This window comes from Streptomyces sp. NPDC031121, from assembly GCF_055570615.1.
In genome coordinates this window covers 166551-221064 of the sequence record NZ_JBVIGV010000002.1, presented here as the reverse complement: position 1 = coordinate 221064, position 54514 = coordinate 166551, and the positions used below count along the sequence as shown (strand labels likewise).

54 protein-coding genes, 1 tRNA gene and 4 pseudogenes (1 of these 59 running past the window's edge) are annotated in these 54514 nt (G+C 74.8%); 41 read left to right on the top strand and 18 right to left on the bottom strand.

Translation table 11 applies throughout. From position 1 onward, the window contains the following. Together ACZ462_RS04430 and ACZ462_RS04425 are read left to right on the top strand one after the other, a co-directional pair. On the top strand, positions 1-494 hold the 3' portion of the coding sequence (locus ACZ462_RS04430; protein ID WP_467808213.1) for a VOC family protein. Its footprint begins 250 nt before the window's first position; only the last 494 of its 744 coding nucleotides appear in the window; the start codon falls outside the window, past its left edge; its stop codon occupies positions 492-494. A gap of 1 nt (position 495) precedes the next feature. Further along, positions 496-1533 carry a tellurite resistance/C4-dicarboxylate transporter family protein gene (locus ACZ462_RS04425; RefSeq protein WP_467808214.1) on the top strand — a complete coding sequence of 346 codons (1038 nt, stop codon included), beginning with the start codon at positions 496-498 and terminating at the stop codon, positions 1531-1533. 14 nt (positions 1534-1547) lie between these two features. On the opposite strand, the gene ACZ462_RS04420 is transcribed toward ACZ462_RS04425, so the two are convergent. Next, on the bottom strand, positions 1548-2216 hold the full coding sequence (locus tag ACZ462_RS04420; protein WP_467808153.1) for a YoaK family protein: 669 nt from the start codon (positions 2214-2216) through the stop codon (positions 1548-1550). Positions 2217-2282: 66 nt separating this feature from the next. On the opposite strand from ACZ462_RS04420, the gene ACZ462_RS04415 reads away from it, so the two are divergent. The 4 genes from ACZ462_RS04415 (at position 2283) to ACZ462_RS04400 (ending at position 5394) form a co-directional block, all read left to right on the top strand. Further along, positions 2283-2717: a VOC family protein gene (locus ACZ462_RS04415; RefSeq protein ID WP_467808154.1), complete on the top strand. Its 435-nt coding sequence runs from the start codon at positions 2283-2285 to the stop codon at positions 2715-2717. Positions 2718-2827: 110 nt separating this feature from the next. Further along, positions 2828-4042, top strand: coding sequence for an RNA ligase (locus tag ACZ462_RS04410; RefSeq protein ID WP_467808155.1), 1215 nt, complete (start codon positions 2828-2830; stop codon positions 4040-4042). Between the two features lie 3 nt (positions 4043-4045). Further along, positions 4046-4987 (top strand): phosphatase domain-containing protein, encoded by a 942-nt coding sequence (locus ACZ462_RS04405; protein ID WP_467808157.1) that lies wholly within the window; start codon positions 4046-4048, stop codon positions 4985-4987. 53 nt (positions 4988-5040) lie between these two features. Beyond that, a complete protein-coding gene (locus ACZ462_RS04400) occupies positions 5041-5394 on the top strand; it encodes an NYN domain-containing protein (protein ID WP_467808158.1) in 354 nt (117 codons plus the stop codon). A gap of 8 nt (positions 5395-5402) precedes the next feature. Here the strand turns inward: ACZ462_RS04400 and ACZ462_RS04395 are convergent, their stop codons facing one another. Continuing rightward, positions 5403-6065 (bottom strand): hypothetical protein, encoded by a 663-nt coding sequence (locus tag ACZ462_RS04395; protein ID WP_467808159.1) that lies wholly within the window; start codon positions 6063-6065, stop codon positions 5403-5405. Between the two features lie 220 nt (positions 6066-6285). On the opposite strand from ACZ462_RS04395, the gene ACZ462_RS04390 reads away from it, so the two are divergent. The 5 genes from ACZ462_RS04390 to ACZ462_RS04370 all read left to right on the top strand — a co-directional run bounded on the left by ACZ462_RS04390 (position 6286) and on the right by ACZ462_RS04370 (position 10184). Then, the gene (locus tag ACZ462_RS04390; protein WP_467808160.1) at positions 6286-6660 is read left to right on the top strand and encodes a YbjQ family protein; all 375 of its coding nucleotides are present in this window, start codon (positions 6286-6288) and stop codon (positions 6658-6660) included. 60 nt (positions 6661-6720) lie between these two features. Further along, the gene (locus ACZ462_RS04385; protein WP_467808162.1) at positions 6721-8307 is read left to right on the top strand and encodes a glycosyltransferase family 2 protein; all 1587 of its coding nucleotides are present in this window, start codon (positions 6721-6723) and stop codon (positions 8305-8307) included. A 166-nt stretch (positions 8308-8473) separates the two neighbouring features. Beyond that, a complete protein-coding gene (locus ACZ462_RS04380) occupies positions 8474-8935 on the top strand; it encodes an LAETG motif-containing sortase-dependent surface protein (protein ID WP_467808163.1) in 462 nt (153 codons plus the stop codon). 8 nt (positions 8936-8943) lie between these two features. Further along, complete coding sequence (locus tag ACZ462_RS04375) at positions 8944-9642, top strand: RNA polymerase sigma factor (RefSeq protein ID WP_467808165.1); 699 nt, start codon at positions 8944-8946, stop codon at positions 9640-9642. Further along, the gene (locus tag ACZ462_RS04370; RefSeq protein ID WP_467808166.1) at positions 9639-10184 is read left to right on the top strand and encodes a hypothetical protein; all 546 of its coding nucleotides are present in this window, start codon (positions 9639-9641) and stop codon (positions 10182-10184) included. The genes ACZ462_RS04375 and ACZ462_RS04370 overlap by 4 nt, the downstream gene beginning before the upstream one ends. Before the next feature lie 73 nt (positions 10185-10257). Here ACZ462_RS04370 and ACZ462_RS04365 read toward each other — a convergent pair whose 3' ends face one another. Beyond that, complete coding sequence (locus ACZ462_RS04365; protein WP_467808167.1) at positions 10258-10983, bottom strand: ribonuclease H family protein; 726 nt, start codon at positions 10981-10983, stop codon at positions 10258-10260. 57 nt (positions 10984-11040) lie between these two features. Beyond that, the gene (locus ACZ462_RS04360; RefSeq protein WP_467808168.1) at positions 11041-11514 is read right to left on the bottom strand and encodes a MarR family winged helix-turn-helix transcriptional regulator; all 474 of its coding nucleotides are present in this window, start codon (positions 11512-11514) and stop codon (positions 11041-11043) included. Between the two features lie 169 nt (positions 11515-11683). Here ACZ462_RS04360 and ACZ462_RS04355 point away from each other — a divergent pair, with 169 nt between their 5' ends. The 3 genes from ACZ462_RS04355 to ACZ462_RS04345 all read left to right on the top strand — a co-directional run bounded on the left by ACZ462_RS04355 (position 11684) and on the right by ACZ462_RS04345 (position 15145). Beyond that, the gene (locus tag ACZ462_RS04355) at positions 11684-12913 is read left to right on the top strand and encodes an MFS transporter (RefSeq protein WP_467808169.1); all 1230 of its coding nucleotides are present in this window, start codon (positions 11684-11686) and stop codon (positions 12911-12913) included. A gap of 90 nt (positions 12914-13003) precedes the next feature. Further along, the gene (locus ACZ462_RS04350; protein WP_467808170.1) at positions 13004-13435 is read left to right on the top strand and encodes a heme-binding protein; all 432 of its coding nucleotides are present in this window, start codon (positions 13004-13006) and stop codon (positions 13433-13435) included. A 66-nt stretch (positions 13436-13501) separates the two neighbouring features. Then, a complete protein-coding gene (locus ACZ462_RS04345) occupies positions 13502-15145 on the top strand; it encodes a beta-N-acetylhexosaminidase (RefSeq protein WP_467808172.1) in 1644 nt (547 codons plus the stop codon). 68 nt (positions 15146-15213) lie between these two features. Here ACZ462_RS04345 and ACZ462_RS04340 read toward each other — a convergent pair whose 3' ends face one another. The 3 genes from ACZ462_RS04340 to ACZ462_RS04330 form a co-directional block, all read right to left on the bottom strand. After that, a complete protein-coding gene (locus ACZ462_RS04340; protein ID WP_467808173.1) occupies positions 15214-15525 on the bottom strand; it encodes a DUF3040 domain-containing protein in 312 nt (103 codons plus the stop codon). Positions 15526-15667: 142 nt separating this feature from the next. Next, the gene (locus tag ACZ462_RS04335) at positions 15668-16504 is read right to left on the bottom strand and encodes an endonuclease I family protein (protein ID WP_467808174.1); all 837 of its coding nucleotides are present in this window, start codon (positions 16502-16504) and stop codon (positions 15668-15670) included. Between the two features lie 423 nt (positions 16505-16927). Beyond that, entirely contained in the window at positions 16928-17743 is an 816-nt protein-coding gene (locus tag ACZ462_RS04330) for a glutamate ABC transporter substrate-binding protein (RefSeq protein ID WP_467808175.1), read from the bottom strand. A gap of 356 nt (positions 17744-18099) precedes the next feature. Here ACZ462_RS04330 and ACZ462_RS04325 point away from each other — a divergent pair. The 6 genes from ACZ462_RS04325 (at position 18100) to ACZ462_RS04300 (ending at position 24315) form a co-directional block, all read left to right on the top strand. Then, a tRNA-Arg gene (locus tag ACZ462_RS04325) sits at positions 18100-18172 on the top strand. 54 nt (positions 18173-18226) lie between these two features. Further along, positions 18227-19366: a leucine-rich repeat domain-containing protein gene (locus tag ACZ462_RS04320; RefSeq protein WP_467808176.1), complete on the top strand. Its 1140-nt coding sequence runs from the start codon at positions 18227-18229 to the stop codon at positions 19364-19366. Further along, a complete protein-coding gene (locus tag ACZ462_RS04315) occupies positions 19363-21207 on the top strand; it encodes an ankyrin repeat domain-containing protein (protein WP_467808178.1) in 1845 nt (614 codons plus the stop codon). The genes ACZ462_RS04320 and ACZ462_RS04315 overlap by 4 nt, the downstream gene beginning before the upstream one ends. Continuing rightward, positions 21204-22394, top strand: coding sequence for a sigma 54-interacting transcriptional regulator (locus tag ACZ462_RS04310; protein ID WP_467808179.1), 1191 nt, complete (start codon positions 21204-21206; stop codon positions 22392-22394). Before ACZ462_RS04315 ends, ACZ462_RS04310 begins: the two co-directional genes overlap by 4 nt. Positions 22395-22400: 6 nt before the next feature. After that, complete coding sequence (locus tag ACZ462_RS04305; protein ID WP_467808181.1) at positions 22401-23633, top strand: vWA domain-containing protein; 1233 nt, start codon at positions 22401-22403, stop codon at positions 23631-23633. Between the two features lie 91 nt (positions 23634-23724). Continuing rightward, complete coding sequence (locus tag ACZ462_RS04300; RefSeq protein WP_467808183.1) at positions 23725-24315, top strand: TerD family protein; 591 nt, start codon at positions 23725-23727, stop codon at positions 24313-24315. A 208-nt stretch (positions 24316-24523) separates the two neighbouring features. Here the strand turns inward: ACZ462_RS04300 and ACZ462_RS04295 are convergent, their stop codons facing one another. Continuing rightward, positions 24524-25129, bottom strand: coding sequence for a TetR/AcrR family transcriptional regulator (locus ACZ462_RS04295; RefSeq protein WP_467808184.1), 606 nt, complete (start codon positions 25127-25129; stop codon positions 24524-24526). 210 nt (positions 25130-25339) lie between these two features. On the opposite strand from ACZ462_RS04295, the gene ACZ462_RS04290 reads away from it, so the two are divergent. The 7 genes from ACZ462_RS04290 to ACZ462_RS04260 all read left to right on the top strand — a co-directional run bounded on the left by ACZ462_RS04290 (position 25340) and on the right by ACZ462_RS04260 (position 32024). Beyond that, on the top strand, positions 25340-25840 hold the full coding sequence (locus tag ACZ462_RS04290) for a phosphatase PAP2 family protein (RefSeq protein ID WP_467808186.1): 501 nt from the start codon (positions 25340-25342) through the stop codon (positions 25838-25840). After that, positions 25837-26748 carry a hypothetical protein gene (locus tag ACZ462_RS04285; protein ID WP_467808188.1) on the top strand — a complete coding sequence of 304 codons (912 nt, stop codon included), beginning with the start codon at positions 25837-25839 and terminating at the stop codon, positions 26746-26748. The genes ACZ462_RS04290 and ACZ462_RS04285 overlap by 4 nt, the downstream gene beginning before the upstream one ends. Continuing rightward, positions 26745-27161, top strand: a complete 417-nt coding sequence (locus ACZ462_RS04280) for a hypothetical protein (RefSeq protein ID WP_467808190.1) — start codon at positions 26745-26747, stop codon at positions 27159-27161. The genes ACZ462_RS04285 and ACZ462_RS04280 overlap by 4 nt, the downstream gene beginning before the upstream one ends. Before the next feature lie 62 nt (positions 27162-27223). After that, the gene (locus tag ACZ462_RS04275) at positions 27224-27490 is read left to right on the top strand and encodes a GlsB/YeaQ/YmgE family stress response membrane protein (protein ID WP_467808192.1); all 267 of its coding nucleotides are present in this window, start codon (positions 27224-27226) and stop codon (positions 27488-27490) included. A gap of 99 nt (positions 27491-27589) precedes the next feature. Next, the gene (locus ACZ462_RS04270) at positions 27590-29272 is read left to right on the top strand and encodes a peptide-N4-asparagine amidase (RefSeq protein WP_467808193.1); all 1683 of its coding nucleotides are present in this window, start codon (positions 27590-27592) and stop codon (positions 29270-29272) included. 27 nt (positions 29273-29299) lie between these two features. After that, positions 29300-31015 carry a serine/threonine-protein kinase gene (locus ACZ462_RS04265; RefSeq protein WP_467808195.1) on the top strand — a complete coding sequence of 572 codons (1716 nt, stop codon included), beginning with the start codon at positions 29300-29302 and terminating at the stop codon, positions 31013-31015. A gap of 67 nt (positions 31016-31082) precedes the next feature. Further along, on the top strand, positions 31083-32024 hold the full coding sequence (locus ACZ462_RS04260) for a squalene/phytoene synthase family protein (protein ID WP_467808196.1): 942 nt from the start codon (positions 31083-31085) through the stop codon (positions 32022-32024). Here the strand turns inward: ACZ462_RS04260 and ACZ462_RS04255 are convergent. After that, positions 32008-32748: a LysM peptidoglycan-binding domain-containing protein gene (locus ACZ462_RS04255; protein WP_467808197.1), complete on the bottom strand. Its 741-nt coding sequence runs from the start codon at positions 32746-32748 to the stop codon at positions 32008-32010. The two genes, ACZ462_RS04260 and ACZ462_RS04255, sit on opposite strands and share 17 nt — an antisense overlap. Positions 32749-33163: 415 nt before the next feature. Continuing rightward, positions 33164-34093: a dihydrodipicolinate synthase family protein gene (locus tag ACZ462_RS04250; RefSeq protein WP_467808198.1), complete on the bottom strand. Its 930-nt coding sequence runs from the start codon at positions 34091-34093 to the stop codon at positions 33164-33166. A gap of 71 nt (positions 34094-34164) precedes the next feature. Here ACZ462_RS04250 and ACZ462_RS04245 point away from each other — a divergent pair, with 71 nt between their 5' ends. Both ACZ462_RS04245 and ACZ462_RS04240 read left to right on the top strand, forming a co-directional pair. Next, positions 34165-35145: a LysR family transcriptional regulator gene (locus ACZ462_RS04245; RefSeq protein ID WP_467808199.1), complete on the top strand. Its 981-nt coding sequence runs from the start codon at positions 34165-34167 to the stop codon at positions 35143-35145. Positions 35146-35218: 73 nt separating this feature from the next. Next, positions 35219-36304 carry an S-(hydroxymethyl)mycothiol dehydrogenase gene (locus ACZ462_RS04240; protein ID WP_467808200.1) on the top strand — a complete coding sequence of 362 codons (1086 nt, stop codon included), beginning with the start codon at positions 35219-35221 and terminating at the stop codon, positions 36302-36304. A gap of 72 nt (positions 36305-36376) precedes the next feature. Here the strand turns inward: ACZ462_RS04240 and ACZ462_RS04235 are convergent, their stop codons facing one another. Both ACZ462_RS04235 and ACZ462_RS04230 read right to left on the bottom strand, forming a co-directional pair. Beyond that, positions 36377-36745, bottom strand: a complete 369-nt coding sequence (locus ACZ462_RS04235; RefSeq protein WP_467808215.1) for a PDZ domain-containing protein — start codon at positions 36743-36745, stop codon at positions 36377-36379. A gap of 117 nt (positions 36746-36862) precedes the next feature. Next, a pseudogene (locus tag ACZ462_RS04230) lies at positions 36863-37375 on the bottom strand (S1C family serine protease); the annotation flags it as partial. Positions 37376-37619: 244 nt separating this feature from the next. Between ACZ462_RS04230 and ACZ462_RS04225 the strand changes: the two are divergent. The 7 genes from ACZ462_RS04225 (at position 37620) to ACZ462_RS04195 (ending at position 43724) form a co-directional block, all read left to right on the top strand. Continuing rightward, positions 37620-38381 (top strand): PIG-L deacetylase family protein, encoded by a 762-nt coding sequence (locus ACZ462_RS04225; RefSeq protein WP_467808202.1) that lies wholly within the window; start codon positions 37620-37622, stop codon positions 38379-38381. 133 nt (positions 38382-38514) lie between these two features. Next, positions 38515-39492, top strand: a complete 978-nt coding sequence (locus ACZ462_RS04220; protein WP_467808203.1) for an NADPH:quinone oxidoreductase family protein — start codon at positions 38515-38517, stop codon at positions 39490-39492. Next, positions 39489-40676: an acyl-CoA dehydrogenase family protein gene (locus ACZ462_RS04215; RefSeq protein WP_467808204.1), complete on the top strand. Its 1188-nt coding sequence runs from the start codon at positions 39489-39491 to the stop codon at positions 40674-40676. The genes ACZ462_RS04220 and ACZ462_RS04215 overlap by 4 nt, the downstream gene beginning before the upstream one ends. After that, positions 40673-41788, top strand: a complete 1116-nt coding sequence (locus ACZ462_RS04210) for an acyl-CoA dehydrogenase family protein (protein ID WP_467808205.1) — start codon at positions 40673-40675, stop codon at positions 41786-41788. The genes ACZ462_RS04215 and ACZ462_RS04210 overlap by 4 nt, the downstream gene beginning before the upstream one ends. A gap of 82 nt (positions 41789-41870) precedes the next feature. Continuing rightward, a complete protein-coding gene (locus tag ACZ462_RS04205) occupies positions 41871-42410 on the top strand; it encodes a GNAT family N-acetyltransferase (protein ID WP_467808206.1) in 540 nt (179 codons plus the stop codon). Positions 42411-42470: 60 nt separating this feature from the next. Continuing rightward, the gene (locus ACZ462_RS04200; protein ID WP_467808207.1) at positions 42471-42836 is read left to right on the top strand and encodes a tyrosinase family oxidase copper chaperone; all 366 of its coding nucleotides are present in this window, start codon (positions 42471-42473) and stop codon (positions 42834-42836) included. A 24-nt stretch (positions 42837-42860) separates the two neighbouring features. After that, positions 42861-43724: a tyrosinase family protein gene (locus ACZ462_RS04195; RefSeq protein ID WP_467808208.1), complete on the top strand. Its 864-nt coding sequence runs from the start codon at positions 42861-42863 to the stop codon at positions 43722-43724. A gap of 97 nt (positions 43725-43821) precedes the next feature. On the opposite strand, the gene ACZ462_RS04190 is transcribed toward ACZ462_RS04195, so the two are convergent. Both ACZ462_RS04190 and ACZ462_RS04185 read right to left on the bottom strand, forming a co-directional pair. Continuing rightward, entirely contained in the window at positions 43822-44094 is a 273-nt protein-coding gene (locus ACZ462_RS04190; protein WP_467808209.1) for a chaplin, read from the bottom strand. A 79-nt stretch (positions 44095-44173) separates the two neighbouring features. Beyond that, positions 44174-44542, bottom strand: a complete 369-nt coding sequence (locus ACZ462_RS04185) for a hypothetical protein (RefSeq protein ID WP_467808210.1) — start codon at positions 44540-44542, stop codon at positions 44174-44176. 159 nt (positions 44543-44701) lie between these two features. Between ACZ462_RS04185 and ACZ462_RS04180 the strand changes: the two genes are divergently transcribed. Then, entirely contained in the window at positions 44702-46159 is a 1458-nt protein-coding gene (locus ACZ462_RS04180) for a carboxylesterase/lipase family protein (protein ID WP_468251334.1), read from the top strand. Here the strand turns inward: ACZ462_RS04180 and ACZ462_RS04175 are convergent. The 4 genes and pseudogenes from ACZ462_RS04175 to ACZ462_RS04160 all read right to left on the bottom strand — a co-directional run. Further along, the gene (locus ACZ462_RS04175) at positions 46137-47255 is read right to left on the bottom strand and encodes an alpha/beta hydrolase (RefSeq protein WP_467805009.1); all 1119 of its coding nucleotides are present in this window, start codon (positions 47253-47255) and stop codon (positions 46137-46139) included. The genes ACZ462_RS04180 and ACZ462_RS04175 overlap by 23 nt on opposite strands. Positions 47256-47444: 189 nt before the next feature. Then, positions 47445-48131: a GNAT family N-acetyltransferase gene (locus ACZ462_RS04170; RefSeq protein WP_467805010.1), complete on the bottom strand. Its 687-nt coding sequence runs from the start codon at positions 48129-48131 to the stop codon at positions 47445-47447. Positions 48132-49012: 881 nt separating this feature from the next. After that, positions 49013-50270 (bottom strand): annotated as a pseudogene (gene istA, locus ACZ462_RS04165) (IS21 family transposase). A gap of 84 nt (positions 50271-50354) precedes the next feature. Continuing rightward, a pseudogene (locus tag ACZ462_RS04160) lies at positions 50355-50573 on the bottom strand (oxidoreductase); the annotation flags it as partial. An 18-nt stretch (positions 50574-50591) separates the two neighbouring features. Here ACZ462_RS04160 and ACZ462_RS04155 point away from each other — a divergent pair. From ACZ462_RS04155 to ACZ462_RS04140, 4 genes and pseudogenes are all read left to right on the top strand, one after another. Beyond that, the gene (locus ACZ462_RS04155) at positions 50592-50861 is read left to right on the top strand and encodes a TetR family transcriptional regulator C-terminal domain-containing protein (protein ID WP_467805012.1); all 270 of its coding nucleotides are present in this window, start codon (positions 50592-50594) and stop codon (positions 50859-50861) included. Positions 50862-51086: 225 nt separating this feature from the next. Beyond that, a complete protein-coding gene (locus ACZ462_RS04150) occupies positions 51087-51293 on the top strand; it encodes a hypothetical protein (protein WP_179175349.1) in 207 nt (68 codons plus the stop codon). Positions 51294-51333: 40 nt separating this feature from the next. Further along, positions 51334-52995: a DUF6895 family protein gene (locus ACZ462_RS04145; protein WP_467805014.1), complete on the top strand. Its 1662-nt coding sequence runs from the start codon at positions 51334-51336 to the stop codon at positions 52993-52995. Between the two features lie 729 nt (positions 52996-53724). After that, a pseudogene (locus tag ACZ462_RS04140) lies at positions 53725-54286 on the top strand (ATP-dependent DNA helicase); the annotation flags it as partial. Between the last annotated feature and the right edge of the window lie 228 nt (positions 54287-54514).

The window sequence follows — 54514 nt, the reverse complement described above, 5'->3', positions numbered from 1 at the left end:
CCTTCGCCAACGGCGGCCGCGGCGCCCTCGCCGCCGACCGGGAGGGCGCCGTCTTCGGCATCTGGCAGGGCGGGGTGTCCGCCGACTGGCGCGTGGGCCGCGGCCCCTCCCCGGCCTGGCTGGAGCTGCGCACCCGCGACGCCTTCGAGGCGGCCATGTTCTACGGCGAGGTCCTGGAGTGGGCCACGGGCCGGGCCGGCTGCTGCGAGGTCGCCTACGAGGACGACCAGGTCGTCCTGCGGCAGACGGGCGAACCCGTCGCCCGCCTGAACGGCGGCATCACCGACGCGACGGCCCACGTCCCCGAGTCCCGGCCCCGCTGGCACGTCTACTTCCGGGTCCGCGACCTCGACGAGGCCATCGACTCCGTCGGCGCCGCCGGCGGCACCACCCTGTCCACCATCCTCTCCGGCCCCGACGCGCGATGGGTCACCGTCCGCGACCCGGAGGGGGCGATGCTGACCCTCACCGCCGCGCGGGCCCCGGAGGAGTGACATCCGCGGCCCGGGCCGGACGCTCTCGCGCCGGCGGCGGCCGTGGCCGGCCGAGCTGCCCCCGGCCGCCGGCGCGGCCGTGCTGGCCCCGGCCGTCATATCCGTCGGCCTGGCACTCCTCGGCCGCGAGGTGCTCTCCCTGGCCTTCTTCGCCGTCGCGGCCGCCCTGTACCTCGTCCTCGCGTACGACTTCGCGGCCCGGCTCGCCCGAGACCGCGGCCGGTTCCGCGCCGATGCCTACACCCCCGCCGCGCTGACGGCCGTGGCCGCCACCACCGTGCTCGGCTGCCGGCTCTCCCTCATGGGGCGGCAGGCCGCCGCGGCCGCGCTCCTCGCGCTGGCGGCACTGCTGTGGCCCGGCCTGCTCGCCGCCGTCGAACGGCACTGGAAACGCCGCATGCCGGGCGGCGCCTTCCTCGTCTGCGTCGCCACGCAGGGCCTCGCCGTGCTGTCGGCGATGCTCGCGGACGCCTGGCGCCTCGAATGGCCGGCCTGGGCCGCGCTCGCCGCCTTCTGCCTCGGCCTCCTGCTCTACGCGCAGGCCCTCGCCCGGTTCGACCCGCACGAGGTGCTCCGCGGAGCCGGGGACCACTGGGTCGCGGGCGGGGCGCTCGCCATCTCCGCCCTCGCGGGCTCCCGGCTGACCGCGTCCCCCGTGTGGACCGGCGGCCCCCACACCGCCCTGCGCTGGGCCACGCTCGTCCTCCTCGCCCTGTCGCTCGCCTGGTACGCGGTCCTCCTCGGCGCCGAGCTGCGCGCGTGGCGGCCCCGGTACGACATCCGGCGCTGGGCCACGGTCTTCCCGCTCGGCATGACCGCCGCCGCCTGCCTCTCGGCGGCCGGCGCGACCGGCGTCTCCGGGCTCCGAGTCCTCGGCGCGGTACTGCTGTGGATCGCCGTCGGCGCCTGGCTGCTGACCTGCGCCGCGCTCGCCGCAACCGGCCTCCGCCGCCGGACGCCCGCCCCGGCGGGCAGGGGCCCGGCCGCCGGACGCCCCGCCTCCGGACGACCGGGACCCGACCGGCCGACCGGGCACTGACGCAGACCGCCGCCCTACCGGCCGGCGCGTCCCGCCCCCGCCGCCCGATCCGCGAGGACGCCCGCCGCCGCGACGCCCGCCAGCACCGCGACCGCCGCCGCCAGCGCCGGCCCCGGACCCCAGCGCAGCGTCGCCGCCGCCCCGGCCAGCGCCCCGCCGAACAGCACCGCCACCGACCCCAGCCGCCGCAGCGCCCCGCGCCCCCACGGGTCGGCGGCCAGCCCGGCCAGGGCCCGCGTGACGACTGTGGTCGGCAGATCCGGCACGGCCGCCCGGTGCACCACGGCGTTCTGCAACCCCATCCCCAGCCCCAGCAGCACCACCGGCACGGCCCGCGGCCCGCCGCCGGCCGCCCACACGGCCAGGGCGGCGGCCACCAGCAGCGCCTGCACCGACACCAGCAGCCCGAAGACGCGCCGGGCGGGCCGGCCCCGGCGGATCGCCCCGCCGGCCACGGCCCCGCCCGCGAACCCGCAGAGCGCCAGCAGCGACGCCCCCGCCGACAACCCGTCCGCGCCGGCCAGGGCGAAGGCGAGGAAGGCCGTGTTGCCGGTCATGTTGGCGACGAACACGTGCTCCAGGCCCAAAAAGACCGCCGCGTCGACCAGCCCGCTCACGAACGTCAGCCCGAGCAGCAGCCGCGGAGGCACCGCGGGCGCCGCCGGCCGGCCGTCCCTGTCCATGCGCCACCCTTCCTGTCCCCGCCTTTCGGACGACGGATCGTCAGTGCCCGTCAGTAGGGTCCCTGCATGACCTACACGTTCCAGGTGACCATCGACAGCAACGACCCGCACGTGCTCGCCGACTGGTGGGCCGACGCCCTCGGCTGGGAGGTCGAGCCGACCGACGAGGCGTTCATCCGCCGCATGGTCGAGACCGGCCAGGCGAGCGAGGACGACACCACCACGCACCGCGGCGCCCTGGTCTGGAAGGCGGGCGCGGCGATCCGCCACCCGGAGGGCGCCGACCGGGCGCCCCGCGTGCTGTTCCAACTCGTGCCCGAACCCAAGACCGTGAAGAACCGCGTGCACCTCGACATCCGCACCGGCTCCGACGACCCGCAGGCCGTCGTCGAGCGGCTGGTCGCCAAGGGGGCCGTGCGCCTGCACGAGGGCCGCCAGGGCCCCTTCGCCTGGACCACCCTCGCCGACCCCCAGGGCAACGAACTCTGCGTCACCGGATAGCGTGCAGAGGGGGCGCCGCCGCATCCGGCGCCCCCTCCACCAGCACAAATTCGGTACCGGGCGGTCCCTCCCGCACCCGAGAATGAGCCATCTCGAAACAGGAGGAACCCATGGGCCACACGCAGGCCTACCTGACCCTGCACGACCTGCTGCCGCGGCAGGACCTGGCGGACGCCGTCGCATCCGGCCTCGTCAGCCGCAAGCGGCACCCCGAACTGCCGCTGTCCATCTACACCTACACGCGGACGGCACAGTACGAGCAGGTGTGGAACGACGTGACCGTGCGCTGCCGGGGGCTCGTCGCCGACGACGCCACCGGCGCCGTCGTCGCCCTGCCGCTGCCGAAGTTCTTCAACGTCGGCGAGCACGAGGCCGGCAGGCCGTACGCCCCGGCCCTGCCGGACGAGCCGTTCGAGGTGTACGAAAAGGTCGACGGCAGCCTCGCCGTGGTCTTCCACTACGCCGGCGCCTGGCGGGTCGCCTCCAAGGGTTCCTTCATCAGCGAGCAGGCCCGGTGGGCGCAGCGCCGCCTCGACGGCCGCGACACGTCCGGCCTGGTGCCCGGGGTGACGTACCTCGCGGAGATCCTGTACCCGCAGAACCGCATCGTCGTCGACTACGGCGACCGCCGCGACCTCGTCCTGCTCGCCGCGTACGGCCCCGACGGCACCGAGGTGCCGCTCGCCGAGGCCGCCGGCCACTGGGAGGGCGTCGGATCCGTCGTCCGCCTGTGGCCCGCCATGCCGCTCGACGAACTGGTCGCGCTCACCGGGGCGAGCCGGATGCCCGGCGGCGCCACCGCCACAGGCACCGAGGCGGAGGGCTTCGTCCTGCGGTTCGCCTCCGGGGTGCGCGCCAAGGCCAAGCTGTCCGAGTACGTACGCCTGCACAAGGTCCTCACCGGGGTCACCGAGCGGGACATCTGGCGCGCCCACGGCGTCCAGCGGTTCGCCGGCCTGCCCGCCAAGCAGCTCACGCAGACGCTGGGACTCACGGCGGCCGACTTCGAGGCCCACGGCGGCAAGCCGCTCGACGCGCTGCTGGAGCAGGTGCCGGACGAGTTCGACGCATGGGTGCGGGGGGTCGTCGACCGGCTCGAAGAGGAGGCCGCGCACCGCGAACGGGCCGTCGACGAGGCGTTCCGCGAGCTGGCCCACCTCGCCGCCGACCGGGGCGCGTTCGCGCGCGCCGCGAAGGCCCTGCCGGACGGCGGGATCCGCGCGGCCCTGTTCCTGCGTCTGGACGACCGTCCGACCGGACTCCTCATATGGCGGCAGATCCGGCCGCAGGCGTCCGACCCGTTCAAGCACGACGAGGAGAACTGACCAGTGTCCGCACGACCCGATGAGCCCGGCCGCCCCGTGGTCCACGTCATGACCGGGCTGCCCGCCTCCGGGAAGACGACGGCGGCCCGCGCCCTCCAGGCCGAGTCCGCAGGGCGGATGCGCCGCGTCAACCTCGACGACCTGCGCGCCATGCTCGACCTGCCCGACCCGGAGCGGGGGCGCTCGTACCGGCACGAGCAGACCGTGCTGGCCGTCCAGGACGCGGCGGTCCGCGCCGCCGTCGACGACGGCTTCGACGTCGTCGTCGACAACACCCACCTGACGTCCCGGATACCGAAGCGGCTCAAGGCGGCGGTCGCCGGCCGCGCCGGGTTCGTGGTGCACGACTTCACGCACGTGCCCGTCGAGGAGTGCCTGCGCCGCGACGCCGGCCGGGAGCGGCCCGTCGGCGAAGAGGTCATCCGAGGCCTCGCCCTGAAGCTGGCGAGCGCCCGCAAGGGCGGCTGGCGGCTGACCGCCGAGTGGCTGAACGACCAGCCGGCCGCGACGCCGTACACGGCCGACCCGGCGCTGCCGCCCGCGGTGATGTGCGACATCGACGGCACGCTGGCGCTCACCGGCGACCGCAGCCCGTACGACTTCACGCGCTGCGAGGTGGACCTGCTCAACGAGCCGGTGCGCTACGCGCTGGAGGCGTTCCGGCGGGCGGAGGGCGACACGATCGTGCTGCTGTCCGGCCGGGGCGAGGAGCACCGCCCGCAGACGGAGGCCTGGCTCGCGCGGCACGGGGTTCCGTACGACGAGCTGTGGATGCGGCCGCTCGGTGACACGCGGCGCGACGACGTGGTGAAGGCCGAGCTGTTCGACGCCCACGTCCGGCACCGGTACGCGGTACGGGTGTCGCTGGACGACCGGGACCGCGTCGTGGCGCTGTGGCGGCGGATGGGCCTGCCCACCTGGCAGGTCAACTACGGCGACTTCTAGTCCGGCTCCCGGCCGCCGGCCGCACGGGCGGCTCCCGAGCCCATACTGGGACCGTGAGCGTGCTGATCGTGGACGGGGCCAACGTCGTCGGATCCGTGCCGGACGGCTGGTGGCGCGACAGGAGGGGCGCGGCCGAGCGGCTGCGCGACCTGCTGGCACGCCGCGCGCCCTCCGCGGACGAGGAGGTCATCCTCGTCGTGGAGGGCGCGGCCAAGGGCGTCGAGTCGGTGCCCGGGGTACGGGTGGATACGGCGCCCGGGAGCGGCGACGACCGGATCGTGGAGCTGGCCGCCTCGTACGAGGGGCGCGACTGCGTCGTCGTCACCTCGGACCGGGAACTGCGCGCCCGGGTCCGGGCGTACGGGGCGCAGTGCGTGGGGCCGCGTGCCGTACGCCCGGGGAGCTGACCGGGCGGTCAGTTGCCGCAGAACTCGACGCGGTCGAGGTTCTTGACGTAGCGGGCGGCGACCCAGGCGTTCCTGTGGCTGTCGGCCGCCTTGGCGGCCTTGCCGTCCTGGGTGCGGTGCTCGGACCGGGGGGCGCGCTTGTCCGAGTCCTCCTCTTCGTCCGCGTCCTCGTCCGCGTCCTCGTCCGCGTCCTCGTCCTCGTCGTCGCGGTCGTCCTGGTCGTCGCGGTCGTCGCGGTCGTCCTGGTCCTCGCGGTCCTGGTCGTCCTCGTCCTCGTCGCGGTCGTCGGACTCGTCGCGGTCGTCGCGGTCGTCGTCCTCCCGGCCGTTGCCGTGGTCGTCGTCGAGGTGCAGGCGGTACCAGATGTCGTTGCCGTCGACCTTCTCGCCGCGGGTCTTGCACTGGATCGCGACCCGGTGGTCCGCCTTGACGTGGCCGAGGGCGTCCGAGTGCGTGGAGGGCTTGCTGCGGACCGTCAGGGAGCCGCGGGCCACGACCTTGCCGACGACGTAGTGCCTGTCGCGGTCCTTGCCGGACTGGTCGCTCCTCGGCTCCAGGAGGACGACCTGGCGGGCCGGCTCGTCGGCGGCGACGGCGGTGCCCGCGCCGGAGAAGCCGAGCACCAGGCTTCCGGCGGCGAGAGCGAGGACGGCCCTGGCGGGCTTCTGCATGTGCGGGCTCCTCATGCGAAGACGTCCACCCGGTCGCGAACGCGTCGCCGGCCGGGGGCTGCGACCGGACGGTCGCCAGGGACGACTATGGCGGGGACGTATCGCCCCGCCCCGGTGACTCACCGGCGTTTAGCCCGAAACGCCCAATATGGCGGGACAGCTCCCACGGCGGGCCCCGCCGGGGATGCGGGGGAGGGGCAGGCCGTCCACAGTGGTGGGCATGGGCATCAACGACTACAGCGGCGGCCCCGGCGCCGACCAGACCGGCGTGCTGGTCGTGACGACGAACGACGTCCCGGGCTACCGCGTCGAGCGCGTGATCGGTGAGGTGTTCGGCCTCACCGTCCGCTCCCGCCACCTCGGCAGCCAGATCGGCGCCGGTCTGAAGTCCATGATCGGTGGCGAGCTGAAGGGCCTGACGAAGACCCTCGTCGAGACCCGCAACCAGGCCATGGAACGGCTCATCGAGGCGGCCAAGGCCCGGGGCGGAAACGCCGTGCTGATGATGCGCTTCGACGTCACCGACGCCGCCGACGTGGGCACCGAGGTCTGCGCCTACGGCACGGCCGTGGTCCTCGCGCCCGCCGGCACGTAGTCGGCAGCTCCTCCCGACCCGCCCCGCGGGGTGTAGGGGCCGCGAACCTATGCTCGGGGCATGTACCGCCAGTCCGTGCCCGACGTATCCGTGATCATCGCCGTCTACAATGCGATGCCGTACCTGAGCGAATGCCTCGAATCGGTCATGGGTCAGACGATCGGCGCCGAACGCCTGGAGGTCATCGCCGTCGATGACGGCTCCACGGACGGCAGCGGCGCAGAACTCGACCGCTACGCCGCCCGGTACCCGCAGTTCCGGGCGGTGCACCAGCCCAACTCCGGCGGCCCCGGCGGCCCCCGCAACCGGGCCCTCGACCTCGCCCGCGGACGGTACGTCTTCTTCGCCGACGCCGACGACTACCTCGGGCCCGAAGCGCTGGAGCGCCTCGTCGACATGGCCGAGGCCCAGGGCAGCGACATCGTCCTCGCCAGGCAGGTGGGCCTGGGCAGGACCGTCTCGGACAAGGCCCACCGGCACGCCGCCGAGGCGGACCTCTACACCTCCGAGGTCTACCGCTCCCTGCACTCGGCCAAGCTGATGCGCCGCCGGGTCATCGAGAGCGAGCACCTGCGCTACCCCGAGGACCTCTGGTACGGCGAGGACCAGGTCTTCGTCACCTCCGTCTTCCTGGCCGCCGCCCGCATATCGGTCGTCGGCGACTACGACTGCTACTACCTGCGCCGCCGCGACGACGGGCAGAACCTGACCTCCCGGACACGCACCGCCCACGAGACCGTGGCGCACATCGAGCGCGTGATGGCGCTCGTCGCCGACCGGGTGGCCGACCCGGTCGGCCGCCGGAGGATGCTCGGCCGGCACTTCCGCAGCCTGCTGCGCACCGCCCTGCGGCCGGCCGTCGCCGCCCGCCACGACGCCCCGGCCTACACGCAGGAGGTCTACGCACGGGCGCGGGCGCTGGTCGAGGCGTACTGGACCCCCGACATGGGCGGCGAACTGCCGCGGATCGACTGGATCCGGCTCTACGCGTTCGTGTGCAGCCCGCTGCCCGTCTTCGAGCGGCTCATGGAACACGACACGGCCGAGGAGCCGCCGCCCCGCGATCTGGTCGAGAACGGCCGGGTCTACCGCTGCTTCCCGCTCTTCCGCGACCCGGCGGCCGGGCTGCCCGATGTGCTCTACGACGTCACCGACCAAATCAAGGCGCAGCACGAGCTGTCCTCGCTGGCCTGGCAGGGGCGCCGCCTGCGGATCGCCGGCCACGCCTGCATCCCGTCCCTCGGCGCCGCCGGCACGGAGACGGAACTCGTCCTGCGGGAGCGGGACACCGGCCGGGAGTTCACCGTCCCCGCCGAGCCCCGCCCGGCATCCGGGGCCGCCGAGGAAGGGCCGGAGCCCGACGGCGCCGGATTCCTCGCCGAGGTGGACCTGGCCCGCATCGCCGGCGGGGAGCCGATCCCGCCGGGCACCTGGGACTGCTTCCTCAACGTCCGCGCCGCCGGGGTGACCCGCACCGTCCGGCTGGGCCGCCGGCACGCCGCCGATCTGGACCGGACGGCCCGCCGGGCCAAGGTCCTGGCCCGCGACCCCGGAGGGGCGACCGAACTCGCGGCCGCTCCCTTCTACACGGCCTACGGCAACCTGAGCTTCGAGGTGGTCCGCCGCATCCCGCTGCCCACCGGGTAGGGGCGCGCGGCGGGCCGCCGCCGCACGCCGGACGGCGCTGCGTCCGTGCAGCGGGGGGCGGAAAACTTTTCCGGCTGCGGCGGCAACCTCCGGCGGGGTCGCGCGTCGTGCGGGGGTGAAGGGGCGTCATCCCGCGCCCCGCGACGACCGACCGTGGAGAACCACCATGAGCCATGCCAAGCGCCTTCCCGCGCCCGTCCGCCGGACGGCCGCCGCCGCTGCCGCTGCCGCCGGTGCGGCCCTCGCCCTCGCCGGGCCCGCCACCGCCGCACCCGCGCAGTCCGCGACGCCGTCACCCGTGCCCAGTACGGCGACCCCCGCGCCGGAGAGCGCCACCCCGAGCCCCGCCCCCAGCGCCACCCCGAGCAGGCCCTCCACCCCCGGCCCCCGGCCCAGCGCCTCGGTCAGCCACCCGCCGACCGCCGTCCCCAGCGCCGCGCCCAGCGCCCCCGCCACAGCCGGCGGGGCCGACGGTGGCGCCTCGGCCGCCTCGCCGTCGCCGGCCGGCAGCCAGCTCGCCGAGACCGGCTCCTCGACGGCCACCGCCGCCGTCGGGGCCGGTGCGGCCGTCCTGCTCGCCGCCGGGGGCGGCACCCTCTACGCCGTGCGGCGCCGGGCCGACGGCTGAGGACGCCCGTGCTCCACCTGGCACAGCCCGCACCGCTCGCACGCCCCGCCGTCCCCGGACTCCGCCGGGCATGGCGGGGCCTGCGGGCGCTGCTGCTGCTCAGCGAACCGTCCCCGCCGCAGGCCCCTGCCCGGCTCGCCACGACCCCGTACGGGCCCGCGCCCGGCCGGGAGTACGGGCCCGCCGACGCCTTCGGGGAGCCGGGGTCCGGCGCTGGGCCCCGGCCCACGGTGACGGCGCTCTACCACGCGCACCGGCTGGGCATGGTCCGCCTGGCCGTGCTGCTCGTCGACGACCTGGCCACCGCCGAGGACGTCGTCCAGGACGCCTTCACCGCCCTCTACCGCCGCCACGGCGAGGACATAGCCGAGGTCGACAACGCCCTGGGCTACCTGCGCACTGCCGTTGTCAACACCTCACGGTCCGTGCTGCGCCGCCGGCGGACCGCCCGTGCCTGGACCCCGCCGGCCCCGGTGGACGTACCGTCCGCGGAGGAGCACGTCGTCCTCGACGAGGCCCATAGGGAGGTCCTCGCGGCGCTCGCCCGGCTCACCCCCCGGCGCCGGCAGGTCCTCGTCCTGCGCTACTGGGCGGAGCTGAGCGAGGCGGAGATCGCCGCGACCCTCGGCATCAGCCGGGGCGCCGTGAAGTCGAACGCGAGCCGCGCCCTGGACGCGCTGGAACGGATCCTGGAGGGTCGGACATGACGTACGGCGAACGCCCCGTCGAGCGCCCGGTCGAGCGCAGACTGCGCCGGGCGCTCGGGGCCCGGGCGGCGTCGGTCACCGTACGGGACCTGCGTCCGGCGGACCCGCCGGGCCCGCAGGTGCGCCGCGGGGCCGGTGCGTGGCTGCGGTTGGCGCGGCACCGGCGGCGTCTCGCCCTGCCGGCGGCGGCCGGGCTGGCTGCGGCCGCCGCTGCCGCGGCCTACCTGCTGTCCGGGCAGGGCGCCGGACCGGTGCGGCCGGAGCCGCCGGCCGTGCCGCCCCCGTTCACGACGCCCGGGCCGGTACCCGGCACGCCCGGCCCGGACGCGCCGTCGGCGGTGCCGTCCCCGGAGCCGTCCTCGCCCGGTGCGACCCGGGCCACACCGGCACCGGGCCCCTCGGCGACCCCGCAGGGGCAGCGGCCGCCGGCCTCGCCCTCGGCGTCCGCTTCGCGGCCCGCGCCGCCGGCGTCCTCCCCGGCCCCGCAGCAGGGGACCGCGGCGGCGTCCGCGTCCCCGGGGCCGAGCCGCAGCGGGGGGTGACGTTCCGGGAGCCGGCGGCCGGGTTCGGCGGTGCGGCTCCCGGCCGCGGGGGTTCCCGCCGCGGGGCCGCCGGCTACGGGGCGGCCGGGTCGGGGGCGGCCGCTCCGGCGCAGGCGAGGTGGCCCCAGCGGGCGCCGACCTTCGCGATCGTCTCTCCGGAGGCGTACGGCTTGCCGCACGGGCAGCTGCCGGGGAACTTCGCCTTCACCGAGGCGCGCCCGCCGCGCCCGGAGCCCTTCCCGCCGGCGGAGGACGCCCGCTTGGCGGGCGCCGCGGAGGGACGCCGGGCGGGGGTGCTGCGCGAGGGGTCGGGCACGGGGATCCCGGCGGTGCCGAGCGCGGTCCCGGCGGCCTCCTGGGTGGTGGCGGCGTCGCTGGCGGCCTGGTCGGCGATGGCGTTCAGGCGGTCGCCGTCGGTGCGGTGCGCGGGGACGTAGCGGAACTCCACGTCCCGTTCGGCGAGGAGCGCGTCGATCCGCTCGACGAGCTCGCGGTTGGCGACGGGCTTGCCGGCGGCGGTCTTCCAGCCGTTGCGCTTCCAGCCGGGCAGCCACTGGGTCACGGCCTTCATGGCGTACTGGGAGTCCATCCGCACCTCGACGGCCGTCCCCGGCTCGAGGGCCTCCAACAGCCTTGCCAGTGCGGTGAGTTCGCCCACGTTGTTGGTGGCCCGGCCCAGCGGGCCGGCCTCCCAGCGCTCCGGGCTGCCCGCCGCGTCGGCGATGACCCACGCCCAGCCGGCCGGTCCCGGGTTGCCCTTCGCCGCTCCGTCGCAGGCGGCAATGATCCGATCAGACATCCCTCGATCATGCCGTACCGCGGACACTGCACGCGCCACGCGGCGGCTGGCGGCCGCTCAGGCCGGGGTCGGCGCGGAACCCGGCCGCATGTTCTCCACCACGTCGACGAGCGGGGCGAGCTCGGGGTTGCGGGCGGCCTCGTCGAGCGCCTCGCGGAGCGCGGCGTCGTTGGTCGGGCGGGCGGCCGCGAGCAGCTCGAGGCCGCTCTCGCTCACATCCGTATAGATGCCGCGCCGGTCGGTGTCGCAGAGGTAGCGGCTGAGCAGGCCGCGGTCCTCCAGGCGGCTGACCAGGCGGGTGGTGGCGCTCTGGCTCAGGACCACCGAGTCGGCGACCTGGTTCATGCGCAGGTGCCCGCCGGGGCCGTCGTGCTGGCGGCTGAGGACGTCGAGGAGGGAGTACTCGCGGACGCTCAGGCCGTGGTGCGCCTGGAGCGCGCGCTCGATGTGCGCCTCTATGCGGCTGTGCAGCAGGGAGAGGGCGCACCAGCCCTGGGAGAGGGCGGTGGGCGCGCCGTCGGTGGCCGTCATGGGGCTCCTCCTTCCGGGCCGGGTGCCCGCACGCCTCCAGGATAGGACACCGGTGCAATATCCCGCGCTTGCAAATATCCCGCGTGTGCAATTAATGTGGACGCAAGTAAGCGGCGGCTGCAAGGGCCGCGGCGGTACCTCCATTTCCTCCTTGAAGGGCACACCCCTCATGCCTCTCGCACTCCTGGCCCTCGCCATCGGGGCCTTCGGGATCGGCACCACCGAATTCGTGGTCATGGGCCTCCTGCCCGAGGTCGCGGCGGACTACGGCGTCTCGATCCCGACCGCCGGCTTCCTTGTGACCGGATACGCGCTGGGCGTCGTCCTCGGCGCCCCCGTCATGACCGTCCTCGGCACCCGCATACCGCGCAAGCGGATGCTGATGCTGCTCATGGGGCTGTTCATCGCCGGCAACCTGCTGTCCGCCCTCGCACCCGCCTTCGGTGCCATGCTCGCCGGACGGGTCGTCGCCTCCCTGGCCCACGGAGCCTTCTTCGGCATCGGCGCGGTCGTGGCCGCCGAACTCGTCGCCCCCGAGAAGAAGGCCGGGGCCATAGCGATGATGTTCACCGGCCTCACCGTCGCCAACGTCGTGGGCGTCCCCCTCGGCACCCTCGTCGGCCAGACCCTCGGCTGGCGCACCACGTTCCTCATCGTCGCCGCCCTCGGCGTCGCCGGACTCCTCGGCATAGCCCGACTCGTCCCCGAGCTGCCCCGGCCAGAGGGCGTCCGCGTCCGGCACGAGCTGGCCGCCTTCAAGAACGTGCAGGTCCTGCTCGCGATGGCGATGACGGTCCTGGGATTCGGCGGCGTCTTCGCCGCCATCACCTACATCACGCCGATGATGACCGAGACGGCCGGCTTCGCGGACTCCTCGGTCACCTGGATCCTCGTCCTCTTCGGCCTCGGCATGGTCGCCGGCAACCTCGTGGGCGGCCGCTTCGCCGACCGGGCGCTGATGGCCATGCTGTACGGATCCCTCGCGTCCCTCGCCCTCGTCCTCGCCCTGTTCACGGTGACCGCCCACCACAAGGCGGCGGCCGCCGCCACCGTCGTCCTCATCGGCGCCCTCGGCTTCGCGACCGTGCCGCCGCTCCAGAAGCGGGTCCTCGACCAGGCCGCCGGCGCCCCCACCCTCGCCTCCGCCGTCAACATAGGCGCCTTCAACCTGGGCAACGCCCTGGCCGCCTGGCTCGGCGGGCTCGTCATAGCCGCCGGCCTCGGCTGGACCGCCCCGAACTGGGTCGGCGCCGCGCTCGCCGGGTCCGCCCTGGTGCTCGCCGTCGTCTCCGGCGTCCTGGAGCGGCGCGACGCCCCCCGCCCCGGACGCGTCGCCGCCTCCTCTACCGCGGCGGCGGCGACCGCCGAAGCGCCCGTACCCGCCGGCGCCCGCCGCTGACCCGCGGGACGCCCGCCCCGAACCCTCGCCCCCGCCCCCGCAGGCCGGGCCCGGCACCGCCCCGCCCCACCCACATCCAGGAGGCACCGCATGGCCGCCACCACCGCCCTCGCCGCCGCCCCGCTGACCAGCGGGGAGGCCGAGCTGCTGCTCCCCGCCGCGCGGAGCGCCGCCGAGGCGGCCGGCGCCGGCGTCAGCATCACCGCCCTCGATGCCGGAGGCCGTCTGCTGGCCTTCCGCCGCGACGACCGGGCCGTGCTGATCTCCGGCGAGACCAGCACCCGCAAGGCCTGCACCGCGCTCCAGCTGAACGCCCCGACCGCCGACCTGGTCGACGCCGTCCGGCCCGACGGCCCCTTCCGCACACTGGCCACCGCCCTCGACCGGCCGCTGCCGTTCATATCGGGCGGCCTGCCCGTCCACCGCGGCGGCCGCCTCGTCGGCGCCGTCGGCGTCGGCGGGGCCGCCCCCGAGGAGGACCACGGCTTCGCCGCCGCGGCCGTCGCCCCACTGGCCGCCTGACGGCACCGGCCCCGGGTCGCGCTCGCGGATCCCCCGTGCCACGTTGGTACGGGGAGGCGGGGACACATGATGCGACAGCACGAGCACGCCAGGAGAGGCCGCACCACCGCGACGGCAACAGTAGCCGCGCTCCTCGTCCTTGCCCTCCCCGGCTGCACGGCCGCCCCCGACGGTGCCCGCGCCCCGGCCCCCGCCGGGACCGTCAGCGCTCCCGGCACGGCAGCCGCGCCCACCGCCTCGGAGCCGGCCGCTGCGGCCGCCCCCGCCCCCACGCCGTCGTACGCGCTGTCCTCCGCCCCGCGCACCGTGCCGGCCGTCCGCGAGCACGTGCCCGCCCGCGGGCCCGGCTGGCGGCCCGCCCCCGATGCGCGGGTCGTCGTACCGGCGGCCGACAGCGCGGCCCTGGCGGACGAGGGCAGGCTGCTCGCCGGCGAACTGCGCATGCAGTTCGCCGACAGTGCAGCGGCGCGCAGCGGCGATGTCGAACTCGCCCTCGGGGTCCCGGGCTCCGGGGGGCCCGAGTCGTACACGCTGACCGTGCAGGACGGTCGGGTCCGGATCACCGGACCCGACCAGGCCGGCGTCTTCTACGGCACCCGGACCCTGAAACAGGAGGTGGCCCGCGCCGGTTCGGCGCCCGAGGGCACCGTGCGCGACGGCCCCGCCGTCCCGCAGCGCGGCCTCAACCTCGACATCGCCCGGAAGAACTTCACCGCCGGCTGGATCGAGGACCGGCTGAGGCAGATGGCCGACCTCAAGCTCAACCAGCTCGGCCTGCACTTCTCGGACGACCAGGCCTTCCGGATCGAGTCGGACACCCATCCGGAGATCGTCTCCACCCCGCACCTCACCAAGGCGGAGGTGCGGCGCATCACCGCCCTCGCCGCCCGGCTGCACATCGCCGTCGTCCCCGAGATCGACTCGCCGGGGCACCTGGGAGCCGTGCTGCGCGTCCACCCGGACCTCCAGCTGCGCGACGCGCAGGGCAAGGCGGTCAAGGGGGCCGTCGACATCTCCAACCCCGCCGCGGCCCGCCTCGTCGACGAGCTGCTGCGCGAGTACCTGCCGCTGTTCCCCGGCACCGCCTGGCACCTGGGCGCCGACGAGTACCAGGCGCTCGTCTACCGCGACCCGCAAGCGTCCTTCCCGCAGCTGGCCCGCGCCGCCCGGGAGCGGTTCGGGCCGTCCGCGAAGGTCCAGGACCTGGCGACGGGCTGGCTCAACGACCGGGCGGCCGTCGTCCGCCCCGCGGGCCGGGTGCCGAAGGCCTGGAACGACGGCTTCTTCGCCGGCGGGGTCGCGCAGCCCGCCGCCGACATCCAGGCCGAGTACTGGACGGGCCGCGAGATCGGGGCGCGCCCGCCGCTGCCGTACCTGCAGGAGGGGCGCAAGGTCGTCAACCTCAACGACGAGTACCTGTACTACGTCCTGGGCGAGCCGAACGACTTCACGTACCCGACGGGGCAGCGCATCTACGAGGAGTGGACACCGCTGGTGCTGCGCGGCACCACCCCCGTCCCGACCCGCTACGCGCCGCAGATCCTCGGCGCCCGCTTCGCGGTCTGGTGCGACCTCGCCGGTGCGCAGACCCAGGAGCAGGTGGCCGCCGGGATCAGGCTGCCGCTGGCGGCGCTCGCGCAGAAGGTGTGGGACCCCCGTCCGCCGCAGCAGGACTGGGCCGCGTTCAGGGCCCTCGCCGACGGGCTCTGAGGATCACGGCAAGGCGTCGGCTCCGGTACGGCGTCGGCGGCCCGGGCAGCGGGCGCCCGGCGTGGCGGTCAGCCGGCGCGCCCGCCGGCCCGCTCGCGGCGCTGCCAGCGGTACCGGGCCAGCTGGGCGAGCACCGGCAGCGCCATCACGACGGTCAGGGTCCACGTTCCGGCGAAGGCCCAGATCAGCGGCGGTGAGACCGTCACCGAGGCCGCGATCAGGAGGGCCAGCGTCACGGCTCCGAGTGCGCCCGCGGCCATGGCCTGGTGGCGCAGCCGCGCGAAGCGCATGATCCGGGCCAGCGACCGGTCGCCCTTGAGGTGCGCCTCGATCGCTGAGAGAGTGCGCCGTTCGCGGTCGGAGAGTCCTGCTCCGTCCATCACGTACCTCCAGGGGCTGCCGACGCCGGGTGCGGACCGCAGCCGCTGACCTGCCGCTACCCGCCCGCGCCCGGGTCAATCCCCGCGGCCGGGGCGGCCCGCCCGGGGGCGGGTCCGCCGTGCCGCGGGGACGGCCCGCCGGTCACCAGATGGAGTCGACCCACTCCGGGTGGTCGATGAACGGGTTCCGGTTGTGCTGGTAGACGTCGAAGATCACCTGGTTGCGGCGGCGTTCGAAGGCGTCCGGCGGGTCGATCCGGTTCCACTCCTTCAGCACGGAGATCCGGCCCATGGCCGGGGCGCTGCCGTTGCTCACCCGGTCGTTGACCTCCAGGTCGGCGAAGCCGTCGCCGCCGTCGTAGCGGACGGCCATGTAGAGCAGCATGCGGGCCACGTCGCCCTTGACGGCGTCGCGCGGCTCGAAGGAGTCGGCGTCGGTGAAGCTGCCGGGGGCTTCGGGGACCGGGCTGCCGCCTTCGTCGAAGTCCTTGTTGCCGCGGATGCTGTTGACGGTGACGTCCTCGGGGCGCAGGTGGTGCAGGTCGGTGCCCGGGCCGGTGGTGGTGCCGAAGTCGCCGTGGCTCTTGGCCCAGACGTGCTCGCGGTTCCAGTCGTCGGAGTCGCCGCCGTAGGCCGACTTGGACTGGGAGCGGCCGGAGTACACCAGGATCACGTTGGCGGGGTTGGCGGGGTCCTGGTCGGTCGCCTTCAGTGCGTTCCAGACGCTGCTGTAGCCGATCTTCGACTGGTTCTTCACGATGTCGTGGAGCGCGCTCTTCAGGGCGGCGCCGGTCTTGCCCTCGGCGGGCGCGTAGTACGCGTCGTACGCGTCGGCGGAGGTGGCCGCGGCCACCGCGGCGGAGGTGCCGGAGGGGGCGGCCGTGTCTGCCTGCCGAATCGTTCCGGCGGACGCCGCTGCCGGTATGCCGATCAGCGCGGCGGCGGCGAGACCGGCCGCCCAGGCGGAATGGCGGGACATCTTCATGGTGTGGGGGACCTCTTCACGTGCACCGCTCCCGCCATGGCGGTTGGCGGGACGTCAGGTGGCAGAGCGAGGGTCATATTGTCATGTGCCCAACAGGTGAACGCCATGTGTACGCAGCTGGGACTTTCACGCTCCGCCGAACAACCGTCAGCCCCCGGCGGGATGAGGGGCGGTCCCGCCCCCTCGGCAGCGGCCCCGCGCGCGGGCAGTAGGGGCGGGGCCGCGCGCCGGGCGGCAACTGCACATGGGCGGCGACGACTTCGAGGGCGGCTTCGACACCCCGGAGTGCAGCGGATTCCGGCCGCCTTCGCCGCCGCCGGCAAGCCGGTACCGCCTGGATGCCGCCGCGGCCCGCTCAACACAGCCGCCGGAGGCCCGAACCCCGGCGGCCCGACCCCGGCGGCCCCCCCGGTCGCGTCAGCTGCCCGTCGTGATCTGCGGAGCGGGCTCGTTCTTGTAGTTGGCGGGGCCGAAGTTCTTCTTCACGGCCGCGTCCCAGGAGCCGTCCTGCACCATCTTCTTCAGGGCCGCGTTGATCTTGGCCTGGAGCTCCTTGCTGCCCTTCTTGAGGCCGATGCCGTAGCTCTCGTTGCTGAGGTTGAGGCCGACCAGCCGGAACTTGCCGGCGTACTCCTTCTTGGCGGCGTAGCCGGCCAGGATGGAGTTGTCCGTGGTCATGGCGGCGACGCGGCCCTCCTCGAGGGCGACGATGCACTCCGAGTAGCTCTCCAGCTCCAGCAGGCTCGCCTTGGGCGCCAGGGTCTGCTTGACGTTCAGCGCCGACGTGGAGCCGGTGACCGAGCAGAGTTCCTTGTTGTTGAGGTCCTCGGCCTTGGTGATCGAATTGTCACCGGCGCGCACGAGCAGGTCCTGGTGTGCGGTGAAGTACGGGCCGGCGAAGTCGACCTTCTCCTTGCGCTTGTCGCTGATCGAGTACGACGAGGCGACGAACTTGACCTCGTTGTACTGGAGCAGCAGCTCGCGGTCGGAGCTGACGACCTTCTTGAACGAGATCTGCTCCGGCTTGTAGCCCAGCTCCTTGGCGATGTAGGTGGCGACGTCCACGTCGAATCCGGAGAACGTGCCGCCCGGCTCGCGGTAGCCCACGCCCGGCTGGTCGAAGCTGATGCCGACCGAGAGGGTCCCCTGGGGGCCTTCGTCGCCGCCGCAACCGGTGGCGGTCAGGGCGAGGCCGATCACTGCGGCGGCCGCACCGGCCTTGGGAACCCTCATGTTGTGCACTCTTTCCTCAGGACGCGGGGGGCGCGGAGCGGGATCACCGAACCGCGCGGGGACCGCGGGGACGTACTGGGCGTCAAGACGCGTGTACGAGGAAGCTAGGAACGCCTTCGGCGCGGTGTCACTGCAATTGAGCGAAACTTGAGGTAACGATCCGGCTCGGCCGGAGTTTGTGCGGCGAATACGCCTTCGAGCAGGATGGGGGCGATATGACCGATTTCGGATTCGGTGCCGAGTGGCTTCAATTCCGCCTTAAGCGACCGATGGGTTGAGTTCTGCCTTTATGGGACATTCCGGCGTTCGAACCGGTGATCGGGAAATGGCGCGGCGGCCGCTATGATCTGCGCAGCAAGGCCGTAGCGCAGAGGTCGTCGCGCCCAAGCATCGAGCTGGAGGACGTCGGTTCGAATCCGACCGGTCTTGCCCTTACCTGTCGTGGCGGACGCCGGTCACCGGCGAGAAACCGGTGGAGTGGTGATGACACGGTCCATACCCGTACGGTGCCCCGCGATCGAGCACCCCGACCTGCCGCTCGCCGACCCCGCCGGCCTCGACCCCCTGCTCGCGCGGCTCGCCGCCGCCGAACCCGTCGCCGCCGACGAGACGTTCACCCTCGGCACCCTGCGCGCCGACGGCCGCGTCGACCTCTGCAAGCAGGGCCTCGGACCGGCCGGCACCGCCCGGGTCGCCGCCGTCGCGGCGCGCTCCCCGCACGCCCGCCACCTGCTGCTCGGCACCAACGCCCTCGGCGACGAGGGGGCCCGCACTCTCGCCGCCGCCCTCGCCGACGGCCACGGGCTGCACACCCTCTACCTCGGCTGCAACCGCATCGGCCCCGACGGCGCCACAGCCCTCGCGGACGCGCTCGCCGACGACACCACCGCCAAAGCCCTCTGGCTCAAGCGGAACCCCCTCATGGAGGACGGCGCCCGGACCCTCGCCTGCCTGCTGCGCCGCAACCGCACCCTGCGCACCCTCGACCTCGTCAACACCGGCATCGGCAGCGAGGGCGTACGCCTCCTCCTCGACGCGCTGCGCACCCGCGACACCCCGCTGGAGCGGCTCTTCCTCGGCGGCAACGGCCTCACCGCAGCCGACGCGCCGCTGCTCGCCGCCCTCATCCGGGAGACCGGCGTCCGCGAGCTGTACCTGCCCGCCAACCACCTCGGGGACGCCGGCGCCGCGGTCCTCGCCGCCGCCGCGGCCGCCGACCCCGGCCGCCCCGTCCGCCTCGGCCTCGGCGGCAACGGCATCGGCCCGGCCGGAGCCGGGGCCCTCGCCGACGCCCTCGGCGGCATCGAAGCCCTCGACCTCGGACGTGCCCGCTCCGAGCGCAGCCTCGGCGCGCCCGGCAACGCCACCGGCGACGAAGGCGCGTACGCCCTCGCCTCCGCGCTGCCGGGCAGCCCGCTGCGCCGCCTGGAACTGCGCCACACCGGCCTCACCGGCCGCGGCGCGAAAGGCCTCCTCGCCGCGGTCCACGACGGTTCCCCGCTGGAGTACGTCGGCCTCGGCCCCGGCCTGCCCCGCCGGGTGAAGCGGTCCCTGGCCGCCCGGCTGCGGCCCGCCCGGCCCGCCCACCCCGACCTCGGCGCGATCACGAGCGTGTACCGGTGAACGCGGGCCCCCGGCGCCCCGGCGCCGACGGCCGGCTCCCCGGCGGCTTCCGCCACGAGGACGGCCCGGCCTGGCAGCGCATCCGCCGGCACGCCGTCCCCGGCTGGATGATCGAGGACGCCACCGCCCACCGCCTCGCCGGCGACTGGCGCGCCGCCTGCGCGGCCGCCGCCGTCGACGTCCGCTTCGACCTGTCCGCGGTCGCCGCCCGCCACGGCGCCGCCGTGGCCGAGGCGGCCGAGGACGACCTGCGCCACCTCGCCCCCGACCTCGTACGCTGGCACCTGCCCCGCATCCTCGGCGGACGCACGACCCTCGCCCCGAACGTGCGCGTACTGCTCGCCCGCTACGGCACCGGGGCCGGTGCCCCGGTCCTCTCCGCCACCACCGGCCCGATGGCCGACGGCCCGCAGCGGCTGCGGCTGCACTGCGCCCCCCTGCACCCGGCGGACGACAACCGGAGCGCGCACCACAGGGCCCCCTCATATCGGCACGAGAACTGGATCGCGGCCCGGCCCCTCTGGGACGCCCGGCAGGCCGCCGCGCTGCGCGACCGCCTCGCCGGCGGCGCCGGACGGCTGCCGTTCTTCCACGCCGACGGCACACCGCTCGACCCCGCTGCCCTCCCGGCCGCCGAGCCCGCCCCCGACGACCCGGCCGCGCGCGCCGAGTGGATCGCGCTCCTGCACGCCCGCGGGGACGCCCCCGCGGCGTACGCGGCCGCCGGCCTCGACCGCGACCCCGCGACGCCGGAGACGGGCGTCGGGGGCGGCCGAATCGACCCGGATGCCGTGCCGGCCGCCGACGGCGTCGACCTGACCCGCCTGGAGCAGGAGGTGCGGCGGCTCGCCGACGCCGGCGAAGGCGGGAGGTTCACCGTGCCGACGGGCTGGTACGGCTTCCTCGTCCTCCGGCCGGCCGGGGACCGCGGCCTGCGCGTGACCTGCGAGCGCCGGCAGTGGAACGGCCACGCCGCCTCCGGACCCCGCCTGCCCGCGTTCGCGTACGAGCGGCTGCCCGACCTCGAACTCGTCCGCACGGGGCGGATCACCCCGCGCGAGCTCCACCCCCTGGTCGCCGCCTCGCTGTTCCCCGAGGCCGGCCCCGCCGACGGCCCGCCCGGACCCGCCGCGCCCCGGCCCGTCCGCGTCCGCTGCCGCACCGCATGGCACGAGGTGCACTCCCGCGGCGGCACCCTGGAGCTGCTCCACCACAGCGCCGAGGAGCAGCAGCGCGAGAGCGCCCTGCGGGCCTTCGGCGGCGCGGTCACCGGCTGCTTCGCCGTTCAGCACGCCTGGACCGCGCCCGGCGGCGTACGGCTGCCGCGCGCCCTGCGCGAGGAGCGGCGCGAGCTGTTCCTGCGCGTCCAGCACGGCGACACCCCGGGGGTCGTCGCCCTGCTCGACGCGGGCACGGATCCGCGCGTCCGCGACGGCCGCGGCTGCACGCTGCTGCACCTCCTGCCGCAGCTGGACCACACCGCGCTGCTGCCGAGGCTCCTCGGCGCGGGCCTGTCCCCGGAGGTCCGGGACGGGCTCGGCCGCACCCCGCTGGTCACCGCCGTCACCAACGGCGGCTCCGCCGCCCTGGTGCGCGCACTCGTCGCGGCCGGCAGCCGGATCGACGCCACCGACGAGGCCGACCTGTCGCTCGCCCAGATCATCCGCCGCTTCCGGCGCACCGACCTCGGCTTCCTGCGCAGCCGGGTCGAGGAGGAGCACCCCGGCATCGGCGCCGACTGGTTCGACGACTGGATGGAGGACCAGGAGGAGTACGCGGAGGCGGACGACGACGCGGACGACGGCCACAGCACCGGCGCTGGAGAGGAAGGCGGCGCATGAGCAGCGGTCAGCCGAGCGCCCTCGCCGCCGCCGACGCCCTGGGCGCGCGGCTGCGCGCCACCCGCACGGAACCGGCGGCCAACCCGCAGCTGGAGGCGCTGGCCCTCGCCGTGACGGCCAACCAGCCCGTCCTGCTGTGGGGCGAGCCGGGTATCGGCAAGTCGGCCGGCATGCAGCAGCTCGCCGACGCGATCGGCACGGGCCTGGAGACCGTCATCGCCAGCGTCCACGAGCCGTCCGACTTCGCCGGGCTGCCGATCGTCGGCGACGACCCCGCCGCCACCGGCGTGCCCATGGCCCCGCCCGACTGGGCCGTCCGCCTCGCCCGCACCGGCCACGGCCTGCTCTTCCTCGACGAGCTGTCCTCCGCCCCGCCCGCCGTGCAGGCGGCCCTGCTGCGCGTCGTCCTGGAGCGGCGCGTCGGCAGCCTGGGCCTCCCCGAGGGCGTGCGGATCGTCGCCGCCGCCAACCCGCCGGCCAGCGCGGCCGACGGCTGGCACCTCAGCCCGCCGCTGGCCAACCGGTTCGTCCACCTCGACTGGACGCACGACCCGCGGACCGTCGCCCGCGGCATGGCCGGCACCTGGCCGGAGACGGCCCTTCCCGCCGTCGCCCCTGCCCGAGTCCCAGGCGCGGTCGCCCGCGCCCGCGGCGCGGTCTCGGGCTTCCTGACGGCCCGGCCCGGGCTCGTCCACCACATGCCGAACGAGGCCGAGGGCCGCGGCCGCGCCTGGCCGTCCCCGCGGACCTGGGAGATGGCGCTGCGGCTCCTCGCCACCGGCTACGCGGCCGGGAGCAGCAGGGAGGCACTCGCCGCGGCCCTGGCCGGCGCCGTCGGCGACGGTGCCGGGCTGGAACTGCTGGCCTACCTGGAGAATCTCGACCTGCCCGACCCGGACCGGGTGCTGGCCGACCCGGACGCCTTCGCCCTGCCCGACCGCGGCGACCGCCAACTGGCCTTCCTCATCGCCGTCGTGGCCGCGGTGCAGGCCGAGCCGACCCGCCCGCGCTGGGACGCCGGCTGGGCGGTGCTCGCCAAGGCCGTGGACGCGGGCGTACCGGACGTCGCGGCCCGGGCCGCCGCGGACCTCGCCGCGATGCGCGACCCGGACTGGCCGGTGCCCTCCGGCATCGACGCGTTCGTCGAACTGCTGCGGCTGTCCGGCGCGCTGCCCGGCGGCGGCTGATCCGCCGTGGCCGCCCCCGCCGGGCCGCCGCGCCCCGCCGCCGGATCCGGGCCGGACCCGGTCCGCCTGGACCGGGCGAAGCTGCTGGCCGCCCGCTACCGGGCGGCCGAGGCCAGGCCGTACCTGGCGTCCGCGCTGTACGCGCTGGCCGTCGTGCCGACCCCCGCCGTGCCCACGATGGGCGTGGACCGGCACTGGCGCGCGTACGTCTCCCCCCGCTTCGTGGACGGCACCCCGGTCGCCGAGCTCGCCGGGGTGTGGGTCCACGAGGTGGCCCACCTGCTGCGCGACCACCACGGCCGGGCGGCCCGGCTGCCGGCCGCCGACCAGCGGGACCGCGTACGCGTCAACATCGCGCAGGACTGCGAGATCAACGACGACCTCCTCGCCGACGGGCTGCCGCTGCCCGAAGGCCGGATGGAGCCCCGCCTGTTCGGCCTGCCGACCGGCGGGCTGTTCGAGGGGTACCTGCCGGGCATCCCGGCCGGCCCGCGCCCCCACCCGGACTGCGGATCGGGAGCGCACGGCGTGCCCATGCCGTGGGAGCTCGGCGACAGCGGGCCAGGCGGTGTCGGCCGCAGGGAGGCGGAGGCGCTGCGCCGGCAGACCGCCCAGGCCGTGCGCGCGCACCGGCGCAGCCGCGGGCACCTCCCGGCCGGCTGGCAGCGCTGGGCCGACGAGCTGCTGGAGCCGGTCGTCGACTGGCGCAAGGCGCTGACCGGGGCCGTGCGGGAGGCCGCCGCCTGGGCGGGCGGCGCGGTCGACTACACCTACCGCCGGCCCTCGCGGCGCACACCCGCGCTCGGGGGCCGCGTCGTGCTGCCGAGCCTGCGCCGGCCGCTGCCGCGCGTCGCGGTCGTCATCGACACCTCCGGTTCCATGGGCGAGGCCGAACTGGCCGCCGCACTGGCCGAGGTGACGGGCGTCCTGCGCGAGGTGGGGGTGCGCGGCAACCGGGTAGCGGTCCTGGCGTGCGACGCCGACGTCCACACCGTGACCCGGGTGACCCGCGCCGAGCAGGTGGTCCTGGAGGGCGGCGGCGGCACGGACATGGCCGTCGGGATCCGAGCCGCGCTGGCGCTGCCGGACCGGCCGGACATCGTCGTCGTCCTGACCGACGGGTACACGCCCTGGCCGCCGGAGCCGGTGTCCTGCCGGGTGGTCGCCGCCCTGGTGGGGGAGGCCCCGGTGGATCCGCCGGGCTGGGTGGAGACCGTGCGCGTCCCGGCCGGGGCGTGACCCCGCAGCCCGGTGGACGGCGGGACCGCGGCCCCGAGGGGTGGCCGAGAACATGTGCCGGCGGACGGCCGGGAAGGCTCCGCATGACAGCATGGCCGGTCAGACCCGTGAAGCAGAGGGGGAGTTCGTGAGCAGCTCGTCGATCGGCGTACGCAAGGGCTTGGCCCGGGTGGAGGTCGCCCTCCGGTGGGATCCGAGTCCGGCGGGGTCCCCCGCGCACGACCTGGACATAGTGGCCGCCGTGTTCGGCGCCGCCGACCCGTACGGCGAGCCCGTCCAGCTGGTCCACTTCGGCAGCCGCTCCCCGGACGGCACGATCACCCTGACCCGCGACAGCCGCACCGGGCAGGGCTTCGGCTTCGACGAGGTGATGACGCTCGAACTGGACCGGATGAGGCCGGAATCCGTCCGGGTCGTCGTCGGCGTGGTGATCCAGGACACCGGCCCGGGCGACGGCCGCCGCACGACGTTCGGGGCGATCGGGGGCACCGGCCTCCGCATCCGGGAGGGCCACCTCGACCTCGCCGAGGACGACTTCGCGGGAGTGCCGGACGCGACCGCGGCGACGGTGGCCCGGTTCACGAGGGACGGGGCGAACGCGTGGGTGCTGGACGCCGCCGTGCGCGGTTCCGACGCGGAGCCCGAGGAGTTCGTCCGCACCATGGGCGCCGCCCGCCCCTGACGGGCGCCCCGCCGATGCCGTCCGCGCCCGGGCCGCCCCCTGCGGCCGCGGCGGCATCCGTACGGACCGGGTGTGCTCCGCGCGGGCCGGGCGGCGGCCACGCCGCGGACGGGTGGTCGCCGCCCGGTCCGGGTGGCGCGCTGCCGCCGTCCCCACGAGGCAGCGCGGGCGGGGGCCGTCCGGTCATCGGTGACGGCGCCCCGCCGGTTCAGGGGGCCGGTGCCAGGCCCAGAGCGGGCAGCACGGCCGCGTCGACGAACCGCTCCAGGTAGGCGGCGTCCGCGTAGCGCCCCTCCAGCACGGGCCGGATCCGCAGGACGCCCATCAGCTGCGCCGGGAGGAACTCCAGGGCCGGGTGCCCGGCGGCGATCTCACCGCGGTCCACGGCGCGCTGCACCATCGCGCCGAACACCGCCAGCTCCGGCTCGACCAGCGCCTCGCGCAGTGCCGCCTGGAGCTCCTCGTCGCTCAGCACCGCGAGCCCCAGGGCCTGGGTGAGGCGCGTGTCGCGGCCGGAGGTTCCCGCCGCGATACGGGCGGCCTCCCGCAGGTCCCCGGCCAGCGTGCCGGTGTCGACCGCCCTGAGGGTTCCCCGCCGGTGCGCGCGCAGGGCGGCCGCGACCAGTTGCGGCTTGGTCTTCCACTGCCGGTAGAGCGTCGACTTCCCGCAGCACGCCCGGGCCGCGACCCCTTCCATCGTCAGTGCCTCGTACCCGTGCGCGCGCAGCTCGTCGAGAACGGCGGCGTACAGCTCCTGGGCCCGCTCCGGGCTGATCTTGGAGCGGCGCGCGGCGGTGGCCTGCGTCGACGTCATGGGGCGGCGCTCCTCGTTGGCTGCGCGGCGGGAAGGTGTCCGTGCCCCCAGCATACGCGGAACGCCGTCGTATCGGTACACGTACGTATCGATACGCTTCTGTATCGATACACTGGCGTCTCGCTGAACGGTGGCCGAGACCGAACGCCCTCCACCCCCGCACCAACCCCGCACGGTCGGCGCCCAAGTACAGGAAGGGAGACCGGGGGAATGACCTCCCACGACGACACACCCGACGGGCGGCGCACCGGTCCGGGACCCGGGCGCCGGCCCCGGCTCGCGCGCGAGCTGCTCCTCGTCGCAGGACTGTTCGCCGCCTGCACGGCGGGCCGCATGCTGTCCACCGGGCGCACGGGCGAGGCCTTCGCCGACGCCGGCCGGGTATGGGACCTGGAGCGGGCGCTGCACCTGCCGGGGGAGGGGCTCGTCCAGCGGCTGCTGCTGCCCGGCCCGGGCGCCGGCGAACTGCCCGTCCACGCCGCGAACACCTGCTGCGCGGCCGTGCACTTCCCCGCCACCGTCGCCTTCCTCGTCTGGCTCTACCTGCGCAGACCCGGCCGCTACCGGTGGGCCCGGCGCGTGCTGACCGCCCCGCTCGGCGCCGCCCTCGCCGTCGTCCCGCGGCCCCCCGCCCCGGGCCGCCCGCCCGGGCCCGTACGGCGCCTGCCGCGGCCGCGGCCCGCCGCCGAGCCCGCCGGGGCCGGCCGGTGAACGCCACCGCCGTCGCCGTCGCCCTGTGCCTGGCCTCCTCCGCCGCCTACGCGGCGGCCGCCGTCGCCCAGGAGCGCCTGGCCCGCGCGGGCGAGGCCCGCGGCATCCGCGCCCTCCTCGGCAGCGGATCCTGGTGGTGCTCCGCCGGGCTGAACGCCGCCGCCGCGCTGCTGCACGCCGCCGCCCTGCGCTACGGCCCCCTGGCCCTCGTCCAGCCGCTGGGCGCGCTCACCCTCGTCGCCGCCGTCCCGCTCGGAGCGCGCCGCGCCGGGCGCCGGGTCGCAGCAGCCGAGTGGCGCGGCACCCTCGCCACCGTCGCCGGCCTGGGCCTGCTGCTCCTGCCCGCCTCCGGACCCGCGCCGCGGGACACCCTCACCCTCGCCGAGGCCCTCGCCCTGTCCGGCGCGACCGCCGCCGCCATCGGCGTCCTGACCGCCCGCCGGCACGTCCGCTCGGGGCTGCGGCACGCCACCGCCTCCGGGCTGGCCTCCGCGGCCGCCTCCGCCCTGACGCAGACCGTGGCGGTCGCCGCCGCCGGCCGCGGCGGGCCCCCGGCCCCGGGCGCGGTCGCCGCCGTCGCGGCACTCGTCGCGGTGTTCGCCGTAAGCGGGATGCTGCTGTCGCAGCGCGCCTACCGCGGCGGCCTCGGCGCCCCGCTCGCCGTCGTCAACCTGGCCAACCCGGTGGCCGCGGCGGCCATCGGCGCCGTCCTGCTCGGGGAGCGGCTCCAGGGCGGAGCCGCGGGGCTGCTGCTCGCCGCCGCAGGCGCCGCGGCCGCCGCGCGCGGGGTGCTGCTGCTGACGCGCTCGGCACCCGGCGCGCAGCACGGCGGACACGCCAACGGGCCCGGCCGGGGCGGCGGTTCGCAGCCCGCCGCCGGTGCGGCGGTCTCCGGTGTGGCAGCATGACGGGCATGGCCGACCGCTCGATCCTCTCGCTCTGGTCCAGGAACTCCGTCCTCTCCATCGGATCCGCGGGCTCCGTGGTCTCCATCGGCTCCGTCGGCAGCGTCCTGTCGATCGGCTCCGCCGGCAGCGTGCTCTCCGCCGGATCGGCCGGCTCCGCCCTGTCGCTGGCCTCCGCCGCCTCCTGGCTGAGCACCGCCTCCCTGCTGAGCGCCCGCTCCCGCCGGTCGGTGCTCTCCTACCGCTCCGGCCGCCCCGCGGCCGGTCCCCGGCCGCACCGGGCCGCCCCGCCCGGACGCCCGGCGCGCGGCAGCCTCGCCGCCGGTGCGGCCCTCGCCGTGCTCGGCGCCGCCGCGGTCGCGGTGGCGGCCGGGGCCCGCCGGGGAGAACCGCTGCGGCCGTCGCCGCGTCCCTGAGGGCAGGGACGCGGCACCACGGGCCGCGCGGCACCACGTACGACGGAGCGGAGTGAACGGGCATGGGGATCGTCAGCTGGATCGTCCTGGGGCTGCTCGCCGGAGGCATCGCCAAGCTGCTGCTGCCCGGCCGCGACCCGGGAGGCCTGATCGGCACGACGCTCATCGGCATCGCGGGCGCCTTCACCGGCGGCTGGCTCTCCGCCCGCCTCCTCGACAAGCCGGTCGCGGGCGAGTTCTACGACCCGGCCACCTGGGGCGCCGCCATCGCCGGCTCCCTCGTCCTGCTCGTCGCCTACCGCATCCTCTTCGGCCACTCCCGCAGCTGATCCGCGCCGCCCCGCCGCCCCCGGCCGGGGGCGGAATCCGGCCATACGCGGGGCGGCAGCCCTGGCGCGGCGCCCCCGGCGGGGCTTCACTGCGGGCCCATGACACGACACAGGATGCCGGGCCTGCTCGGCGCGCTCGCGCTCGCGGCGGCCACCCTGGCGGCCGCGCACCCCGCGGCCGCGACAGGCCCCGCGCCGGCCCCGCCCGCCGCCGTTTCGGCCGCACCCGCGCCCGCCGGCGACGTGCCACCCGAGTTCGGCACCGACTGGCACGACCCCCTCACCGCCGATCCGCCGGTCCCGCGTCCGCCGACCCCCTCCTGCGAACTGACTATCGCCGAGGCCGAGTTCCGCGACTTCACCCCCTACCGGGGCCACTACACCCCGCCCACCGGATGCGGCACCGGCAGCTGGGCCAAGGTCGTCCTGCGCCTCGAAGGCAAGGTCAGGGGACGCCAGTACGACCGCCTCGGCCACCTCTCGCTCGGCGGCGTCGAGATCCTCCGCACCTCCACCCCCGAGCCCTCGCCCGACGGCATCACCTGGACCGTCGAGAAGGACGTCACCCGCTACAGCGACACCCTCAGCCGGCCGCAGCCCGTCGAGATGCTCATCGGGAACGTCGTCAACGAGACGTACACGGGCGTCATCGACGTCAAGGCCACGCTCGTCTTCCACACCGCCGACCGGCACCACCCCGCCCCCGGCACCCCCGACCGCGTCCTCCCGCTGACCACCCCCGCCGTCACCACGCCCCGCAACACCGAGCGCCTCCTTGCCGAGGTGTACGCCACCGGCTCCGGCGGCGGCTGCGAGGAGTACTGGTACATGACGGTCCCGGAAGCCGCGCCCTACTCCTGCAAGGCCGCGGACGGGCCCCACCGCGAGGTCCGCATCTCCGTCGACGGCCGCCTCGCCGGCATCGCCGCCCCCTTCCCCCACGTGTGGACCGGCGGCTGGTCCAACCCCTTCCTCTGGTACGTGACCCCCGCCCCGCGCGCCTTCGACGTCAAGCCCGTCGTCTACGACCTGACCCCCTTCGCCGCCCTCCTCAACGACGGCCGCGAGCACCGCATCGAGGTGTCCGTCGCAGGCCTCCCCGCCGGCCGGCCCGGTTGGAGCACCCCCGCCAACCTGCTGGTCTGGCAGGACGAGGGCCGGGCCGTCGTCACCGGATCCCTCACCCGGCACGAAGAGGAGCAGCCCTCCGGATCCAGCCGCTGGACCCCCGCGGCCGCCGGCGAACCGCACCGCCTCGACACCCGCGGCAGCCACCGCCTCACCACCGCCGGCCGCCTGGACACCTCCCACGGCCGCGTCACCACCACCGTCACCCGCGCCGTCGGCCTCACCTCCGTGCACCGCTGGACCGGCGGCGAGGCCCGGGACGCCCTCTCGGCCACCTGGACCGACGAGGAGAGCACCACCCGCGGATCCGCCACCACCCGCGGATCCGCCACCACCCGCACCGTCCGCACCTACACCGTGGACGGCGAGACCACTCTCGGCGCCGGCGACCGGCTGCGCACCGCCATCACCGTCGCCGACCGCGCCGACACCGCCGTCCTGCACGGCGGCCGGACCGTCGACCGCAGCCGCCTCGACCACCGGTACACGGGCGACGCCTCCTACACCGCCAACGTGCCGCGCGAGCAGCGCCACGCGGTCGGCACCAGCACCGAGCGCTACCGCCTGTACGGGGCGCAGGTACCCGGCGGGTGCTACGACCGGACGCTGTCCACCGCGCAGGGCACGGTGACGGAGGACCGGAGGCGCTGCTGACGGAGGCTGCCCCTACGATGAGCCGCCATGGACATGAGTGAGGCCGGCAGACAGCTGGTCGACGGCCGATTCGAACTGTTGGCGCCGCTGGGCGCCGGTGGCATGGGCACGGTGTGGCGCGCCCGCGACATCGCACTGCACCGCGACGTCGCTCTCAAGGAGGTGCGCCCGCCGGACCCGGCGACGGCCGCGGCCCAGCCCGGCCTCACCGTCCAGCTGCGGGAGCGCGCGGTGCGCGAGGCCCGGGCCCTGGCCCGCCTCGCGCACCCCAACGTGGTGACGATCCACCACATCGTCGAGCCCGCCGGAGGCGAGGACGGGCACCCGTGGATCGTGATGGAGCTCGTCAAGGGCGGCTCCCTGCACGACCGGCTGGAGTCCGGGCCCCTGCCCGTCGCGGACGTCGTCCGGCTCGGCCTCGACGTCCTGTCGGCGCTGCGCGCCGCCCACGCCGAAGGCGTCCTCCACCGGGACGTGAAACCGGCCAACGTGCTGCTGCGGGCCGACGGCTCGGCCGTGCTCACCGACTTCGGCATCGCCGCCCTGCACGGCTCCACCGCGCTGACCTCCACCGGCGTGCTCATCGGATCCCCCGAGTACATCGCCCCGGAGCGGGCCCGCGGCGAGGAGGGGCTGCCCGCCTCCGACCTGTGGTCGCTCGGCATGCTCCTGTACGTGGCCTCCGAGGGCACTCATCCGCTGCGCCGCCCCACCAGCCTCGCGACCGTCGTCGCCGTGCTGGAGGACCCCATTCCGGCCCCGGTGCGCTCCGGCCCGCTGGGCCCCGTACTGGAGCGGCTGCTCGTACGGGACCTGGCCGCGCGGCCCGACGCCGCGGAACTCGAACGGCTCCTGCGGGAGGCGCAGGCCGCCCTCGGCGGGGCCGCGCCGGCCGCCGTCCCGCACGCCACCCCCGGGCAGTACGGGCCGCCGAGCACCCAGCTCGCCACCCCGCACCCCGCCGTGCCGACGCCGGGCCTGCCGCAGCAGCCCGCCGGGCCGTACGCCCCGCCGCCCTTCACCCCCGGGGGCGGATCCCCGTACGCCGCCACCGCGGCCGTCCCCACGGGCGGGCGGACCCCGCGCCGCCGCCCCGCACTGCTCGGCGGCGTCCTCGCGGTGGTCCTGGCCGGCGGCGGAGCAGCCGCGCTCGTCAACGCGCTGTCCGGAGGCGACACCGGCGGCAGCGGCACGGGCAAGGGCGGGGCGTCCGCCCCCGCCGCCACGGCCGGCGACACCGGTCCCGCGCCCCGGCAGTCGGCCGGGTCGGGCGCGCCCGCCAAGGAGGCCGCCGCGCCCCGGGGCAGCCTGCTGACCCCCGCCAACGTCCGCACCGCGATCGAGGCGTTGAAGCAGCAGACCGGCACCACCACCTTCGCGGAGATGACCGTCTACGAGGAGTACGTGCTCGCGTCCATCCCCACCGCCCCCGGTGCGAAGACGTACGACCGGTGGCAGTACCGCGACGGCCAGGCCAGGAAGAGCGGCCCCGGCGGCACCCTGAAGCCCGACGAGCCGCCGATCGACATGGCCGGCGTCAACTGGGACGCCCTGCCCGGCCTGCTCGACAAGGCCAAGCAGGAACTCGGCGTCGACAAGCCGACCTCCCGCTACGTCATCATCGAGCCCTGGCTCTTCGACGGGACCCCGTCGATGCGCCCCTACCTCAGCGACGAGTACGGGCAGGGCGGCTACGTGCACGCCGACACCCGGGGCAACGTGAAGAAGGTCTACAAGAGCTGACATCGTGTACCCGTACGTGCATCGCACGCACGTACGGCACGCACGGTTCAGAGGAGTTCCGACCACCATGCCCACCTGGCGCACCACCCTGACGGCGGCCGGTATCCGCGACCCCCGGCTGCGCGCCGACTTCACGTACGCCGCGCGCCGGGTCATGCGCCGGGAGCCCGCCCCGTACCTGACGCTGCGCCTGCTCGCCGCGCCGGAACTGGTGCCGTGGATGACCGCCGGGGTCGGCTTCATGAACCTCGTCGACGACACCGCCGAGACGGGCACCCCGCGGCAGCGGGTGGACGGGCTGGCCGCCCTCGCCGAGCGGGTGGGGGAGGCGCTGCGGACCGGCGGCGGCCCGGACCCGCTGCTGCGGGCGTACGCGCACGCCGTTGCCGTCCGCGGCCTGCCCGAGCGCTGGATCTCCCGCTTCCTGGAGGGCGCCGCCGGCGCCGAGGCCCGCTTCGGCGGCTTCGACACCGAGGAGGACCTCCAGGCCTACCTCGACGCCTACGCCTGGCCGGGGCTGCTCGCCTTCACCGGCCTCCAGTACCCCGGCGGCCCCGACGCGGCGCAGGCCGCCGGGTGGCGCCGGTTCGTCGACGCCGCCCAGCGTGTCGACTTCCTCGCCGACCTCGCCGGAGACCTGGCCGAGGGCCGCCTCTGCCTGCCGCGCGCGGCCCTGGCCGAGCACTCGGTGACCCGCGAGGACCTAGAACAGGCCCGCGACACCCCCGCCGTACGGGCCCTGCTGGCCGCGCAGGCGCGCCGGGCGCGGACCGCCCTGGAGGCCGCGGACGGCATCCTCGACCTGGCGGAGCCGGGCCTGCGGCCGGTCGTCGCGGCCATGGCCGAGCTGATGGGGCACCAGCTGGCGGCCGTGGAGCGGGCCGGCGCGCGGGCGCTGCGGCGGGACGTCGGCTACGGGGTGGCCGCCCCGGTACGGACGCTGCTGCGCGCCCGGGCCGGGGCCCGCCGCGGGGCCCCGGCCGCACCGGGGGCTAGTAGGGCCCGTTGACGTTGTCGATGGAGCCGTAGCGGGCGGCCGCGTAGTTGCAGGCGGCGGTGATGTTCGCGACCGGGTCGTAGGAGTCGGTCGAGGTGCCGGGCACGTGGTAGGCGCGGAACGTCGGGTCGATGACCTGGAGCAGGCCCTTCGAGGGAATGCCGTTGCGGGCGTTGATGTCCCAGTTGTTGATGGCCCGCGGGTTGCCCGAGGACTCGCGCATGATGTTGCGGTGGATGCCCTGGTAGCTGCCGGGGATCCCGTGCTTGGCCATGACGGCGAGGGATTCGCGGATCCAGCCGTCGAGGTTGTCCGGGTACGAGACGGCCGGCTTGGCCGCCGCGGCCTTCGCGGCCGCCGCCTTGGCGGCCGTACCGAGGGAGAGCTTCAGGCCGGGCTGGATGACCTCGGGATTGCTGCCGATGGCGCTCCGGTTCGCCTCGTAGAGGGCCTTCCATCCGCCGGACACGGAATGCTGCACGGCGATCTTCGAAAGGGTGTCGCCGATGGCCACGGAATACGTCGCGGGGGCTGCCGCCTTTTCCACCGCCGGCGTGGCGGCGGGCAGTGCCGCCGCGGTCGCGGCGGGCACCGCGGCCGGCTGGGCGACGACAGCGCCGGCGGTGGTCGCGGTGATCAGCGGGAGGGCGAGGGCCGCGCCGCCGGTGCCGGCGACGGCCAGCTTGCGGACGGCGGGACGCTGCTTCGGGCGGCGGTGCTTACCCGTTCCGGGCATGGCGCAATTCCTCACGTGCGGGTGCGGGGGGAGCCCTGGCGGTGGCCGGAATCGGTAGCTGCCCGCCGGGAACGACGTGAAGGTAGGCGAGTCCGCCGGGGCGGAACAAGGCTCGGAACCGCACGTGTGATCCATTGGCCGCTTTCGGTGCGGTAAACGACCTTGGGGAAGATCCCGGGGAATGTCGGATTTCCTTTCCTGGAAAAGGGAATCGCGCCTCGGCGGGAAATGATGTTGCAAAGACCCGAGTGACTGACATCACGGTTTGCGGAGCGTCGGGAGCAAAACGGACAAAATATGGGTTCGATGGCTCGAATTGGGCATCCGGCCTGTTCTTTGCCAACCGCCCACGGCGGGCGCATTCCGGCGCGCCCGCCGCGTTTCCGGGCCCCGCGCGCAACCCCCGTGTGAAACCTCAGAGCGCGGTGAGACGGTCCAGGGCCTCCGCAACCGACCGCCGTCCCGCCGGCAGCAGTGGAAGGCGCACGTCAGGCGTGGGGATCCGGCCCTGCGCGTGGAGCGCGCCCTTCACCACCGCGGGATTCGGCTCCCGGAAGAGCGCCGCGGCCAGCGCGGCCAGGCGGTGGCCCAGCTCCCGGGCCCGTACCGCGTCCCCCTCCCGCCAAGAGGCCGCCAGCTCCGCGTACCGCGCCGTCGCCACATGCGCGGAGGCGAGGATCCCGCCCGCCGCGCCCAGCGCGAGCATCGGGGAGGCGAACACGTCGTCGCCGGCGAGCACCGCGAACCTCTCCGGCAGGTCGCCCATCAGCGCCACCGTCTCCCGGTCGATCCCGCCCCCCGCGTACTTCAGCCCGGCGACCCCCGGCAGCTCCCCGAGCGCCCGCAGCGCCTCCGCGTCCAGCTGCTGCCCGGTGCGGTAGGGGATGTGGTAGACGATCAGCGGGACGGGGCTCGCCGCGGCCAGCCGGGAGAAGTGCGCGAGCACGCCCGCCGCGCCGGGCCGCACGAACGACGGCACCGCCACCAGCGCCGCCCGCGCCTCCGGCCACCGCGCCAGCCGGCGCAGGTCCTCCTCCGCGGCGCGGGTGCCGCCCGCCCCCGCGCCGACGGTCAGCACCGCGCCCCGCTCCCGGCACACCCGGGCGCAGATCCCGGTGGCCAGGTCGCGCTCCGCCGCGTCCAGCGAGGCCGCCTCCGCCGTGGTGCCCAGCGCGACGATCCCGGTGGCGCCCTCGTCGAGGACCTGGTGGGCGAGCGCCTCCAAGGCGTCGGCCGCGACCTCGCCGCCGCGGGTGAAGGGGGTGACGAGCGGGACGTGGATCCCGTGCAGGGGGAGGCCCCCGAACCGTGCGCCGTCCTGTGCGTTCCGTGTGTCCTGTGCCATGCAGCCGAGCTTCGCCCGGCCCGACCCGCAGATCCAGTTCGCTTTCCTTACCCGAACCGTAAGCTGATCCGATGCTCGACGTACGACGCCTGCGCCTGCTGCGCGAACTCGCCCGCCGCGGGACCATCGCGGCCGTCGCCGAGGCCCTCTGCTTCAGCCCCTCGGCCGTCTCCCAGCAGTTGGGCGTCCTCGAACGGGAGGCCGGCCTGCCGCTGCTCGAACGCACCGGCCGCACCGTCCGCCTCACTCCGGCCGGCCGGAACCTGGTCCGGCACGCCGAGGCCGTCCTCGAACGGCTCGAGGAGGCGGCCGCCGACCTGGCGCAGGCGCGCAGCGGCCTTGCGGGGGCCCTGCGCATCGGAGCCTTCCCCACCGCGACCCGGGCCATCGTCCCCGCCGCCCTCACCGCCCTGGCCCGGCGCCACCCCCGTCTGGAGCCGATGGTGACCGAGACGGACCCGGCGGCCGTCGCGCACGCCCTGCGCGCCGGCGACCTCGACGTCGCCCTCGTCCACGAGTACGACTTCGTCCCCGCGCCCCGCGAGCCGGGGATCGCCACCGAGCCCCTCTACCGGGAGGCGATGTACCTGGCGGCGCCCGCCGCCGGACCGCCGCCGCCCCCGGACGCCCGTCCGCGGGACCCGGAAGGGCCCGCTGCGGCCGGCGGCCCCGGCCCGGCGGAGCAGCGCGCCGCGCTCCGGGCCCACGCCGGCGCCCCCTGGATCACCGCCACCCCCGGCACCCTCTGCCACACCATGGCCGTACGCGCCTGCGAGGCCGCCGGGTTCACGCCGCGCGTGCGGCACCTGGTCGACGAGTTCCCCACCGTCCTCGCGCTCGTCGCCGCAGGGCAGGGCGTGGCCGTCGTCCCCGGGCTGGGCCTGCACGGGCCCGCGGACCCCGCCGTCGCCCTCACCCGGCTGCACATGGAGCGCCGTACGAAGCTGGCGTTCCGCAGCGGTTCCGCCGGCCACCCGGCAGTGGCCGCCTTCGGGGAGGCGCTTCGCGCCGTGCTGCCACCGGAACCGGCCACGGCGGACGACGGGCCGTGATGCAACTCCCCTCCGGGCCCCGGCCCGTGTACGTTCGGTGATCCAGACGGATCCGAGCAGAGCGGGGTATGAGGTGACGCATCGCGTACGAGGGATCATCGCGCGGAGCAAGGGCGCACCGGTGGAGTCGGCGACGATCCTCGTACCGGACCCGGGGCCGGGCGAGGCGCTGGTCAAGGTCCAGGCGTGCGGGGTGTGCCACACCGACCTGCACTACCGCGAGGGCGGCATCAACGACGACTTCCCCTTCCTCCTCGGCCACGAGGCGGCGGGCGTGGTCGAGGCGGTCGGCCCCGACGTCACCTCGGTCGCCCCCGGGGACTTCGTCGTCCTCAACTGGCGGGCCGTGTGCGGCACCTGCCGGGCCTGCCGGCGCGGCCGCCCCTGGTACTGCTTCGCCACGCACAACGCCGCCCAGCCCATGACGCTGGAGGACGGCACCCCGCTGTCGCCGGCGCTGGGCATCGGCGCCTTCGCCGAGAGGACCCTGGTCGCCGCGGGCCAGTGCACCAAGGTCGACCCGGCGGCCTCGCCGGCCGCCGCGGGGCTCCTCGGCTGCGGAGTGATGGCCGGCCTCGGCGCGGCCCTGAACACCGGCGGCGTCGGCCGCGGCGACTCGGTGGCCGTCATCGGCTGCGGGGGAGTGGGCAGCGCGGCCGTGGCCGGGGCCCGGCTGGCGGGCGCGGGCCGGATCATCGCCGTGGACCTGGACGACCGCAAGCTCGAACTGGCCCGAGGGCTGGGCGCCACGCACACCGTCAACGGGCGCACCGAGGACGTGGTCGAGGCCGTCCAGGAACTCACCGGCGGCCACGGCGCGGACGTCGTCATCGACGCGGTCGGCCGCCCCGAGACCTACCGGCAGGCCTTCTACGCGCGCGACCTCGCCGGCACCGTGGTCCTGGTCGGCGTGCCCACCCCCGAGATGAGGCTGGAGCTGCCCCTGCTTGACGTCTTCGGCCGAGGCGGCGCCCTCAAGTCCTCCTGGTACGGGGACTGCCTGCCCGAGCGGGACTTCCCCGTCCTGATCGACCTCTATCTCCAGGGCCGGCTCGACCTGGACGCGTTCGTCTCGGAGACCATCCCGCTCGACGGGGTCGAGGACGCCTTCGCCCGGATGGAGCGCGGCGAGGTCCTGCGGTCGGTCGTCGAGTTCTGACGCCGGTCCGCGGATCCGGGGCTGCGGACCGGGGGTCCGCAGCCCGCCCCCCCCGCCGGCGCTCGGGATCCCTCACTGGCCGGTGGTCGTCGACCCCTTGTCCAGGGTGAGTTCGCTGTCCCAGGCGTCGCCGAACTTCGTCTCCTTGCCGTCGGCGTTGATGGAGAACCGGCCCTGCAGCGGGAGCACCTCGCCGGGGGAGGCGGACTGGAGGATGTCGCAGACCCCGCCCACCGACTCGACCGGCGTGTCCTTGACGGCCGTCAGCACGTCCCCGGTCGTCAGCTCCGCCTTGGCGGCGGGCGTGTTGGTCCGGGACCCGAGGACGAACACCCCTTTCACCCCGGAGTCGATGAGCTGCTTCTGCGCCTTCTCCACCGCGGCCGGGTCGATGTCCGTCCCCTCGAACTGTGCCGACAGGTCGGGGTCGTCCAGCCCCATGAGGAACCACCCGGGGTCGTTCTTCCTGACCCCCTCGGCGAGGCCGTCCAGCAGCGGCCGGGCGTGGTCGCCGCTGATGGCGAAGAACTGGCCCTGCAGGTCGCCCGAGCTGGCAAGCGTGTTGATCCCGACGACCTGTCCCTGCCCGTTGAGCAGCGGACCGCCGGAGTTGCCCGGGTTGACGGTGGCCGAATGCTGGATGATGGCCGGCTAGCGCGGCATGGACGTCGACGGCTCCGCGTTCGTCACCTGCGGGTTCTGGACCGAGCCGGCCGTGTACACGGCCTTCTGGCCCACGCCGCCGATCGACGCCGGATAGCCGAGGGCGGTGACGGTGTCGGCGGTCTGGACGTCCTTGCTCTTCCCGAACTCCAGGGCCTTCAGGTCGGGCGGCACGGAGGTGAGCGCGAGGACGGCGAGGTCCTCGCAGGGGTCGATGCCGACCAGCCGGGCCGGCTGCGTCGTGTCGCCGACGACGACCTTCAGGGACGCCTGCCCCTCCACCACATGGGCGTTGGTGGCGACGAGCCCCTTCTCGGCGTCGTAGACGAAGCCGCTGCCGCTGCCCCCCTCGCCCTCCACGAGGACCGTGGCCGGGGCCGCCTTCTCGTAGATCTCCCGCGGATCCATGTCGTCCGCGTACGCGGGCGGCAGCGCCGCCGTTCCCAGGGCCAGCACCGCGGCGGCCAGCACGGGGCCGCTGCACCGCACCTTCATGAGCCCGCCACCTTTCCACAGGAGGGGTCCCTCCTTCAGGCTAGCGCCGCGCCGCGGGGGTGTCCTGCGCTGGCCGGGCGCGCCCCCGGCGCCGCACCTGACGGCACTCCGCCCCGACTGCCGTTCCCCGCCGGTGCGTTCGCATAGGGTGCGCAGCATGGACACGCAGACCGGACAGCCCGCCCCGCTGGAGCCCATGCCCACCGACTGGACGCGCGCCCTCGCGGTCGTCGCCCATCCGGACGACCTGGAGTACGGCGGCACCGCGGCCATCGCCGACTGGACGGACGGCGGCCGCAAGGTCGCCTACCTGCTGGCCTCGCGCGGCGAGGCGGGCATCGACACCCTGGCGCCCGACGAGTGCGCCCCGCTGCGCGAGGCGGAGCAGCGGGCGAGCGCGGCCGTGGTCGGCGTCTCCGCCGTCGAGTTCCTCGACTACCGGGACGGCACCATCGAGTACGGCCTGGACCTTCGCCGGGACATCGCCGCCGCCATCCGCCGGCACCGCCCCGAACTGCTGATCACGCTCAACCACCGCGACACCTGGGGCGGCCGGGACGGCGGGGGCTTCTGGAACACCCCCGACCACAAGGCGGTCGGCCGGGCCACCCTGGACGCCGCCGCCGACGCGGGCAACCGGTGGATCTTCCCCGAGCTCACCGCGCAGGGCCTGGAGCCCTGGAACGGCGTGCGCTGGATCGCCGTGGCCGGGTCCCCGCAGGCAACCCACGCCGCCGACGCCACGGCCGGCATGGAGCGGTCCATCGCCTCGCTGATGGAGCACAAGGCGTACATCGAGGCCCTCACCGACCAGGACCCGGAGGAGTACTGCCGCGGGTTCCTCACCGGCTTCGCCGAGCAGGCCGCGGACCGCTTCGGAGGCCGCCCGGCCGTGACGTTCGAGCTCTTCTCCCGCTGAGCCCTCCCCGTGCGAGGCGCCGCCCCCGCCGGTCCGGGGGTGGCGCCCTGTGGGGATGCGTGGTTCCCAGACAGCCAAGCAACCGCTTAGTATGCCGCGGGATGCGTTCCCCTACGGCGGCTGGAGGCCCCGGATGCAGGCATGGCGAGTGCACACCACCGGCGAACCGCGCGAGGCCATGCGCCTCGAGGACGTCCCCGAACCGGTGCCCGGCAAGGGGGAGGTGCGGCTGCGCGTCCGCGCGGCCGCCGTCAACTTCCCCGACGCCCTGCTCGTACGGGGCCAGTACCAGATCCGCCCGCCCCTGCCCTTCACCCCCGGCGTCGAGGTCTGCGCGGAGACGGAGGACGGCCGCCGCGTCATCGCCAACCCCGCCCTCCCGCACGGCGGCCTCGCCGAGTACGCCACCGCCCCCGCCGCGGCCCTGCTGCCCGCCCCCGACAGCCTCGACGACGCCGAGGCCGCCGCCTTCCACATCGGCTACCAGACCGGCTGGTTCGGCCTCCACCGCCGGGCCCGCCTCCAGGCCGGCGAGACGCTGCTCGTCCACGCCGCCGCCGGAGGCGTCGGCAGCGCCGCCGTCCAGCTCGGCAAGGCCGCCGGCGCCACCGTCATCGGCGTCGTCGGCGGCAAGGCCAAGGCCCGTACCGCGGAGGAACTCGGCTGTGACCTGGTGCTGGACCGCACCGCCGAGGACATCCCGGCCCGCGTCAAGGAGTTCACCGCAGGCCGCGGCGCGGACGTCGTCTACGACCCGGTCGGCGGGGACGCCTACACCGCCTCCACCAAGTGCATCGCCTTCGAGGGCCGGATCGTCGTCGTCGGCTTCGCCGGGGGGACCGTCCCGGCCCCTGCCCTGGGCCACGTCCTCGTCAAGAACTACTCCGTCCTGGGCCTGCACTGGGGCCTCTACGGCCTCCGGGACCCGGCGGCCGTCCGCGCCTGCCACGACGAACTCACCCGCCTCACCGCCACCGGCGCCGTCAAGCCCCTGGTCAGCGAACGCCTCCCGCTCGCAGCCGGCGCCGACGCCGTCCAGCGCGTCGCCGACGGCGCGACCACCGGCCGGCTGGTCGTCCTCCCCGCCCGGGACGGAGGCGCCCGGCCGTGACCACCGCCGACACCGTGCGAGCCCGGGTCCGCGACCTGCTCGCCGCACATCCTCCCGCCACCACCGGCCGCACCGCCTTCCTGCGCGCCCGCTTCGACGCCGGACTCGCCTGGGTCCACTACCCCGAGGGACTCGGCGGGCTCGGCGCGCCCCGCTCCCTCCAGGCCGCCGCCGACGCCGAACTCGCTGCCGCGGCAGCCCCGGACAACGACCCGCGCCGCATCGGGATCGGCCTCGGCATGGCCGCGCCGACGATCCTCGCGCACGGCACCGAGGAGCAGAAGCAGCGCTTCCTGCGCCCCCTGTGGACCGGCGAGGAGGTCTGGTGCCAGCTCTTCAGCGAACCCGGCGCCGGCTCCGACCTCGCCGCCCTCGGCACCCGCGCCGTCCTCGACGAGTCGGCTGGGGAGTGGGTCGTCGACGGGCAGAAGGTGTGGACCTCCAGCGCCCACACCGCCCGCTGGGGCATCCTCCTCGCCCGCACCGACCCCCGGCTGCCCAAGCACCGGGGCATCAGCTACTTCGTCTGCGACATGCACGCCCCCGGCGTGGAGGTCCGGCCGCTGCGCCAGATCACCGGCGAAGCCGAGTTCAACGAGGTGTTCCTCACCGGCGTCCGCATCCCCGACGCCCACCGGATCGGCGCCGTGGGCCAGGGCTGGGAGGTCGCCCGGACCACCCTGATGAACGAGCGCGTCTCCATCGGCGGCATGCGCATCCCCCGCGAAGGCGGCATGATCGGCCCCCTCGCCGCCGCCTGGCGCGAGCGGCCTGCCCTGCGCACCCACGCCCTCCACCAGCGCCTCCTCGGCCTGTGGGTCGAGGCGGAGGTCGCCCGGCTCGCCGCCGAGCGGCTGCGGCAGCAGCTCGCCGCCGGCCAGCCCGGACCGGAGGGCTCCGGGATGAAGCTGACCTTCGCCCGCCTCAACCAGGAGATCAGCGGCCTGGAGGTGGAGTTCCTCGGCGAGGAGGGCCTGTACTACGGCGACTGGGAGATGACCCGGCCCGACACCGTCGACTTCACCGGCCGCGACGCCGGCTACCGCTACCTCCGCGCCAAGGGCAACAGCATCGAGGGCGGCACGAGCGAGATCCTGCTGAACATCGTCGCCGAACGCGTCCTCGGCCTGCCCGCCGAACCGCGCGACGACAAGGACGTCCCCTGGAAGGACCTGGCCCGATGACCACCCCCGGCGCCGCACCCGACCTGCGGTACTCCGACACCGAGGAGGAGCTGCGCTCCGCCGTGCGCTCCCTCCTCGCCGCCCGCTGCACACCCGCCGGCATCCTCGCCCGGGCCGAGAGCGGCCGCCCCCACGACCCCGCCCTCTGGGACACCCTCGCCGCCGGGATCGGCACCGCCGGCCTGCTCGTCCCGGAGGAGCTCGGCGGGCAGGGCGCCGGCCCCCGCGAGGCCGCCGTCGTCCTGGAGGAGCTCGGGCGGGCCGTCGCCCCCGCCCCCTACCTGGCACACGCCGTGCTCTCCGCCGTGATCCTCCTCGGCTGCGACCCGGTCGCGGCGGCCCCGCACCTGGCGGAACTGGCCGCGGGCCGGCGCGTGTACGTCCCCGCCCTGCCGCTGACGCAGGCCCCCGGGGCGCCGCTCCCGGCGGCGGTCCGCGACACCGGGGGCGGGACCCTCACCGGGCGCGCCACCTCGATCGCCGACGCGGTCGCCGCCGACGTGCTGCTGGTCCTCGCGGACACCGGCCTGTACGCCGTCGAGGCCTCCGAGGCCCGGCTCACGCACCGGACCCCGCTGGACCTGACCCGCCCCCTCGCCGACGCCGCCCTCGACGGGACGGACGCCACCCTGCTCGCCGGCCCGGCGACCGCCCGCGCCGCCGTGGAGCGGGCCCTGCTCTGCGGGGCGGGCCTGCTCGCCTCCGAGCAGGTCGGTCTCGCCGAGTGGTGCCTCGACCGGACGGTGGCCTACCTGAGGACCCGCCACCAGTTCAACCGGCCCGTCGGCTCCTTCCAGGCCGTCAAGCACCGGCTGGCCCGGCTGTGGCTCGACACCGCGGCGGCCCGCGCCGCCGCCCGGGCCGCGGCCGACGCGCTGGCGGCGGACGCCCCCGACGCCCCGCTCACGGTCGCCGTGGCCCAGGCGTACTGCTCGGGCGTCGCGGTGCGGGCCGCCGAGGAGTGCGTACAACTGCACGGCGGCATCGGCATGACGTGGGAGCACCCGGCGCACCTCTACCTCAAACGCGCCAAGGCCGACGCGCTGGCCCTCGGCACGGCGGGCCACCACCACGCCGCGGTCGCCGCCCTCGCCGACCTGCCCGCCCCCTGACCGGGGAGGCCGCCCGGCCCCGGCACCGGCCGGCGGACGACCCGCCCACGGAACCCCCCGGCCCGGTTCCTATCCTCGGGCCATGACCGCACTCGTCTCACCCGTCACCTCCGCGGAGCTGGCGGCCCACCGCGACGAACTGGCCGACCTGCTCGTCGCGGTGGTCCGCGAAGGCTCCTCCCTCGGCTTCCTCGCCGACCTCGACCACGCTGCGGCAGCCGCCTGGTGGGAGACCCTGCTGCCCTCCCTCCGCGACGGCACCCTCGCCCTGTGGGTTTCCCGCCCCGCGGAGGGCGCGCCGGTCGACGGCAGCGTCGCCTGGGCCCGCGAGACCAAGCCCAACGGCCGCCACCGCGCGGAGCTGCGCAAGCTCATGGTCCACCCCGCCGCCCGCGGCCGCGGCACCGCCCGCGCCCTGCTCGCCGAGGCCGAGGACGCCGCCGCCCGGGCCGACGTCGTCCTGCTCTTCCTCGACACCGAGACCGGCAGCGGCGCCGAGCACCTCTACCGCGCCGCCGGCTGGACCGAGGCCGGGACCATCCCCGACTACGCCGCCGACCCCGACGGCCGCCTGCACCCCACGACCCTCTTCTACAAGCATCCGTCCCTCCGGCCCAGGTGACCTCCCCCGCCGCGCGGCGTTAGACCCCGTAGCCCCACCACCGAGCGAGGGAGAGAACGCATGCACGCCGCATCCGCCGGTGCACCACCGACCCGTCGCGCGGTCCTGCGCGCGGCCTTCACCGCGACGGTCCTCGCCGGGACCGCCGCGGCCCTGGCGCCCGTCCTGCGCGCCCGCCGCCCCCGGCAGACCGTCACCCCCGCGCCGCTCGCCGAGGAGACCTACAACGGCCGGCACATCGAGGTCACCGCGGCCGGAGTCCGCATCGACGGCCGCCCCCTGCACGTGATGCGCCGCGCCGACGGCAGCTACCTGAGCGGGATCAACCACTTCCAGTCGTACGGGACCCCCCTGGAGCTCGCCCGCGCCGCCGTCGACGAACTCGGCACGACGCAGCTGGCCCTCGCCGCCCCGCACCACGGCTGACGCACGGAAGGCGAGGAGCCCGCGTTGTACACCCGGCAGAACCAGCGGAACCTGACCAGCAGCCAGAAGCGGCGGTTCACCGCCGCCGTGCTGGAGCTCAAGCGGACCGGCGCGTACGACGAGCTGGTGCGCATGCACGACAAGTACTTCGTGCCCGACCGCGGCAGCAAGCTCCGCGTCGGCCACATGTCCCCGTCCTTCTTCCCGTGGCACCGGCGCTACCTGCTGGAGTTCGAGCGGCTCCTGCGGGGCGTCGACCCGGGCGTCAGCATCCCGTACTGGGACTGGACCACGGACGGCAGCCCCGCCTCCTCCCTGTGGGCGGAGGACTTCCTCGGCGGCACCGGCCGCGAGGGCGACCGCCAGGTCATGACCGGCCCGTACGCCCACCGGACCGGCAACTGGGAGATCACGGTCGGCTTCACCGAGGCCCGCTTCCTCACCCGCAACCTGGGCCGGCCGCAGAACCCGATCACCCTGCCCACCCGGGCGGAACTCCAATGGGCCATGGACGACCCGGTGTACGACACCGCCCCCTGGAACTCCACGGCCCGGGACGGCGGGTTCCGCAACAAGCTGGAGGGCTGGGCCGCCCCGAAGTCCGAGCGCTGGCGCAACCACAACAAGGTGCACCAGTGGATCGGCGGGCACATGACGGGCGGCACCGCGCCCAACGACCCCGCGTTCTGGCTGCACCACGCCTTCGTCGACCTGCTCTGGGACCGCTGGCAGCGGCAGCACCCGCGCTCCGGCTACCTGCCCGCCGCACCGCTGCCGCCGGGCGACCTCCAGCGGGGCCGGGTGATCTCCCTTGACGAGCCCATGCCCCCGTGGAACATCACGCCGCGCGAGATGCTCGACCACCGGAGCCTCTACCGCTACGAGTGACCGCCGTCCTCCCCGCGCACCCGTTACCTGGACGCGAGGAGGCCCCCGCCGCACGGCGGGGGCCTCCAGCGGCCGGATCACCCGGCCGGACGGCCGGTCAGTGGCCGTAGCCCTCGGTGTGCTCGCCGCCGGACGCGTTGACGCAGGTGTTGCCGAACGCCGGGCTGAGCAGACCGGCGGCGTTCACCGTGTTGCCGCACACGTTGACCGGGACGTGAACCGGAATCTGGACGACGTTGCCGGACAGGACACCGGGGGAGCCGACCGCCGCACCGTGCGCTCCGGCATCGGCGACGGCCAGACCGGCACCGGCGGCCAGGGCGCTACCAGCGGCAGCGGTGACGGCGACTGCCTTCGCGATACGCGACATCAAGATCTCCTCGTAAGGTGTGGGCGCCGCAGGGGCTGCGGCATTCGACATGGCATACAACGCGGCCGGGGCCGGGTGGTCACGGCCGCTGGGCCGTCGCGGTGACATCGAAGCGGACGGAGTCGAAGTACGGGGTGATCAGGCCGCCGGCCCCGGGCCGCAGGACCTCGACCGGAGTGCCCGCACAGCCCGGACGGGGGTAGAGGTAAGCGGTCCCCGACGTGTTGTTGGTGACGCCGCGGGCCCCGCCGCCGCGGGCCTCCACACAGCCCTCGGAAGCCGTCAGGCCGTGCACCCGGTCGTCCCGGCCGACGTACTGGAAGTCCGGCTGGCCGGCGGCGGCCAGGGCCGGTCCCGTGGCGGCGAACAGCAGCAGGGGGGCCGGGGCGCAGGCCCGGACGAGGGAGAGGGCGGGGCGGGAGGTGCGCGGCCCGCGCGGGAAGGGCATGCATGGCATGCCGGTCCAACCCGGGCCGGCCCCGGCCGGGTCACGCCTTGTCACCCCTTGCACGCGTGTGCGACCGTGCCCCGGAGGGCGCACGGGCGACACCCGGCGCGGAACGGCCCACCCGGACGGCGCCCGCGCCGGTTCGACGAGAGGGACGCCATGAGCACTGCGGGCGCCGCCGCCACCCGCCCCCGGGCCGCCACCGCCGGCGGCGCCGTCGAGGGCCGCACCGGGCCCGGAGGCACCGCCGCCTTCCTCGGCATCCCCTACGCCGCGCCGCCCGTCGGACCGCTGCGGTTCGCCGCGCCCCGGCCGCCGCGGCCCTGGACGGGCGTCCGCGACGCCGGCGCGTACGGCCCGACCGCCCCGAAGGCCCCCTACTCGGCGACCTTCGCCGCGCTCCTCGCCGACCCGGTCGTCCCCGGCGACGACTGCCTCAACCTCAACGTCTGGACGCCCTCCCCGGACCCCGCGGCGAAGCTGCCCGTCATGGTGTGGCTCCACGGCGGATCCCTGACCCGCGGCTCCTCCGCCGTCCCCGTCTACGACGGCACGGCCTTCGCCCGCGACGGCGTCGTCCTCGTCTCCGCGAACTACCGGCTCGGCGTCCTCGGCTACGGGCTGTTCCCCGACGCCCCCGCCAACCGCGGCCTCCTCGACCAGATCGCCGCCCTCGCCTGGGTCGCGGAGAACATCAAGGCCTTCGGCGGCGACCCGGACCGGGTCACCGTCTTCGGCCAGTCCGCCGGCGCCATCAGCACCGGCGCCCTGCTCGCCGCACCCCCGGCCGCCGGACTGTTCGCGCAGGCCGCCCTGCAGAGCGGCGCCCCCGAAGTCCTCCCGCGCGAGCGCGTACGGGCCCTCGTCCGGCGCATGGCCGCCCTGCTCAAGGTGCCCGCGACGGCCGCCGCCTTCGCCGCCGTACCCCTGCCCGAGCTGCTCACCGCGCAGGAGGCCGCCTCGCGCCGCGCCGGCCCGCTCGCCGGCGGCCCCGCCTTCGGCCTCGTCGCCGACCCCGCCACGCTGCCCGAGGAACCCCTGCCCGCCGCGGCCCGCTCCCGCGTCCCCCTCCTACTCGGCTGGACCAGCGACGAGTACCGGCTGTGGCTGGCGCCAACCGGCGCCGTACGGCTGCTGGACCGCCTGGGGCCGCTCGCCGTCGCCCTGGCCCGGGCCCGCACAGGCAAGGACCGCACCGCCCTGCGGACGCTGCGCAGCGCCCTGCCCGGCGCGAGTCCCGCCGCGTACGCCGGCCAGATGCTGACCGACCACCGGCTCCGCGATCCGCTGCGCCGCCTCGCCGGGGCGCCCCGGCCGGCCCCGTCCTTCGTGTACGAGTTCGCCTGGCCGTCCGGGATCCCAGGCCTCGGCGCCTGCCACGCCCTCGAACTGGGCTTCGTCTTCGACACCCTCGCGGCGCCGGAGGCGTCCTGGCTGGCCGGACCGGACGCCCCCCAGGAGCTCGCGGACCTGATGCACGCCGCCTGGGTCCGGTTCGCCCGCACCGGCGACCCCGGCTGGCCCGCCTGGGACGGCGGCGGCCCGCCGATGGTGTTCGGCGGGCCGCCGCGGGAGCGGGAGGGGGAGCCGGCGCCTACTCCACCGGCCCTTCCATGACCTTGCTGATGAACTGGATCGGGCCCTCGCCCATGCTCGGGACGTACGTCTTCGCGTTGTGCTTCCCGTTCGGGATCACCCGCATGCTGGTGTGGACGGGGCCCTTGCCGTAGGTCGCGATCCACTTCTCGACGTCCGGCAGCGTCTTCTTGTTGTTCTCGCTGTCGCCCACCTGGAAGGCCAGGTAGACGTCCGGGCCCTTCTTGTCGATCAGGCTCTTGGCCAGCACGCCCGGGTCGTTCGCCGCCTTCTCCTTGTCGTGTCCCTTCCACAGCGGGGAGTCGGGCACGACGTCGGGGCCGGAGCAGATCGCCGCCTTGAACTTGTCCGGGTGCTTCAGCACGGCCTTCAGGCTGGCGAACCCGCCGGTGGAGGAGCCCATGAACGCCCAGCCGTCACGGGACTTGACCGTGCGGAAATTCGCCTTCATCAGGTCGGGGACGTCCTCGGTGAGCCAGGTGCCCATCCTGGGCTGGCCGGGGATGTCGGAGCCGTCCCAGTAGATGCCCTTCTCGTCCCCGGAGGGGTTGAGCACCGGCATGGCCAGCAGGAACGGCTTGCTCTTGCCCTCGGCGTACCATTTGGCGATGCTCGTCTGGAGGCCCAGGTCGGTGCCCATCCAGTAGTTGTTCGGATAGCCCGCGCCGCCCGGCAGGGCGATCAGCACGGGGAAGCCGCTCTTGGCGTACTTCGGGTCGTTGTACTCCTTGGGCGCCCACACCCAGACCTTGCCCTTGAAGCCCGACTTCTTGCCGTCCAGGGTGGTCACGGCGACGTGCGTGCCGTCGGGCAGGGTCATCGAGTTCTTGAACTCGGCCGCCGGGCCGGTCGGCATCAGGGCCTTCGAGCCGGCGCTCTGGGCGCCGCCCGCCTTCCCGCCGCCCTGGGCGGGGCCGCCGAAGGAGACGCTCTTCCCCTTGTCGGTGAAGGGGGGTATCTCGAAGTGGTACATCGCGCCGGCGGCTATGCCGGCGAGGGCCAGGACGGCGGCACCGACAGCGAGCCACCGCCGGCCGCGGCGCGGGCGCCGACCGGATTCCGGTTCCGGTCCGGGGTCCGTGTACTGCAGGTACTGGCCGTCGGGTGAGTACGACATGTGCGCTGGCTCTCCGGCTGGTGCTGCCCCATCGGGGGTCGGTCATCACGATCTGATCGAAGGATGAGCCTACGGGGCGACCAGTTCCGGTTTTTTCCAGCTCTTGGCCTGCTCTGGGGCCGGTCCTTGCCGAAGGCGCCGCCCCCGGCCGCGCGGGCGGCCGGGAGACGAAGCCATCCTGCAGGAGCGTTACGCCGGAACGAGCGCCTTGCGCCGGCGCCGCCGCGGCGCCCGCGCCGAGAGCCGCAGCTCGATGATCGACCGCACGGCCGGCCACTCCTCGTCGAGGATCGAGTAGAACGCGGTGCTGCGCACCGCCCCGTCCAGGCCCCGGGAATGCGCCCGGCGGACCCCTTCGGGCGTGAACCCGAGCCGCTCCATCGCTGCCCGCGAGCGCACGTTGCGGGCGTCCGCGCGCAGCGAGATCCGCCGTACGCCCCACGTCTCGAAGGCGTGGCGCAGCATGAGCAGCTTCGCCTCGGTGTTGATGCCCGTGCCCTGCGCACCGGGGGACAGCCAGGTGTTGCCGATCTCCGCGGCGTCCGGGACGGACGTCAGCGGATCGCCGAAGGGGACGCCCGGCACCGCGGGCCACACCAGCGGCCCCTGCCAGTAGTCCAGCTCCAGGAACCGGGTGGAGCCGACGACGAGGCCGTCCGAGGCTCTGACCACCGCGAACGGGAGCGATCGGCCGGCCGCCTGGTCGGCGAGGGCGCGGTCGATGTACTCGTGGGACGCCTGCACCCCGTGGGGTACGGGGGTGAAGGCGTAAGTCGTACGATCCTCGGCCCCGGCCAGGGCCAAGGCCTCGGCGTGGTGCGGGGCGAGGGGCTCGAGCCGCACGGAGCGGCCGGCGAGGAGTACGGGTACGGGCACGGAGCCTTCGGTCCTTCTGGGCGGTGGGGTGGTTGCACAGTCTGCGCGCCTGGAGTCGCCCCCCGCGCAAAACGCGGGTGAAAGGCAACGGGCTGTCAGGTGAAGCGCGAGTGCCTCAATGTAGCCCCTCGGAGAGCTCTCATGAACCCCCAAAATGGCAACGCCGCGGCCATGTTTTCCGGCACGCCCGCCTCGCGCGCCGACAAGGCTCTGACCTGCGGCGATGCAACAAGATCGAGGGCGGTCCGGTGTGACCTTCCCCGCTGCCCGCCCCGCCGGCCGGGCGGCGCCGCCCGGCCGGGCCGGCCGGGCGCCCGCGGCGGCCCCCGGCGTCTCCCGCGAGCCGGCCCGGGAAGCACCCGCGGCCGACCGTGGAACGGCGGGCCGCACGCCGGATTGGCCCGGTGAAACCAAGGTCGATTGGCTCCCTCGGCCGGGCCATCCGGCTGCTGCAATGGGGCGGTGACGACACGCATGCTGCCCCCGCCTGGGTCCCCGCGCCGCCTCGCGGCCGCCCAGCTGACTGGCCGCGGCCGGCAGCGCGGAGGCGCCGCGCGGCCCCCGCTGGTCATGACCCGCGCGAGCGCGGGCCCGCTCTTCGAGGTCGCAGGCGACACGCCGCAGCACGGCCGCCACCCTCGTCGGATCCAGGACTACGGGTGGGTGACGGTCGGGGAAAGGCGCCCCGAGCCGTTCCCGATCCCGCTGATCCAGCCGCCACGTGGCCCACCGCACCCGCGCCAGCACACGCCGCTTCCGCCGGATTCCCAGCCAGTACCCCCTCACCCAGTCCAGCCTGCCAGCCCCACCCCGGGGTCTTCAGGACCCGGTCAGGTAGGCGATCATGGACGGCAGGCCGTCCTTCGTCGGTGCGGTGGTGGTCACTCACTGCTCGCTTTCGTCGTGCTCGCGGGGTCGAAGCCGACGCCGAACAGGGCGTCGTAGGCGTGCAGGGCCCGGAGGGCGACGGCATGGCCGTCGCTGTGCTGGCGGGTTGCCCCTGGCGTCTTTGCCGGTCCAGGGCCAGGGCCTGGCGCATCCGGGCCGCGGTGGCCGCGTGGACGGGGTCGGTGACCACAGCCTGCTTGGCCCAGGACCGCTGGTGGTGGGCGACGACCTGGCCGTCGCAGACGGCCGTGACCGTGTCCGGCATCGCGGTCACGTCGACGAACCGGCCGATGGCCTGCGGGTCCACCGAGTAGTCGACGGTGCCGACGCGGACGTAGCAGTCCCGGCCGAGCCGGACCCGCTGGGTCAGCCCGATCGGCGGCACAAAAGGCGGCAGCGCGATCATCGCCTGGCGGTCGGTCTCCAGCAGATCGACCGGGCGGCCCTGGATCGAGCGGACGGTGCGGGCGTTGGCCCGCTCCAGCCACTCGGCCAGCTGCTCGTTGAAGTCGGTAGGCGAGGCAAACTGCCGTCCCGGCAGGAACGAGGTCTCCAGGAACTGGTTGTTCCGCTCGACCATGCCCTCGTATTCGGGGGCGCGTGGCGGCGCGAGCTTGATCTTCGTGACCAGCGTTCCGGCGAAAGCAGCGGCCGGCGCGGTCACCTTCCCGCTGCCGCCGACGGCCGCCTCGCGGTCCCAGACCAGCGTGTGCGTCACCCGGCCGATACCGCTGATCAGCGACCACATGCCCGCCAGGGAGGTCGCCGCCCTGGTCGGGATCATCTCCGCGGTCAGGAACCGGGAGAAGCCGAGCGTCATGACCAGCACTGGCAGGACCCGCTGCCGGCCGGGAGCGACCTGGACCCTCGTCTCCGGGAACCACAAGTCGCACTGGGTGATCTGGCCTGGTTCGTAGGCCACCCGGTCGACCGGGTCGATGCCGACGTACTGCGGCCGGATCTCGGCCAGTTCTTCGTCAGCGGTGACATCGAGTACGGCCACTTGATCCGCTCGGCGATCACCGGCGCGGGCATTCTCGGCCGCTCGTTCAACAAGCCGCGGATCTGCGGCTCGAAGGCGTCCGCCACCCGTCCGCGCGGGGCCCGTTCGTACTTCGGCGGCCGCTGCGAGTTCAACGCGGCCCGCACCGTGTTCCGGGCCACCCCCAGCCGCCGTGAGATCTCCCTGATGGGCACGCCCTCTGCTCGATGCAGCCGACGTATCTCCGCCCAGTCCTCCACCTTCAGCACCCTCTTGTATTGAGCAGGCAATTCGGGAGCCACGTGATCAGCGAGTTCGAGCGACCTCGCGAATTCAACCGAGCTCCCGGAGGCTCAGGACTGAACTGCCGCGGTCGTCTCCGGGAAGGTGACGCCGGTCAGCTCTTCGGAGACGGTCCACAGGCGGCGGGCGGTGGCCGGGTCGCTGGCCGCCGCCGAGCGGCCGGCCAGGGCGGGGTTGCCGCGCATCTCGAACATGCCGTCGGGGCCGACGAAGCTGCCGCCGGGCAGGTCCCGGAGGGCCGGGTAGAGGGAGTTGAGCGCGCCGCCAACGCCGCACTGCTCGACCTGATGTTCTCCGTCAAGCACAGCCCGGAGGCGTCGGAGGCGGTGGGTGCGACCGCCCACCGGTGGTCCGAGCACCTGCTGGAGCTGATCGGCGACGGGCAACGTCGCGGCGAAGTGCGCGAGGGGCAGCTGGAGCGTGTTGCGCTACCGGTCTTTGCGGCGCTGCACGGCTACGCCGACCTGACGGTGAGCGGCGTACTGCCTCCGGAGTTGGCCGAGCACGGCCTGAACGACCTGATCGCGTCCATCCTGCGCGGCTGTGAGCCGCGATAGAGCCGCGCAGGATGATCAGAGGGGTCGGTTTCCAGGAACTGGCTGAGGGTCATTTTTCAGAGTCCGGCGACAGCCGACCACGGGCCCGGTCACTTTTTCCCGGGCTCGATCAAGCAGATTCGCCATTACGTGTGATGGTATGAGTTATTTCCCGCGTATTCCCCTATCGTGGTGAATCGGAGGATGGTGGACGGGAAATGCTGGACTTCGAGCAGGAGGTTCGTCATGACCTGTCCGCCGCCGGTCGATGCGCGTAAAGCGCTTGATTTCCTCAGGAGTAGTGGTCTGGTCGATCTCAGTGTTCCCCTGGAGCGCGTGGTCGGCCAGGTCAGTCAGCTGGACGATGTCGCGGGCTACGTACTGGCCTGGGAACGCTACGTGCTGGTCGTCGCCAACGAAGTAGCGGACGCGGCCACGCCCTCGGACAGCTGACCTGACCAGCCCTCATAAAGGTGACTGCCGGGAGGATTCGATGATGGAACCAGAAGCGCCCGGCGTCCAGTCATCTCGAAGGCGCGCGGTGGAAGACCGGGCTGTTGCCTGGCTCGCTGCGCGCCGGGGACTGCTGGACCCCCGCACCACCCAGCCGGACCGTGTGCTGTTCACTCGCAAAGCGCTGATCGAGACGGCCTTTCTGGTGGGGTTGCGTGCCCGGCTCGACGACGCACCTCTCGCCGGCGACTTCGCGGCCATCTTCGAGCAGGTCGAGGACATCGCTGCCCAGCCTTCGTACCGCGAGATGATCGCGCGGGACGAACAGGCCCTCCTGCTCTACGCGGGAACATACGCTGCGCTTCGGCTGTGCGGCCGTGAGGACCCGGAGTTTCGGCGCATCATCCAACATGCCGTCGACGGCGGGTACGCAGCAGCGTTCGAGCGGGTCCCCTACCGGCAGCTGGACCTGATCCACACCTTGTACCTGTGCGGCATCGAACACGATCTGCCGCCCATGGACGCGGTTCTGCCGTTCACCCTCCTGTGCCGGCGCCCGAACGTCCTCAAGCTGGCCGACCGCGACATCTACGCCATCACCCACACGCTCTTCTACGCAACCGACTTCGGTCAGCGGAAGCCGGCATGGCCCCGCGGCCACGACTCCGGCAGGGCTGTCGAACTCATCGAAGCGCTCCTTGTCCTGGCCGAAGCCCGTGCCAACGCCGACCTCGTCGGGGAGCTGCTGTGCTGCCTGTACTGCCTTGGCGTCACCGCCTCCGAGGCGGCGGACCGGGCATGGGCCTTCCTGGAATCGGTCCAGGAAGACAACGGCCGCGTGAACGGGCCCGAAGGCATCATCCACCCTGGACTGAACAGTGGCGACGAGGAGTTCCGGCACTGGGCAGAGGGCTACCACACCACCATCGTCACCGCCCTCGCCGGCCTACTGGCACGAGTCCCCCGACGTGTGGACTGCCCCCGCCCGACTCTCCCGGCTCCAGACATGCCCCTGGTGTCGCCCCTGCGGCGCGCCGTGGTGTGGTTGTGCGACCGAAGCATGGCGCAGGACCCTCGGGTGGGGCTTGCCGGAGTCACGGCCGCTGCCCTCGGGGCCGCCGCAATCGGAGAACACCACCTTGCCCGGCCGGCCCTCAAACAGTGCGCAGCGCTCCTCGCCGACGCGGACCCGGGCCTCTGGCAGGAGCAGGGCATGGAAGTCGCCGGTGAGTTCGCCCTGGCTCTGCGCGGAGCGGGAGTCGGCTGCCCGTCCCTGGACGCCTTCCTCACGGGCACCGCCGATGTCGTCAGCTCACTTCCCACCGTGCCTGCCGATGTTGCGGAAGGGGTTCATCGACTGATCAGCCTCGGCTTCCTCAGCCCATCGACTGCCGCAGCCGTCCCCCGGGCGTCCACACCACATGGGCAGAGGTCGCGCCTTCTGCAGTCCGCTGCGTCCCTGCGCGAAGCCACAGAGACCTACCACCTCGGTCAACTCGCCGGAACCGTACGTACCCTCGCCCGGGAAGGATGGGGCCGGCACCGCATCACCCAGGACGCCATTGCCTTCCTCCTCGCCCAGCAAGACACGGACGGAGCATTCGGCTACCACGCCAGCGACGATCCCTCCACGCGGCAACAGGCCCAGTGCTCCTGGACCCGAAGTGCAGTAATCGCCCTCGCCGCCACGATGGCTCTGTGAATCGAACGGTGCAAGGAGGATGGCTGGGGCCCTTGCCCGGGATGTCGAGGGTGACCGCGGTCTCCGGTGCGGGGTGTCCTGGCGATCGGCGGTGTGCTCGGCCATGAGGTCGTCGACGGCGGGGCGGATGGCGCCGCGGCTGACGTGGTGCCTGATCGCGGATGCGCTGGGCGAGGCGGTCGTGGTGGAAGGCGTTGAGCACGTCGAGGATGTAGCGACCGGATGCCCCTGGCGGTGAGCTCGATGGCGCCGGTCGCCTCGCCGGATCTTCCCCCTTTTTTTGCCCGAGCGCGGCAAAACATCGCCGGCATGCAAGGGTGGGCTCACCCACGAGGCAGGCGATGAGCGGTATACGGAGCGACGGAATGCGTAATGCGCCATACGGCCAGTCGCCATGGATTCAATTTCCTTTTCCAGCCCGTCGGGCAGGGCGGTAGTTTGCCGACAGGCGAGCGAAGTACGCGGTAGACGGTTTTCGACCACGAATTCTGTCTCCACCATGGGCTTCCGGTGCTTGTCTGACCGTCGGACGTGTCCATTTACGTCTTGCGCCTCCTGTCCGCCGGCGCCGCCAAGAGATCGGTACCCCTGGCGGCGCCTGGCTGCCGGCCGGCCGACGCAGCTCACTCTCACCCCTCTTGGCCGATCCCTTCGGCCGGCTGTTATGTGTCCTCCTAGTACGACTTGCTCGCCGAGCGGATCGCCGAGGTGCGAGCACAGCAAGCGAGTGTGCTGAAGGCCCCGGCTGCAAGCACCGGCGAGGCATACGAGAGGGAAATCGCCGCCGAGCGTCTGGCCAAGCAAGTCGGCCGGCTGGAGGGCGTCGAAAGGGGCTGGCCTTCGGGCGCATCGACTGGACGGATGGCACGGCCTGCGCATCGGGCGGATCGGCCTGCATACGGAGGAGGACGACCTGCCTCTGCTCGTGGACTGGCGCGCGAACGCGGCGCGGCCCTTCTACGAGGCGACACCGGTCCACCCGATGGACCTGCGGCGGCGCCGGCACCAGCGCCTCGAGGAGGGCGCGGTCATCTCGGTGAGCGACGAACTGCAGGACGGGACCGCCCCGACCGACGAGGACGCCGTGGGGGACGGTCCGTTGACCGAGGCTCTGTCGGCCCGCCGTACGGGCAGGATGCGCGCGGCCGTCGCGACGCTGCAGGCCTAGCAGGACGAGATCGTCCGCTCCGCCCACCGCGGGGCGACCGTGGTGCAGGGCGGGCCCGGCACCGGCAAGACGGTGGTCGCCCTGCACAGGGCGGCCCATGTACTGCACGCGTTCCCGCGCGCGTGACAGCAGGGTGAGCGAGCTGGCGAGCCGGCGGACGTAGACCGCCTCCGCCACCGCATCCCCCTGCCCTGACGACTGCTCGGCACCGCCACCGGCTACGGGCCGGAGCCTGATCCCATGGCACTCCCCCGAACGCCGGAGGGGGGGGGGGGGGAGGGCGGGGGGGGGGGGGGGGGGGGGGGGGGGGGGGGGGGGGGGGTGGTGGTGTTTTTTTCTTTTTTTCTGAGC

Bases quoted from the DNA above. Each gene is read 5' to 3' on its own strand.
- ACZ462_RS04420 (WP_467808153.1), bottom strand. From the start codon at position 2,216: ATGGACAGGGACGGCCGGCCGGCGGCGCCCGCGGTGCCTCCGCGGCTG.
- ACZ462_RS04415 (WP_467808154.1), top strand. From the start codon at position 2,283: ATGACCTACACGTTCCAGGTGACCATCGACAGCAACGACCCGCACGTG.
- ACZ462_RS04410 (WP_467808155.1), top strand. From the start codon at position 2,828: ATGGGCCACACGCAGGCCTACCTGACCCTGCACGACCTGCTGCCGCGG.
- ACZ462_RS04395 (WP_467808159.1), bottom strand. From the start codon at position 6,065: ATGCAGAAGCCCGCCAGGGCCGTCCTCGCTCTCGCCGCCGGAAGCCTG.
- ACZ462_RS04390 (WP_467808160.1), top strand. From the start codon at position 6,286: ATGGGCATCAACGACTACAGCGGCGGCCCCGGCGCCGACCAGACCGGC.
- ACZ462_RS04385 (WP_467808162.1), top strand. From the start codon at position 6,721: ATGTACCGCCAGTCCGTGCCCGACGTATCCGTGATCATCGCCGTCTAC.
- ACZ462_RS04380 (WP_467808163.1), top strand. From the start codon at position 8,474: ATGAGCCATGCCAAGCGCCTTCCCGCGCCCGTCCGCCGGACGGCCGCC.
- ACZ462_RS04370 (WP_467808166.1), top strand. From the start codon at position 9,639: ATGACGTACGGCGAACGCCCCGTCGAGCGCCCGGTCGAGCGCAGACTG.
- ACZ462_RS04365 (WP_467808167.1), bottom strand. From the start codon at position 10,983: ATGTCTGATCGGATCATTGCCGCCTGCGACGGAGCGGCGAAGGGCAAC.
- ACZ462_RS04360 (WP_467808168.1), bottom strand. From the start codon at position 11,514: ATGACGGCCACCGACGGCGCGCCCACCGCCCTCTCCCAGGGCTGGTGC.
- ACZ462_RS04355 (WP_467808169.1), top strand. From the start codon at position 11,684: ATGCCTCTCGCACTCCTGGCCCTCGCCATCGGGGCCTTCGGGATCGGC.
- ACZ462_RS04350 (WP_467808170.1), top strand. From the start codon at position 13,004: ATGGCCGCCACCACCGCCCTCGCCGCCGCCCCGCTGACCAGCGGGGAG.
- ACZ462_RS04345 (WP_467808172.1), top strand. From the start codon at position 13,502: ATGATGCGACAGCACGAGCACGCCAGGAGAGGCCGCACCACCGCGACG.
- ACZ462_RS04340 (WP_467808173.1), bottom strand. From the start codon at position 15,525: ATGGACGGAGCAGGACTCTCCGACCGCGAACGGCGCACTCTCTCAGCG.
- ACZ462_RS04335 (WP_467808174.1), bottom strand. From the start codon at position 16,504: ATGTCCCGCCATTCCGCCTGGGCGGCCGGTCTCGCCGCCGCCGCGCTG.
- ACZ462_RS04330 (WP_467808175.1), bottom strand. From the start codon at position 17,743: ATGAGGGTTCCCAAGGCCGGTGCGGCCGCCGCAGTGATCGGCCTCGCC.
- ACZ462_RS04320 (WP_467808176.1), top strand. From the start codon at position 18,227: ATGACACGGTCCATACCCGTACGGTGCCCCGCGATCGAGCACCCCGAC.
- ACZ462_RS04310 (WP_467808179.1), top strand. From the start codon at position 21,204: ATGAGCAGCGGTCAGCCGAGCGCCCTCGCCGCCGCCGACGCCCTGGGC.
- ACZ462_RS04300 (WP_467808183.1), top strand. From the start codon at position 23,725: ATGGCCGGTCAGACCCGTGAAGCAGAGGGGGAGTTCGTGAGCAGCTCG.
- ACZ462_RS04295 (WP_467808184.1), bottom strand. From the start codon at position 25,129: ATGACGTCGACGCAGGCCACCGCCGCGCGCCGCTCCAAGATCAGCCCG.
- ACZ462_RS04290 (WP_467808186.1), top strand. From the start codon at position 25,340: ATGACCTCCCACGACGACACACCCGACGGGCGGCGCACCGGTCCGGGA.
- ACZ462_RS04280 (WP_467808190.1), top strand. From the start codon at position 26,745: ATGACGGGCATGGCCGACCGCTCGATCCTCTCGCTCTGGTCCAGGAAC.
- ACZ462_RS04275 (WP_467808192.1), top strand. From the start codon at position 27,224: ATGGGGATCGTCAGCTGGATCGTCCTGGGGCTGCTCGCCGGAGGCATC.
- ACZ462_RS04270 (WP_467808193.1), top strand. From the start codon at position 27,590: ATGACACGACACAGGATGCCGGGCCTGCTCGGCGCGCTCGCGCTCGCG.
- ACZ462_RS04265 (WP_467808195.1), top strand. From the start codon at position 29,300: ATGGACATGAGTGAGGCCGGCAGACAGCTGGTCGACGGCCGATTCGAA.
- ACZ462_RS04260 (WP_467808196.1), top strand. From the start codon at position 31,083: ATGCCCACCTGGCGCACCACCCTGACGGCGGCCGGTATCCGCGACCCC.
- ACZ462_RS04255 (WP_467808197.1), bottom strand. From the start codon at position 32,748: ATGCCCGGAACGGGTAAGCACCGCCGCCCGAAGCAGCGTCCCGCCGTC.
- ACZ462_RS04250 (WP_467808198.1), bottom strand. From the start codon at position 34,093: ATGGCACAGGACACACGGAACGCACAGGACGGCGCACGGTTCGGGGGC.
- ACZ462_RS04245 (WP_467808199.1), top strand. From the start codon at position 34,165: ATGCTCGACGTACGACGCCTGCGCCTGCTGCGCGAACTCGCCCGCCGC.
- ACZ462_RS04235 (WP_467808215.1), bottom strand. From the start codon at position 36,745: ATGGGGCTGGACGACCCCGACCTGTCGGCACAGTTCGAGGGGACGGAC.
- ACZ462_RS04225 (WP_467808202.1), top strand. From the start codon at position 37,620: ATGGACACGCAGACCGGACAGCCCGCCCCGCTGGAGCCCATGCCCACC.
- ACZ462_RS04220 (WP_467808203.1), top strand. From the start codon at position 38,515: ATGCAGGCATGGCGAGTGCACACCACCGGCGAACCGCGCGAGGCCATG.
- ACZ462_RS04210 (WP_467808205.1), top strand. From the start codon at position 40,673: ATGACCACCCCCGGCGCCGCACCCGACCTGCGGTACTCCGACACCGAG.
- ACZ462_RS04205 (WP_467808206.1), top strand. From the start codon at position 41,871: ATGACCGCACTCGTCTCACCCGTCACCTCCGCGGAGCTGGCGGCCCAC.
- ACZ462_RS04200 (WP_467808207.1), top strand. From the start codon at position 42,471: ATGCACGCCGCATCCGCCGGTGCACCACCGACCCGTCGCGCGGTCCTG.
- ACZ462_RS04190 (WP_467808209.1), bottom strand. From the start codon at position 44,094: ATGTCGCGTATCGCGAAGGCAGTCGCCGTCACCGCTGCCGCTGGTAGC.
- ACZ462_RS04185 (WP_467808210.1), bottom strand. From the start codon at position 44,542: ATGCCCTTCCCGCGCGGGCCGCGCACCTCCCGCCCCGCCCTCTCCCTC.
- ACZ462_RS04180 (WP_468251334.1), top strand. From the start codon at position 44,702: ATGAGCACTGCGGGCGCCGCCGCCACCCGCCCCCGGGCCGCCACCGCC.
- ACZ462_RS04175 (WP_467805009.1), bottom strand. From the start codon at position 47,255: ATGTCGTACTCACCCGACGGCCAGTACCTGCAGTACACGGACCCCGGA.
- ACZ462_RS04155 (WP_467805012.1), top strand. From the start codon at position 50,592: ATGTTCTCCGTCAAGCACAGCCCGGAGGCGTCGGAGGCGGTGGGTGCG.
- ACZ462_RS04150 (WP_179175349.1), top strand. From the start codon at position 51,087: ATGACCTGTCCGCCGCCGGTCGATGCGCGTAAAGCGCTTGATTTCCTC.
- ACZ462_RS04145 (WP_467805014.1), top strand. From the start codon at position 51,334: ATGATGGAACCAGAAGCGCCCGGCGTCCAGTCATCTCGAAGGCGCGCG.